This window comes from Dyella sp. LX-66 (assembly GCF_018599165.1).
Classification (GTDB): Bacteria; Pseudomonadota; Gammaproteobacteria; order Xanthomonadales; family Rhodanobacteraceae; genus Dyella_D; species Dyella_D marensis.
This window is the reverse complement of the sequence record NZ_JAHFVJ010000001.1, coordinates 570,155-625,828: the sequence shown is the minus strand read 5'-3', so window position 1 is coordinate 625,828 and position 55,674 is coordinate 570,155. Positions and strand designations below refer to the sequence as shown.

Here is a 55,674-nt window from a genome sequence, read left to right as displayed (position 1 = left end):
ACGTCCACCGTGGGTATCGATGGTGTCCCGGGTTCCATCACAGGCGGCATGGAGGCCGACACTGTGGCGTTGAAACAGCCCGCGCCGAATGTGCTGGTGATGGTGTTGAGCAAGGCCAGAAGACCGGGGTCGACGCGCATCTACGTCGCTTCCCCGGACGGCAAGTCGATGGTGGAAACGGCCACCTATTTCGGCGACAACGGCACGCCGATCATCCGCACCAACTACTTCACGCGCGTGCGCTGACGCGGCAGCGCACGCACTCGGAGACCGCCGGCGCCTGCATCAAGGCGTCGGCAGCTGCGCATCCAGAAACGCGTAGATGTCCGCAAACTCCGTCGCCTCCGCGCCCAGCGACACCTGGATGCCGTGCCCGCCGTTGGCATTGGTGCGGATCCAGATCGGCTTGCTACCAGTGTTGGCGGCGCGCAGCTTGGCGGCGAACTTGCCGGTCTCCCAGGGCGCGACGCGGCTGTCGTTGAGGCCCACGTTCATCATCACGGCCGGATAGGCCGTATGCGGCTTGATGTTCTGGTATGGATCCATGGCCAGGATAAAGGGGAATTCGTCGGCCTTGCGCGGGTCGCCCATCTCGCCGACCTGGTTGGCGCCATTGGGTGCGTGCATCAGCCGCACGGGATTGAGCAGGGCGACGCGGAACACCGCCGCACCAAAAGCCTTGGGGTAATTCACGACCGCGCCGCCGACCAGCAAGCCGCCGGCGCTGCCGGAGATCAGCCCGGTACGCTCGGGGCGGCTGTAGCCGAGCTTGCTCAGCGCTTCCACGCTGCCGACGAAATCCTCCACGCCCTTGTGCTTGTTCGGCCCCTTGCCGGCCAGATGCCAGGCTTCGCCTTTCTCGCCGCCGCCGCGCACGTGTGCATAGGCGAAGACGTTGCCGTGCTTCACCCATTCCAGCCGCACCGGATTGAACGTGGGCACCTGCGAAAGCCCGTAGCTGCCGTAGCCCCACAGGATGGCGCGATGGCTGCCGTCGAGCACGGCGTCCTTGCGGTGCAGGATGGTGAGCGGAATGCGCGTGCCATCCTTGCTGGTCAGCTCGGTTTCGGTGACCTCGACCATGCTGTAGTCGGCCGGGCTGGACTGGTCCTGGCCCAGCGTGTGCAGGCTGCGGTCCTTGGCGTCGTAGCGCCAGGCCTTGACCGGCGTGGTCCAGCCGCGCAGGCCCAGCAGGAAACCATCCTGGTGGCTGTCGGCATGGAACAGTGAGGAAGAACCCGGCAGCGGCATCGCGATGGCATCGGCCTTGCCGCTGGCGTAGTCGATGCGCCGGATGCCGTCGATGCCGTTCTTCGACACTTTCACGTACAGCGCATCGCGCGCCGCGGCGAGCTCCTGCGTGTCGGCCAGGCTGAGGCCGACGATGATCTGGTCGTCGTCGAGCGGAAGAACAGAGCGCGCCTGTGCGATCGATGCATCCGCCCGCGACAGATCGATGGCCAGCACTTCGCCGTTGGAATGCTTGCGGCTGGAAACGAGGTAAAGCGTATCGCCGTGGATGGCCGCGGCTTCCACCTTGTCGGCCAGCTCGGTCATGCAGCGCCAGCTCGCTCCTGGCTTGATCGCCTCCGCCTGCGGAGCGACGCAATAGCGCGTCTCCGGCTGCGCACCGGTGGCGCGGGCGAGCGCCCAGCGCGAACCGGTGGGGAATTCGATTTCCGGAAAGCGGTTGGACGGAATCGCGAACGAGGGATTGCTGCCTTCGCCGGTGCCTGCGCGCAACAGGATCGGATCCTGCTGCGCCGGCGTGCCCAGGCGATGGAAGCGCAGGCGCATGTCCTGGATCGGGTCGCCGTTGGTGCGCTGGTCCGGCGGCGCCATCTGCGTATAGGCGAAGCCGCTGCCGTCGGGCAGCCAGTCGGCGCCGAACTCGCCCCAGACCGGCTCCATGGCGTCGCCGGTGGGCTTGCCGCTCTGCACGTCGAACACTTCCAGGCGCGTCACTTCGGCGCCGCCGCGATCGGTATCGACCGCGACCTTGCTGCCGTCGGGCGAGGGCACGTACAGCGTGATCGAAGCATGGCTGCCCTCGCCGGCCAGCGTGGCCGGATCGAGCAGTACGCGCTCCTTGCCGTCGGCCTCGCGCACCATCAGCGTGCCGGTGCCCTGGCCTTCCTGGCGGATAAAGAACAGGCGGCCGCCGATGTAGCGCTGCGCGCGATAGACCACCTCGTTGCCGCTGGTCTTGCGCAGCGTTTCCTGCCAGGCCTGCAGCGTCGGCAAGGCATCGAGCTTGCCGCGGGTGTAGTCGCCTTGCGCGGCCAGCCACTTCTGGAACTCGGCATTCTTCTCGCCTTCCATCCAGCGATAGGGATCGTGCAGCGTCTTGCCGAAAACCTGTTCGACCACATCGGCCTGGCGCGCGGGCGGCGGTGCGTCGCTCGCTGCGGCAAGCGCCGATGAAGCGGCGAGCGCCGCAGAGCAAGCGGCGATGGCGAAGCGGAGGGAAGCACGTCGGCGATGCGAAGCGGACCTGCGGCTCATGCGGTGTCCTTGCGAGCGAGGAAGCGGAGGAGCTTAGCTTCGTTCGCGGGAACCTGTCGTCATAACCGTCATTAGTCATTACTGCCGGGCGGAACGTGATCGTCATCGCACTTCGCTGGCTCATGCGCAGCACGCAAAGAACCGCGTTGCCTCGCCAGCCCATATGCCATGCGGAATCACATTGCCTTCACGTCAACGGGAGGTTGATAAACATTCGGACATGAAAGGCGCGCCCTTCAGGGCGTTTCAAGGAAACGGCCGCGGCAGCCGGCCACCAACGCATGCAGGGGGCATCGCGTGAAAGGACAGGAAGGGACGTCGCCACGGATGACATCGCCCGGTACATCGCCTTTGCTTCCGCTTCGCCGCAACGCTTCGCCACGGCATGCCTCTCCCGCTCGTGCGCGGTCCGCCTGATCCCCATTCGCTTTCACCGCAGCCGCGCTCACTGCGGTAGACGCGTACGCGTCCTATCCGAGCGCACACCATCAAGGAGTACGACCCATGCAGATCGATCACATCGTGGAAGGCTGGCTGAAGGGCTCCGATAACGTGGACGGCTACGCCAATCCGGCGGGCTCGCTGTACACCGAAGGCCAGGCGGCCACCATCGCGGCCGTGACCAGCCCGGAAATCGCGCTGGATACCCGCTGCAGCGGCTGCACGGCTTCGCGCCCCGGCTTCTGCTGTTGATTTGATTCGCCGCAGCCGTGGCCTGGCCACGGCTGCGGACGAATTCCGTTCCTCACTTACCGGGTGTTGAGCATGGGCGACGCGCCGTCGAACGATACGTTCCTGGGAATCATCGATCACCTCACCGCCGATGCCCGGCGTTCGCTGGCCGAACGCATCCGCGCCGTGCCGGGACTCGGCGATGGCGAAAGCGCGATCCTGATACGGCAGGCGCACCAGGCGCTGCGCGACAACGCGGAACGCAAGCTCAACCGCGTGCTGCTGCTGGAGCTGCATGCAGCGAAGCTGTCCGGCCAGCTCACGGCGCCCGACGAAAGCGGCAAGTTCGCGCAGTTTCTCGAACTGGCCAGACAGGACGCATTCAAGGAAACCTTGCGCCGCCGCTATCCGGTGCTCGAAGAACGCCTCGATCGCGCACTCGGCCAGCAGAGCGAAGCCATTCTTACCCTTGCCCAGCGCATCGTCGCCGACCGCGCCGCCTTCGCTGCCTTGCTCGGCCAGCCCGCAGGCGCATTGCGCGCCGCCAGCCTGGGCCAGGGCGACGTGCACGACGGCGGCCAGTCCGTGGCGCAGCTGGAATTCGGCGGCGGCCGGCTGATGTACAAGCCGCGCTCGGTGCGCGTCGACCAGGCGCTGGAAAGCTTTCTCCACGATCTGTTTCAAGGCGCGGCGGACCGCATCCGCGTGCCCGCGGTGCTCGATCGCGGCGCCTATGGCTGGACGGCCTTCGTCGAGCATCGCCACTGCGCCGACCAGGACGAACTGAAAACCTTCTACCGCAATATCGGGCATTGGCTCGCCGTGCTGCGCCTGCTGGGCGGCACCGACGTGCATCATGAAAACCTGATCGCCTGCGGCCCCGTGCCCTACGTGGTCGACGTGGAAAGCTTGTTCGTGCCCGAGCCGCCGCCGCAGGCCACCGAGCTTGGGCAGGCCGTGGACCTCGCCGACGCGATGATCCGCTCCTCGGTGCTGCGCACGGGCCTGGTGCCGTTCCGCGCGCCGGCGCTGGGCATGGATGGCGTCGATATCTCGGCCATCGGCGCCCTGCCGGGACAGCAGCCGAAGATCCGCGTGCCGGAGATCGTCAACCACGGCACCAGCGACGCGCGCGTGGGCCTGGTCAGCATCGACGTCGACATGGCGCGCAATCACCCGTGCGAGAACCCGGATATCTCGCGCTTCTGGCCGGACATCCTGGCGGGTTTCCAGCAGCTCACCGGCCGCTTCGCCGCGCTGCATCGCGACGGTGCGCTGGCGCCGAAGCTCAAGCTGTTCCTGGGCAGCCGCATCCGGCTGATCCTGCGGCCGACGCAGATCTACGTCGAGGTGATGCGCATGCTGTGGCATCCGGCCTCGCTGCACGACGAGCCGGCCGCGATCGAACGCGCGCGCGACCTGCTGGAGAAGAATTCGGCAGCCTCGCTGGTGGCGCCGCGCGATGCCGCGGCGATCCGTGCCGAGATCGACGACATGCGCTACGGCGACGTGCCCGTATTCGCCAATGAACTGGATCAGGCCCAGCTCGACGAGATCTTCGGCGCCTGGCAGGCGATGCGGCTGGACCTGGAAGAACTCACCATCCGCGGCGCGCTGGTGACGGCGCATCTCAACGGACGCCTCAACGACGACAAGCGCGCACCCTACGATCTGCGTCCAAGCGACCCGAGCGCACGCGACCTCGACCGCCGCCGCCGCACCATGGCTGCGCTCACCGTGCAGGAACTGCTCGAACTCTCTGTGCGCGGCGAGGACGGCAGCGTCACCTGGATCAGCCCCATCCTGGGCCGCGCCGGCTGGGCCATGCGCAGCCTGCAGCCGAATCTCTATGTCGGCCTGTGCGGCGTCGCCATCACGCTGGCGGCGTATGTGCGCGAGATGCGCGCGGGGCGTGCCGACGACGTGGCGGGCGTGCAGGAAGCGCTGGATGGTGTGCTCAAGGTGATGCGCAGCACGGAGCGGGCGCGTCCCATCGAAGCGGTGGGCGGTTTTATCGGCGTGGGTTCGCAGATCCTGTCGTGGCTCACCTTGCACGCGTTCCAGCCGCAGTCGGATTTCCTTGCCATGGCGATTGCGCGTGCCGAGGCGATGGAGCGGCGGGCGTTCAGCGAGGAACGCAATTTCGACATCCTCGAAGGCGTCTCCGGCGCCATCGTGCCGCTGCTGCAGCTGGCCGATGCCACCGGCGATGCGCGCTGGCTGGCGCTGGCCGCAAAGGCGGCGCGGCGGCTGGAAGAGGCGGCGATCGTCGACGCGCGCGGTGCGCGCTGGCCGGCGGCGGTATACGACGAGCCATTGGGTGGCTTCGCGCATGGTTCCACCGGCATCGGCTGGGTGCTGACGCGGCTGGGCCTGAGCGGTGCAGGCAGCGCCGAAGACCGCCGACGCTGGCTGGCGCTCGGCGAGCGTGCCTTCGATTTCGAGGAATCGCTCTATCTGCCGGAGTTCGGCAACTGGCTCGACGTGCGCAAGCCGGACAGCCGCGAGTTTCCCAATACCTGGTGCCACGGCAGCGTGGGCATCGGCCTGGCCGCCTGCGACCTTTACCTGCGCACTGGCGAGGACCGCCACCTGGAAACGCTGCGCCGCGCCGTGCAGGCTGCCAAGCACGGCGGCTGGGGCTACAGCCACACGCTATGCCATGGCGACCTGAGCATGTGGGAGCTGCTGCTGCGCGCCAGCAAGCTGGTGCCGGACCTGCTGCCGTCGCAGGCGATGCCGGGCAGCGCGGTGATTCTTTCGAGCATCGAGGAGCACGGCATCGTCGGCGGCCTGGCCAGGGATGCGTTCACGCCCGGCCTGATGAGCGGCATTTCCGGTTCGATCCACCAGCTGCTGCGCATGCATCCGGACTGCGATATTCCCTCGCCGCTGCTGATGGAAGCCCGCCTGGGCGAGTACGCGCGCAACCGCGCCTTCGAACAGGAAGGGCTGACCGCCTGAGCGGCGCGCGTCCATGATCCTGCAGCGCTTCCTCCGCCGGCATTACCGTTCGCTTGCGGGCGCGGCGCTGCTGTCCTGCGCCAGCGCCGGCTGCACGGTGGCCTTGCTGTCGCATATCAACCGTTTGGCATCGGAAGGTTTGCACGGGGCGATGGCGCATCCGCTGGCGGTGGGCGTGTGCTGGCTGCTGGCGCTGCTGGTGACCAATGCCTTGTCGCAGGTGCTGCTGGCGCGGCTGGGCGCTGCGTTGGTGGCGCAGTTGCGCACGGAGCTGGCGCGCCGCTTTATCGATCTGGAGTACGAAAAGCTGGCGGACCAGAAGCACACGGTATTCGGTTCGCTGATCGACGACGTCGCCAACATCGCACCGCTCGCCCTGGTGGCGCCGCTGCTGGCCTATAACCTGTTGCTCGCGGTGTTGTATGCGGGCTATCTCGCCACGGTGTCCCCACCGCTGCTGGGCATGCTCGGCTTGTTCCTGTGCGCGAGCTTCGCCGCTTCGCTGCTGCTGGCGCGCGTGATGCGCGGCAAACTGGATGAACTGCGGCGCGCCAATGAGAAGGTGTTCGAGTACTTCCGCTTCATCAGCGATGGCAAGAAGGAGATGACGCTGAACGAGGCGCGCGCCGGGCATTTCACGCGCGAGCTGATGAATCCGGCGATCGGCCGCGCGCGCAGCCTGATGCTGCGCGCGCATGCGGGGCTGGGGCTCAACGAAGCCTGGTCGATGGCGGTGCTGTACGGCTCGATCTTCCTGATCGTGTATCTCGGCTATGCGTCGCTGGGGCTGACGCAGAACACCATCATCCGCTTCGTCATCGGCGCGGTATTTCTCGGCGGGCCGGTGGGTTTTCTGGTGAGCGCGGGGCGGCAGCTGGCGGTGGGGGCGGCGAGTCTGCGGCATCTGGAGCGGGTGGGGCTGGATCCGGGCGGAGAGATCGACGAGCCGTCATCGCGCGCGCCGGCATCGGTGTCGCTGGACGACTGGCGCGAGATTCGCGTTGAAAGCGTGTGTTACCGGTATCCAGGGCATACCGGCACCAGGCCGACAGTGGGCCCGATCGATCTCACGCTGGCCCGCGGTGAGATGGTGTTTATCGTGGGCGGCAACGGCAGCGGCAAATCCACGCTGCTGCTCCTGCTCAGTTCCCTGATCGCGCCGGGCGAGGGCCGCATCAGCATCGACGGCGCGCCGGTCGGGCAGGATCCGCGTGCCTATCGCGAACGCTTTACCGGCGTGTTCGGCGATTTCTTCCTGTTTCCCCACGTGCTGGATGCACAGGGCCATCCGTTGTCGGATGCACGCATCGAACAACTGCTCGACGTGCTGGACCTGGGCGAACAGGTGCAGACGCACGCTGGCGAGCTGTCGCGCCTGGCCTTATCCACCGGCCAGCGCAAACGCCTGGCCCTGCTGCAGTGCTATGCCGAAGACCGCGATATTTTCTTTTTCGACGAATGGGCCGCCGACCAGGACGTGCATTTCCGCGATTACTTCTACCGCAGCCTGCTGCCGGCCCTGAAGGCGGCCGGCAAGACGGTGATCGCGATCAGCCACGACGACCGCTATTTCCACGTGGCGGACCGGGTGATCGCGCTGGACCTGGGCCAGATCGTCTCCGATACGCGCCCCGCGGCGCCCCGGAATGCGTTGGCCTAGCCGCTTTCTGCGGCCCGGATGCCGCCAGCCGTGTCCCGGTTCACTCGCGCGCCCCCCGTACCTGCTGCTAATGTCTGCGCCCGAACCGGGGCCCGCCAGCCGCTCCCGGGGGGAGCAGGGACGCGGTTCAGGCCAGAGGGATGGCTTTCCAGATCGGTCCGACCGGATCGAACGGGGCCTTCAGGCCCATGCGTTGACCACTCTCGCCGAGGCCGCCGGCCGCGCCGGTACGGGTGCCTCTCAGGCGCATTTCACACTTACTAGGGATAGGTCCTTATGCGTCATCTGCTCCTTACCGCCTCGCTGGGCGCCGCCTTGGCTGCCTGCTCGTTCGCCGCCCATGCCGGCAATGCGGACCCGAACAGCTTTTTCATCAATACCAGCGCTGGCATGTCGCACTCCAACGTCGACGGCCTGACCGACAAGAACAGCTGGGGCTACGGCCTGAACTTCGGCTACCGCTGGCAGGAAACGTGGGGTATCGAAGCCGGCTACGTCGACCTGGGCAAGCCGGAAGCCAAGGGCAACTATTACGGCTACCCCTACGACCTGAAGCTGCACGTCAACGGCTTCACCCTCGGCGGCAACGGCCGCTGGCGCCTGTCGGACACCTGGCACGTCACCGCGCGCCTGGGCGCGTTCTTCTCCAAGTCCAAGGTCACCGCCAATGGCGGCCTGCAGGGCGAGAATTCGGACAATGACGTCAACGTCTATGTCGGCGCCGGCATTGCCTACGACGTCAGCCCGAACTTCAGCCTGGGCCTGAACATCGATCGCTACCAGGCCAAGGCCAAGCGCTTCATCACGGGCACCAACAGCCCGATCATGGCGTCGGCCTCGCTGGAGTGGCGCTTCGGCCAGTAATGGCCTTGGCTGAAGCGTCGCTTCAGCGGATGTCCCGAGCCGGGTGAGCGATTCCCCGGCTCTCTTTTCCCGGCATCGCTGGTGTTTTGCCATCAGTTGGTCTGAACTTGCATGCGGTCAATGCGGCGATAGATACCTCGGTCATGTGGATCAATCTTCTGCTGGTCTTGTTGCTGCTGTTGTTTATCGTCATCTACCGTATCTGCGGATGGGGCGGGAACGGCTCATTGGATCTGCTGGAGAAGTCATTCGAGAGCCAGCAGGCCATGGTCCATGGCAAACCGATGCCGGCTTCGAATCTGCTGGTCGTCCATCGCTGGCGCTCCAGCTGCATGACCAGCCGTTGGGGCGATGTCCTGATGATCGATGTGAACTGGCTCTGCCGGAGCTCCGAGGGCCTGTTCGTTCTGGGCATCGCGCAGGGCGGCGGTGACGGAACCACGCCCAGCCTTTACCCGCATAAGCTGTTCCCGCCGGATATCCGCTGGGTATGGCGCAGCCTTTCCGAAGACCGGGTCCGGCAGATGCTGACGCCTGCGCCACGGATTTACCGGAAGGTATTTGGAATTCCTGTTCCCAGGCGTTGAGGCAGGTCCGGCGCCAAACCGGATATTCTTGGTGGCCTTGTCCAGCGGGAAATACGCCGTGCCGCATTATTCCGGTCCATTGCTGACGCTCCCGGCAGCGGAGGCGCTCAAGCAGGCGCACGCAGCGGGTGCGGACACCTGGACCGGCTCGCTCGATCTCGGGCGTTCGAACGGCACGGCCTCGCTCCAGCCCGACGGCTGGCTCTGGAAAGACCAGCGCTACCCGTACCCCGGCAAGATCAAGGACCGCACCATCTACTACTGGGACGGCGACGAGTTCGCGCCCGTCTCGCGCTTCTCCGGCTCGCTGATCAAGCTGGTGCCCACCGAATGGGGCGCACCCACTTTCGAGATCGACGGCATCAAGATGCTGCCCACTTCGAAGGAATCGCCGGTGGACGATGCGCGCCGCAAAGTGGCGCTGGTGGAGCCGCGCGGCAAGGCGTTGCTGGATACCTGCGGCGGGCTGGGCTATTTCGCGGCCTGCTGCCTGGACGCGGGCGTGGGGCGGATCCAGTCGTTCGAAAAGAATCCCGACGTGCTGTGGCTGCGCACGCTCAATCCGTGGTCGCCGGATCCCGAGGCGACCGCGGCCGGCGGGCGCCTGCAGCTGGCGCACGCGGACGTCTCGCAGGCGATCGCCGAGGTCGCCGATGCGTCGGTGGACGCGGTGCTGCACGATCCCCCGCGCTTCGGCATCGCCGGCGAGCTTTATTCGCAGGCGTTCTACGACCAGCTGGCCCGCGTGATCCGCCGTGGCGGCCGGATGTTCCATTACACCGGCAGCCCCAACAAGCTGACCAGCGACCGCGATGTGCCGAAGGAAGTGGCGCGGCGGCTGGAGAAAGCGGGGTTCAAGGCGCAATTGGCGCTGGATGGTGTGCTGGCGGTGCGGCGCTGAGTCGCGCAGCGGGCCGACGCTCGCCAACCCCGAATTCCCTGCCGGTCCGTTGGACCCATCATTCGGACCAAGGGGAAAGACCATGCGCAAGTTGGCGATGTTTATCGCGGCGAGCTGCTGGCTGGCTTGCGCTTCGGTGGCACAGGCCTGCAAGCCGGTTTATCACGCCGATCCGGTGGCGGACTTTATTCGCGACGCCCGTATCAGTGCCTCGCCGGGCTTCGTGATTTTCAGCGGAGACATCGTTTCGGTAAGCGAATACCGCAATGCAGGCGGCGACCTGGTTCGAGATACTGCGGTCCGCACGGAGCACTGGTGGCTGGGCAGCGGCCTTGGCCTGGTGCTGGTCCGCTCGATCACGCCCAAGGAGTTTCCGCCCTGCGGCCCGCCATCGCCGCTGGCGGCGAAGGAGGGCGAGCGCTGGCTGATCTTCGGCTGGGCGCGCGATGGCCGGATCGAGCCCTACACCGACCCGCGCGTCACCATGCCGCTGCTGCATGGGCATCCGCCGGCTGACATGACGCGGAAACTGGAGCGGATCGGACGCGGGGTGCCCCGGAGTTAGCGGTGCTAAAGTTCCCCGCCTCACCCGACCCCCGCGGAGCGAACCCAAGCCATGACCACCCCCTATCCGATCGGCACCCCCGGCACCCCTTGGGGTCCCGCGGAAAAGGCTGCATGGCTGGCGCGCCAGGTGAAGCACCGCAGCTACGCGGACGAAGTGCAGAGCAAGATCGACGCGCTGCGTTCGCGTTTCGACGTGACCGAATACGGCCGCCTGGACTACGCCGCGGAAAGCTACCCGCTGCTGGCGATCAGGAGCCGCGGCTGGCGCGACGATCTTCCCGTCGTGCTGGTCACCGGCGGCGTGCATGGCTACGAAACCAGCGGCGTGCACGGCGCGTTGCAGTTCGTCGACCTTCACGCAGCTGATTACGAAGGGCGCGCCAATCTGCTGATCGCACCGTGCATCAGCCCCTGGGCTTATGAGCGCATCCATCGCTGGAATCCCGACGCGATCGACCCTAACCGTTCCTTCCGCGAGAACAGCCCGGCAGGGGAATCCGCGGCGCTGATGCGGCTGGTGGCTCCTTATCGCGATCGCGTGCTGATGCATATCGACCTGCACGAAACCACCGACACCGACGAGAGCGAATTCCGTCCCGCGCTGGCCGCGCGCGACGGCAAGCCCTCCGAGCCGGGCGAGATTCCGGATGGCTTCTATCTGGTCGACGACAGCGAGAACCCGCAGCCGGCGTTCCAGCAAGCGGTGATCGAGGCGGTGGCCAAGGTGACGCATATCGCGCCGGCGGACGCCAAGGGCGAAATCATCGGTTCGGACGTGGTGGCGCCGGGCGTCATTCGCTATCCGCTGCGCAAGCTTGGGCTGTGCGCGGGCGTGACGTCAGCGCATTACACGACCACCACCGAGGTCTACCCGGACAGCCCGCGCGCCACGCCGGAGCAGTGCAATGCGGCGCAGGCGGCGGCGGTGGGTGCGGCGATCGATTACGCGCTGGCTCACGCCGGCGCTTGAGCCGCTTGCATCTCGCGTAGGGCGCCGCGCAGTTCGTGCAAGGCGGGCGCCAAGGTTTCGGGCTCGCGCAACGATCGCCGCGCGGCGCCTACCAGCTGGCGTATCCGCCCAGGCGTGGCGCCCCGATCGATCAGCGCGCACGCCGATTGGCGGCAATCGAGCAAGGTGTCGGCCCAGTCTGCCGGGTGCATCGCGCGTTGGCGTGCAAGCAGGCGGACGGCACGGAAGGGTGGCGCTACCTGTTCCACCCGCTTGAGCGCCGCATTGAACTGCACCGCGCTGCGCCTCTCCGTCGCCGGATCCAGCGCTTCGCTCAACGCCGCCAGCGCATCGGCCAGCCGCCGGCGCAATACGTCGGTGGAACTCACCGGCAACACGAACCATGCGGCGGCGATGCCGATCAGCGCACCCAGGATGATTTCCTCCATGCGCTGCCACAGCAGGCCGCCGGGTTCGCCGCCGTCGAAGCCTTGCAGCAAGGCCAGCGCCACCGTGACGAAAAGCGCCCACCACGCGTAACCGAACGGCCGCAGCCAGACACCCAGGAACAGGGCGGTGAGAATCAGCGCGGCGGTGGCGCGGTGATCGATGCCAAGGTGCTGGCCCATGCCCAGCGCGAACACCGTGCCTGCCGCCGCACCGAGCACGCGCATGCCGCTCTTGTAGACGACGTCGAGCCGTCCGCGATTGCCGCTGTTGACGATAAAGGCGGTCAGCACGATCCAGCCCCAGCGTTCGCGGAAAAAGAAAAAGCCGACCGCGAACGCGACAGCAAGAGCGACCGCCATCTGGATCGCCATGCGCGTGCTCACCGCCAGGCCGGGCTTGTCCTGCGCAGCAGGCGCCGTCATGGGCGCATCGTCTTCTTCAGCCGGCGGCCGGATACGCAGCCAGCGCACCAGCAGATGAAAGACCGTCACCCAGAACAGCGCCAGCAGCGCCACCACGATCGGCACCAGCCACACCGGCAGCACGCCGTTCGCCGCCGGCCGCAGATGCGGCACCGTCAGCAGCACCACGAAAGGCAGCGCGATCAGGCTGCCGGCGCGCTGCGCCATCGGGCCGAAGCGGCGCAGCCAGATCGATACGAACATACCGGCGACGAAAACCGCAGCGCCAACCCAGGGAAGGTGGCGCAACAGCAATCCAACTCCCAGCGCCACCACGCCGATCAGCGGCAGCACCAGGGCGGCTTCCAGCCGTCCGCGCATGTCCCGGTCGAGCTGGCTGCGCGAGAGCGAAAGACATAGCACCACGGCCAGCGTGGCCGGCCCGGGGCCCGGCGCAACGGCCAGCGCGCACAGCATGGTGGCGAGTGCGGCCAGCAGGGTGGCCGTGGCTTCGGCCAGCGCCCGGCCCAGCGCGGGCGCGCTCGGGAAACCATCGCGTGTTCTTGCGAAAACGGAACGGGACATGCGTGTCGAGGGGCGTGGAGGTGCGCCATCCTAATCGGTGTATCGAAGGATGGCGCATGCCTGATGGCATCGCCCTCTTGCGGACATCAATCCGCTTGGCCGAGCGCGTCCAGTTCGGCCATCACGGGGCCGGACAGCACCAGCTTCGCGGCCTGCAGGTTTTCATGCAGGTGCTTGACCGACGACGTGCCCGGAATCAGCAGGATATTCGGCGAACGATGCAGCAGCCACGCGAGCGCGACCTGCATCGGCGTGGCATGGAGCGCCGATGCCAGGCGGGAAAGCTCGCCGGACTGGATCGGGCTGAAGCCGCCGAGCGGGAAGAACGGCACGTAGGCAATGCCTTCCCGTGCGAGTTCATCGACCAGGGCGTCGTCCTGGCGATGCACCAGGTTGTAGTGGTTCTGCACGCAGACGATCGGCGCGATGCCGCGCGCTTCCGCCACCTGCGCCGCGGTGACGTTGCTCAGGCCGAGATGCCGTATCAGGCCCTGGCGCTGCAGTTCGGCCAGCGCGGTGACTTGCCGTGCGATCGAACCTTCGCTCGGCGCATGGGTAGCGCCGACGATGCGCATATTGACCACGTCCAGCCGATCGAGACCGAGGTTGCGCAGGTTGTCGTGCACGGCGCGCTCGAGGTCTTCCGGTTCCTGCGCCGGCAGCCACGACGCATCGGCGCCGCGGACCGCGCCGACTTTGGTGACCAGCAGCAGGCGCTCCGGATACGGATACAAGGCCTCGCGGATGATCTGGTTGGTGACGTGCGGGCCGTAGAAGTCGCTGGTGTCGATATGGTCGACGCCTGCGGCCACGGCTTCGCGCAGCACGGCGACGGCGGCGGCACAGTCCTTGGGCGGGCCGAACACACCGGGACCGGCGAGCTGCATGGCGCCGTAGCCCATGCGGTTGATGCTGCGGCCGGCGAAGGAATAAGCGAGCGGGGACATGGCAGTTGCCTCATCAGTGGGTGCGGTGGGCACTATGAGGAAAGCCGGCCTGGCGGATAATCCGGTTCCATGTGCACGGGCTGTGCGAAGGACTGAACAATGGCCGAGATCAACGATCTCATGGCGTTCGTGTCGGTGGTGCGGGCCGGCGGTTTCCGCGACGCGGCGCGCGCGGGCGAGCTGTCGGCTTCCGGCCTGAGCACCGCGGTGCGGCGCCTGGAAACCAAGCTCGGTGTGCGCCTGCTCAATCGCACCACGCGCAGCGTCGCGCCAACCGAGGCGGGCCAGCGCCTGATCGAGCGGCTGGCGCCGGCGCTCCATGAAATGGAAGCGGCGCTGGACGTGCTCAACGGTTTCCGCGACAAGCCGAGTGGCACGCTGCGGCTCAACGTGCCGGCGGGCGTCTCGCGCACCGTGCTGCCGCCGCTGGTGACCGGCTTCATGCGCCAGTATCCCGAGATCCGCGTGGAAGTGGTGGTCGAGGACAGTTTCGTCGACGTGCTGTCCGCCGGCTGCGATGCCGGTGTCCGCTACGACGAGCGGCTGGAGCAGGACATGATCGCGGTGCCGCTGGGGCCGCGCGTGGAGCGCTTCGCCACGGCCGCGGCGCCGGCGTACCTGGATGCCCGCGGCCGGCCGCAGCATCCACGTGAGCTGCTCGCACACGCCTGCTTGCGCGGTCGCTTCGCCAGCGGCGCGATGCCGTTGTGGGAGTTCGAACGGGACGGCGAAGTCGTGCGGCTCGATCCGTCCGGTCCGATGGTGGCGAGCCCCGGTGGCGCATTCGACCTGAAGATCCACGCCGCGGTGTCGGGGCTGGGCGTGATCCATCTCTACGAGGAGCTGCTGCGGCCGCATCTGGACAGCGGCGCGCTGGAACCGATCCTGCAAGCGTGGTGGCAGGACTTCTCCGGTCCGTTCCTGTACTACCCCGGGCGGCGGCATCTGCCGGCGCCGTTGCGTGCTTTCGTCGACTTCGTGAAGGCCGCAAACGCCTGAAGGAGCATCGGCGTACCGGCGTAGGTTGGGGTGAGCGCAAGCGAACCCCAACGTGGCCATGCGCGGCGACGTTTGTTGGGGTTCGCTTGCGCTCACCCCAACCTACGCCGCGCCTCGGTGTTACAGCTTGAAGTTCATGCTCAAGGTGTAAGTGCGGCCGTTCTTGTACGCGTTATAGGGCTGGCTCGGCGACCCGTTGTAGACGAAGTAGGTCTCGTCCAGCAGGTTGGTGCCATCGAGCTGCAGCCGCACGTGATCGTTGAGCTGGTACGACACCGAGGCATCCAGCTGGCGGAAGCGGCCGGTGATCTGCTGCGATTCCAGCACACCGATCTGGGTGAAGTACGGCGAGCGGCGGCTGAAGGTGACGCGTGCGCTCCACGGACCCTGCTCGTAGTACGGCGTGAGGGTGAAGGAGTTCTTCGAGTTGTACGGCAGCGGGAAGTTGTTGCTGGTGTCGTCGTCCGAGTAGGTGTAGTTCGCCGCCAGGCCGAAGCCGTAGCCGAAGCTGGCCTGGTAGGTCAGCGACACGCCCTTGACCTTCGCCACGCCCGCGTTCACCGGCGTCACCATCTGGTACACGGCGTTCTGCTGCGCGGTCAGGTCGTAGTAGGTGCGCGCCACGGTGTCGTACAGCACGTAGTCGCTGATGCGGCGGAAGAAGAACTCGGCCGACAGCAGGCTGTTCTCCGCGAAGTACCACTCGGCGGTGGCGTCGTAGTTGGTGGACTTGTAGGGCTTGAGGTCGACGTTGCCGGAGGAGCCCGTGTGGGTGCGGTCGTCCAGCGCCACGTACGGCGTCATGTCCTGGTAGCGCGGGCGGGCCAGGGTCTTGGCGGCGGCGAAGCGCAGGGTCAGGTCGTCGCGCACGTCGTAGGCGATGTTGAACGACGGCAGCCACTCGTTGTAGCGGTTCTTCTGGTCGACCGGCTCGTACTGGTTATTGGCGATCACGTTGTAGCCGGTGATGCCGTTGCGCGTGTGGATGTAGCGCGCGCCGACGTTGCCGCGCCAGTCGGTGCCGCCGAAATCGCCCTGGATATAGAAGGCGCGATTCTGCTCGGTGATCGCGTAGGTGGCCTTCGGGTCCATCGGTGCGTCGGTGAACAGCGAGTTGACGTAGTTCTTCAGGCCGCCTTTGTTGATCTGCACCCAGCGCGCCATATTGCCGGCGGGGCTCAGGCCATCGAGATAATCGCTGCCGGTCATGCCGCCCTGCAGGTTGGCGAGCGTCACGCCGCTGTTGTCGAGCGTGGGAATGCTGGCGGCGTAGTTGGTCTGGCCGTTGAAGTGGTTGGTGCTCTTGACGCCCAGCTCCACCGTATTGAACGGACCCAGCGCCACGTCGTGGCTGAAATCTGCCTGGAAATAGCGCTCGCGGTCGTAGCTGGGCGCGCGGCTGAAGCCGGCGCCGTGGGCGAGCATCTGGCTGGCGTCGGTGGGGTCGGTGTTGTAGTTGATCTGCGGATGCTCGCCGGCCAGGTTCCAGTTGTAGCCGCCGTAGCCGCGGAACTGCAGGCTGTAGATGCCCTGCGAGCCGCCCGAGGAATTGGTGTAGCCGATCTGGCTGGACGCATTCCAGCCTTCGCCGTGCCAGTCGGCGCGCAGCTGCAGCGCACCGGTGTTGACCTTGGAGAAGCGCTCGTAGCCGTCCAGATAGGTCGGCGCGCTGGCGCCGTACGAGCCGCCGGTGGCCACGCCGTTGGCGACGTTGACCGAAGTCGCGGCAGGCGCGCTGCCGGACCAGTCGCCGTAGCGGCTCTGGTTGTAGTTGTCGAACTTCTCGGTGACGTACAGGCCAGTGAGGTTCAGCTCGAACGACTGGTTCGGCTTCCACTGGATGCCGGTGGCCACGCCGTCGCGCTTGCGGTGCTGGGTGAACAGCGCGGTGTTGATCGCGGTGGGGTAGGTGAAGCTGCTGCCCGGCGGCACCACGCTGGCCGGGAACTGGTGATTCGGATCGGTATCGTTCGGATCGTTGGCGCGCTGGTAGCCGAAGATCTCGGTGCCTTCGCGATGGATGATGCGGTCCGAATGCATGAGCGAGCCGAGCACGCCGAAGGTGCCTTCGTCGTTCTTCCAGCTGTACAGCACCGAGGCGTTCGGCTTGCCCTTGTCGGCGCGGTCGTTGTAGCCGTAGCTGACGGTGCCGGTGAGCGTATTGGCCTTCAGGTCCAGCGGGCGGCGCGTGTTGACGATTACCGTGCCGCCGATGCTGCCTTCGTCGATGCGCGCCTGCGGCGTCTTGTACACCTCGGCGGTGCCGATGATTTCCGAGGTGAGCAGGCTGTAGTTGAACGAGCGGCCGTCCGGATGGTTCGGGTCGCTGGTCCAGTTGGTGGAGGCCACGGTCTGGCCGTTGAGCAGCAGGCGGTTCAGTGCCGGATCGGTGCCGAGGATGCTGACCTTGTCGCCCTCGCCGAAGTTGCGGTCCACGCTGATGCCGGGCAGATGCGACAACGACTCGGCCACGTTGGTGTCGGGAAACTTGCCCACGTCCTCGGCGGAGATCGCGTCGATGATCGAGTCGGAATTGCGCTTCAGGTCCAGCGACTTTTGCAGGCTGGCGCGAATGCCGCTGACGGTGACGGTCTCCAGCTGCTTGGCCTGGCCCTGCTGGGTCTGCGGCTGGGTTTGCGGCTTGTTCGGGTCGTTGCTCTGGGCGGGAGCCGTGCCCGCGTCCTGCGCCATCGCCGTGCCGGCGCACAGCAGGGCGGACAGGATGCTGACGGCGAGCGTGCTTCTGCGGTAGTCCATGGTCGATGCCTCCGATCGGGGATTTGTGCCGGGTGTCGGGCACCCGTTCGTTTTCGTGGGGCGAACGAAACCGCACGAGCCCGGGGCCCGTGTGCGTCTGTCCGCTCATTGCCTGGTTTCCTGCGCCGCGCGTCTTGCGGCCGGTACGTCAGTCCCCCCGACTGTCGATACCGTCCCGCGGCCGCTCCGTCGAACCACTCCCTTTCCACGGAGGCGTGCCGCGCAGTCTTAGGCGTGCCCGATAACGTTGTCAACGAATTTTTGCCACGATCTAAACAACGGTGGTCAACATCTAAGCTATTGAGTGCCTGAGTCTTTATGGCGCATCGCAAAAATTTGGAGCGTCTAATTTGAATCGATTCAAGCAGGGCGCCGATGTGCGCGTTTTGCAGTGCACACATGACTCGTTCTTAAAGCCGTGCCGGGGGGTTTTGTCCGGATGGCTGCGGAAGGCATGACCACGTTGTCGTGCCGGCGGTCGATGGCCCTGGCCGAGACCAAAGCGTGGGGGCGGGAAACCACGCCCTATTGAGAATCCAATTTGAAGAACAAATCATGTCGCGACGACCGGGAGGACACGATGAGCGACAACGGAGGTTCCGGCATTGCGGTGCGCCTGATGCTTGGCGTCATCGTCGCCACCGTAGCGAACGCCTACTACACCGCATGGGATGGGCCATTTCTGGCCCTGGCGCGATGGGTGCTCGCGGCCTTGGTCGTGCTTTGGGTGGTGGCTGGCGCGGCGAGCGATGATGGCGGCGCCAGGAAGGCCGGCCTCTGGGCATTGTTCGGCATCGGCGTGGCGAGTGCCGGCACGATGCTGCTCTTCATGTCAGCCAGCTCGTTCCTTACGGAGAACTGGTACAGCATGAGCTGACCGGCCGCCGCGCTTACCGCGGCGTACGCAGAATCGAATGCCGCAACGCATCCTCGCGCTGCAGTTCATCCAACTCGCTCGTCTCCACCGTATCCAGCACCGTATGCCCCGGGCGATGCATGCCGGGATGGTCGGTGCTCTCGGCGGGGTCGGGGACGACGTGCGTTTCGGCGGGCGTTTTGTGAGTCATGGGCGTAGCCGCGTGGGCGGATCCGGACGGGAATCCGGATGATGGGGGCGGGGATGGCGGAAGTCACGTAGCCCGGCCGGCGAAGAGGCCACTAGAGTCCGGCGGACGCGTGGCCCCGCCCGCGCATCCAAGGGGAACCACCATGGCAAGGGCCACGCTCGCCGCCTGCATCGCCGCGGCCGCCCTCTGGGCCGCTGGCGCGCACGCCGCCCAGACCGCCCAGGAACGCCTCGACGAGGCGGCCCGCAAGGAAGGCAAGGCGTTTATCGAGGCGGGCAACGCCGAGGGCCTCTCCATCGCGGTGGTGAAAGACGGCAAGGCCTCGTTCTACGACTTCGGCACCATCGAGCGCGGCAAGGCGCGCGCGCCCACCGCCGACACCGTCTACGAGATCGGCTCCATCACCAAGACCTTCGGCAGCCTGCTGCTGGCGCAGGCCATGCTGGAACACAAGCCGCAGCTGGGCGACGACATGCGCCGCTACCTGCCGCCCGGCGATTATCCCGGCCTGGCCTACGAAGGGCGGCCGGTGACCTTGCAGCAGCTGGTGTCGACCACTTCGGCGCTGCCGGACAACCTGCCGGATGCATTGACCCGCGCCGCGAAGGAAGCCAAGCCGGGCGAGGTGCCGTTCGTGCTCGTGGCAGGACTCAACCGCTACACGCCGCCGCAGTTCCTCGCCGACCTGCACGGCGCGAAGCTGCAGCGCGAACCCGGCAAGACGCCGGCGCATTCGAATGTCGCCGCGCAAGTGGTGGGTTTGATCGATGCGAAGCTGCTCGGCAAACCGTTCGAAACCCTGCTCGCCGAACGCATCGAGCGCCCGCTCGGCATGGCCAGCGGCATCGACAAAGCACGCGCCGCGCAGATGGCCGTCGGCTACACCAACGAAGGCCGCGTCGCGCCGGTATGGGATGCGCCGGTGACGCGTGCCGCCGGCGGCCTGCGCTACAGCTCGCGCGACATGGCGAAGTACGTGGCGCGGCAGCTCGACGAGAGCGATCTGGCGGTGAAGCTCACGCACCAGCCGCAATGGGGCGATCCGGGCGAATTCGCGATCGGCTTCAACTGGATCATCGACACCACGATCGACGGCCAGCGCCATTTCGTGCATTCCGGCGGCACCTTCGGCTTCGCCAGTTTCATGGAGGTCTATCCCGGCACCGGCTACGGCGTGGTACTGCTGGCCAACCGCAGGGCCAACAACACGCAGGGCCAGCTGCAAATGGCGGCCGATCACATCCGCGCCCAGGTGTTCGGCAAGCCGGCCGCGGAGGCGGCGCTGGAGAAGGCGTTCGCGGAGCACGGCTATGGCGATGTCGCCGCCACGGTGGCCGAGGTGGCGCGCACCTATCCGGGCCTGCATCTGAGCGAGAACTACCTCAACGGCTTGGGCTACCGGCTGCTGCAGCAGGACAAGCGGCCCAAGGATGCGGCGCAGGTGTTTGCCTACAACGTGGCGCAGCATCCGCAGAGCTTCAATCCCTACGACAGCCTGGCCGAATGCCAGGAGGCATTGGGCGAGCGCGAACACGCCGTCGCCAATTATCGATTGTCGCTGGAGCGCAACCCGAACAACGAGCACGCCAGGACGCGCTTGGCGGAGCTGGCGCCGGCGAAGCCATGACAGCGTTGGCAGGGAGCGGCGCTTGTGTTTCGATGGCCGCCGCTCTTCGCCGCAGCTCTCGCCAGGGATTCTCATGATGTTTCGTTCGGCCGCCATGACGGCGGCACTCGTTCTGCTCGCGGCCTGCTCGAATGGCACCGCGCCTGCCGCCTCGACCAAGGCAGCCGCACCGGCGCCCGCATCCACGGCACCCGCAGTCGCCGCCGCACCCGTGGCGCCGCCGGCTTATGTGCTGGAAGGCACCGAGGTGCGCGACCTGCCGTCGAAGATCCTTGGACGCGATTACCAGCTCGACGTCTACCTGCCCGACGGCTACGCCGAGCATCCGGAGCGCAACTATCCGGTGGTCTTCGTCACCGACGCGCCCTACGCGTTTCCGCTGATCCGCAGCATCGCCCGGCGCGTGGGCGACCATGGCAACGGCTTGCGCGACTTCATCCTGATCGGCCTTTCCTACGCCAAGGGCGACACGCCGAAATACAGCCGCAACCGCGACTACACGCCGACGGCGAAAGGCCCATCCAGCGCAGAATCCGACATGCCCGGCCGCGCGCCACTTTATGGCGAAGCGGAAAACTACCGGCGCTTTATTGTCGAAGAAGTGTTTCCATTCGTCGCCAGCCATTACCGCGCCGACATGCACGACAAGATCTACGCCGGCCATTCCTACGGCGGCCTGCTCGGCGTGCACATGCTGCTGACCGAGCCGGGCATGTTCGAGCACTACATCCTCGGCAGTCCGTCGCTGCAGTTCGACAGCAAGGTGATGTTCGAGCGCGAACGCGCCTACGCCGCCAGCCACAAGGACCTGCCGGCGGATGTGTTCATGGCCCTGGGCGGCTTCGAAACCGTCGATCCCGGTTCGCCCGACAAGCGCTATCACAACGCCGTCGACATGGTGCGCAATGCGCAGGCCTTCGAGCGCGTGCTGAAGTCGCGGCATTACCCCGGCCTGCATATCCGCTCGGTGGTGATCGGCGACGAGGACCACCTCACCGTCTTCCCCGCGCTGATCACCCGCGGCCTGCAGGCCATGCTGACGCCGCCGCAGGAACCCGCTTCGACCCGGTGACTCCCGCCGCGCGCCTGTTTGCGGCACGATACGGCGCGCGCCCTGGGGGACAGGGAGGGCGCTGATCCGGCGACCAGCCACGACAGGGGGGACAACATGAGCAATCCGTACGAGGCGCCCAAGGCGCCGGTAGGCGACACGCTGCGCAACGATCCGGGCATCGAGCAGGTGGCCAGCGGCCAGAAGCTGGTGATCTACGCGATCCTGGTGTACCTGGCGATCATCCTGGTGCGCGGCGCGGGAGAAACCATCGCCGCCTTGCTGGCCATCACATCGTTGGTGCTGTCGCTGATGGGCATCCTGCGCATCGGCAGCGGGCTGGGCTATGGCACGGGGACGAAGGTGATCCTGGTGATTCTGATGTTCGTGCCGTTGGTGGGGTTGATTACGTTGCTGGTGCTTAATGCGAAGGCCACGAATCGGTTGCGGGAGGCGGGGTATAAGGTGGGGTTGTTGGGGGCTAGTCGTTGAGAAAAGGGAAGATTTCTTTGAAGTTGCTATTGTTTTAGGACTATCCCTAGAGAGGGAAAATCATGGATGAGGGTTTGATCACGTTCGATGGCGAGGCCGTCGTAGAAGATTTCGATATAGGGCCGAGGTTGCGGTGCAGCCTCGGTTTTTTTGTGGGTAAAAACTTTTCCTGGTTGAAGGAATGGGTATGAGGCGCTGGCTGCTTACAGTGTTTTGCTGCGTATTCGGACTGGTGTCTGTTGCTAACGCGCAGAACTGGAATACGTGGAAGTTGGGCACGCAGGCTAGTAACGGCAATAAGCAGATGTGGTCTGAGGCTGATGCCCGTGCGTTCTGGCAGCCGTACCTGGCGTCGGGTTGGCCGTATGGGGTTCCGACCTGCGTGCCCATCGGATGGAGGGAACTACCTGAAAATGCCGCACATGGCGTTCATCAGTACACGCGCTACATGATCGGCGAAACGAGTTGTACCGATTCTTCCGGTCATGCCAGCCTCTATCCGGTGGCTACGTATGAGGTCTATACCTGCGACAACAACTCCGTCTGGTCCTACTACAAGCCTTCCGGGGAATGGTTCTGCAGAGAAGGTTACTACCTCACTTTGGCGGGCAATGAAGCCGATAAGGGGCAGTGCCAATGTGAGCAGGGGAGGGCGGCGACGAAATATCCCATTGAGATGGGCTCCGGGAACATGTCGGAGTCGGCCGTTGACTTCATGGACGGCGATGGTGGGTTGACCTATGCCCGCTACTACAACAGCAATCCACTGACTCCCGACCTCGGTAGATATGGCTGGCAGAACGAGTACGCATCCAGACACATTTACCCTTTAAACAGGAGTCTGAAGTCGCCTCGACCGAATGTAACATTTCGCGCTTCGTCGACTTCTTCGGTTTACGGTTCGGCGGAAGAGGCTTGCGTTCAAGGCATGGGCGACATCGTTCAGGGCATTGGCGGAAGCGCCCCCAATCCTGACTTCACCGGCGTTACCGCGACATACGCAGGAGGCGGTCAGTGTCAGCTCTCCAACGGAGCGGTGGTTTCTGTGCTCAACACCGTTGGGGCTTTGGCGTACTCGAAGCCCATGGCGGACGCAGCGGTTGCTTTTTCCGTCTTCCGCCCCGATGGCCGCTATTACCACTTCGTCTGTTACAACGGCACCTGTTCATCAGCCGGCCAGAGCGCTATTTCCCTCGCGGCGACGAGTGCCGGATTCACGTTGACCGCCGAAAATGGCGATGTCGAAAGTTACGACATGAACGGCAATCTGCTGCAGATCGCCCGGCGTGACGGCTATACAAGAACGGTTGCGACGACATTTGGACCCAAGTCGGACATGGGCCAGGTCAGCTCGGTGACCGACAGCTACGGGCGAGTACTGAGCTTCAGCTACTCCACCGCCGGGCTGCTCGATCAGCTCACCTTGCCCGATCAGACGACGGTGCACTACACGTACGATGGCATCGGCCGTCTGTCTTCCGTGACCTATGCGGATGGAAAGTCGGTCGGCTACAAGTATGAGGCCACGGGTTTCCCTCAAGCCTTGACAGCCTGGGTGGATGAGGTCAACTCCACCTACGCCACGTGGACCTACGACAGCACTACCGGCATGGCGACCGGCAGCGCGCTCAATGGCAATGTGGACACGAGCACGCTGAGTTACAGCGGTGACGTAACCACCGTAACCGACAATCTCGGCGCCCAGCGCAGCTATAACTACCAAAGCATTGCCGGCGGCCGGCGGTTGATGATGGTCAGTGGGCCCGCATGCAAGGAATGCATGGGCCAGAGCATGACCTATGACGCCAATGGTTTTCTGAAGACCGCCAAGGATTGGAACGGTGTCACCACCAGCTATGTTTTCGATGCAAAAGGCTTGCTGCAGCAGCGCGTCGAGGGCGTAGGGACGGCGACGCAGCGTACGGCCAGTATCGGGTGGAGTGCGGCCCTTCGCGTACCTCTGACGCGGACGCTCAGCGATGCCGGCAGCAATGTCGTGTCCAGCACCAGCTGGGTTTACAACGCCGCCGGATGGGCGCTTGCGCGCTGTGACATCGATGCTTCGACGGCAGCGAACTACACCTGTGCCGCTACTGGGACTGTTCCTGCTGGCGTGCGTCGCTGGACCTATACGTATTGCGATGCCGTGGATGGCACGCAATGCCCCCGCATCGGACTGCTTCTTAGCATCACCGGACCGCGCACCGACATCACTAGCACGGCCCATTACGGCTACTACCTGAGCGCCGACGAGTCGGGGTGCGGCACAGCAGGCGGCACCTGTCACCGGGCGGGCGACCTTTATCAGGTCACCAATGCCATTGGGCAGGTCACCACTATGGTGGCCTACGACAAGAATGGCCGTGTCGTCCGTCAGCGCGACGCCAACGGCGTCCTGACCGATTCGACCTACACGCCGCGCGGCTGGCTGTCGACTCGCACCGTCCGCGCGAACACTGACGGCAGTGCCTCACCGAACGATGCCGTCACGCAGATCGGCTACACGCCTTACGGTGCCGTTGCCTCGATCAAGGACCCGGACGGCGTGCAGGTGACCTACACCTATGATGCCGCCCACCGCCTCACCGGTATCACGGACGCCCTGGGCAACCGCATCCACTACACGCTGGATGCTGCCGGTAACAAGACCAAGGAAGAAACCTTCGATGCCAGCAACACCCTGCGCCATTCGCTGGCCCGCAGCTACAACACGCTGGGCCAATTGACCGGCATCAAGGATGGCCTCAATCGCACGGTGTTCGACGCCAGCTTCAGCGACAGCTATGACGGCAATGGCAACCTCGTGCGCAGCGCCGATGCGCTGGGCATCCAGCGCAAGCAAGGTTACGACGCGCTGAACCGCCTGGTCAGCACGATCGATAACTACAACGGAACCGACACCGCTACGCAGAACACCCAGAGTGTGTTCGCTTATGGCCCGCGCGACGAGCTGCAGGGCGTGAGCGATCCGGATAGTTTGAACACGACGTACGACTACGACGGCCTGGGCAACGCCACCGGTCTACACAGTCCGGATACCGGCACATCCACCTACGTTTATGACGCCGCGGGTAATCGCATTCAGGCCACGGATGCGAGGGGCGTGGTCAGTCACAGCACCTACGATGCGCTGAACCGCGTTACGGCGACCACCTATCCGACCAGCTCCGCCAACGTCAGCTATCACTATGACGAAGCCAATAGCGTTACCGGTTGCACGGGCTCCTATCCAGCCGGCCGCCTGACTAGCATGGTGGAGACAGCGGTCACCACGGTCTACTGCTACGACCTCCGCGGCAATGTGGTGCAGAAGCGCCAGACCCAGGGCACCAACGTCGATACGGTCAGCTACACCTATACCGTGGCGGATCGCCTCGCTAGCACTCGCACGCCGGATGGAACATTCATCCAGTACGGCCGCGATGGCTTGGGGCGCATCAATGTGGTCACCGCACAGCTGCCGGGTGCGGGCAGTGCTGGCAACGTGGTAACCAATGTCAGCTACCTGCCGTTCGGTCCTATTGCCAGTTATACGTTGGGTAATGGCCAGACGATCACGCGTAGCTACGATGCTAACTACGCGATGACGGATGTCGTCAGTCCGGCGCTGAATCTTCACTTCGCGCGCGATGCGATGGGCAACATCACGGCGCTGGGCAATGCGCCGGGCGCCAATCCAGCCATCGAGACTTACAGCTACGACCCGCTCTATCGCTTGATGGGACTTAAGGATGCCCAGGGGCAGGCCATCGAGGCGTACACCTATAACAAGACGGGCGACCGCCTAAGCAAAGCAAGCAACGGGCTGGCAACGGGAACCTATGGTTATCAGGCGGGTACGCACTGGCTGACGAGCATCGGAAGCAGCGCACGCACATACGACGCCAACGGCAACACCACGGGTAATGGGACGGGTGGCGACACGTTCGGCTATGGCTACAACGACCGCAATCGCATGACGGTGGTGCAGCACAATGGCCAGACGGTTGCGAACTACGTCTATAACGCCATGGGGGAGCGTGTGGCCAAGGAGGCCGCGACCAATCAGCGCTTCGCCTACGACGAAGATAGCCAGCTTGCGGGTGAGTACGGTACGACGAGCCGCACCTACGTCTGGCTCGACAACTTGCCAGTGGCTATGGTGGATACCAATGGCGTCACCAGCACTGTGAGTTACGTGCATGCGGATGCTCTAGGCACACCGCGAGCGGTCACTGACGGCTCCGGATCTATGGTTTGGCGGTGGGGCTATGACGCAAATCCGTTCGGCGAAAAGGTTCCTTCAGCCACGGGAACAACCCTCAGCCTGCGCTTTCCTGGCCAGTATTACGATGCAGAGTCGGGCCTGCACCAGAACGTTCAACGAGATTACGATCCAGCGGGTGGACGTTACGTTCAAAGCGATCCCTTGGGTATCGAGTCTGAATCTGGTCCATCTACGTATGCCTATGTTGATGGAAGTCCGATGAACTTCTTCGACCCCCTTGGGGAAAGCAAGGTGCAAGGTTCCACGAATATCGGTGGCAACGATCCGCTTATGCCAAGGCTCACTGCTAAATCTGATCCCAAGGAAATTGATCGCGCTATTAATGCGGCGCGAGACGCTGTGAAGAGTGGCAGCCTCAAAGGAGCGCGGCTGCGTAAAGTTGTCGGATGGTTAAAAGTGGCTAAGAGAAATTTCCTCAAGGCTGATTGTCCACCGCTCTTGTTCGAATTCCTCGAACAGAAAATGGGTGAGCAATGCCAGATGTCTGGAGATGCATTCAGTTGCCACATGTTCGAAGCCCTGGGCGGAAAGGTAATTTACGACGATGGAAGTATTTAGAGGGAGGGCTGCGATGGCAAACGATCTAAGATATAAGCGCCTTATGGCCGCAAAAATGGCCGGTCTCTCCGGCGAATATGCCTCTGCCTATAGCCTCATGGATACGCTACTTGGTCAGTTCCCTTATGACGCTGAAGTGCATCGTTTGTATGGGAATATTCTGGAGTTGGACGCCTTCTCGGAGGATGTGATTCGGCCAATGGATTCGCGACTGCGGAAGGCTAGGCGGCACTATAGGGTCTTGATGAGCGATCAAGACGGTGGCTATTTCGCTTTGTTTGACTTTGCGGAGCACTTCGCCAATATCGGGAGATTGCGCATTGCAGGACATTTCTTTCGCCGATTTGTAGAGCGTTGCGAAGGCGTGTCTACCGCCGAGTGTGAAGAAGAGCTTGCAAGTAGTTTGGATTGGTTGCGTGACAACGCGGTGGATGGGGGTTAACCGCTATTCGCGCTGACCTTTGAATAAGAGGCTAGGGGTTTTTAATCGGACATGCTTTTCAGTGGAGCTTTAACTGGAGATGGTGGCTCGTTGACTTTCAAAAGCCAAGGCGATTCGGTATTTAATAATATGGAAATCAATGTTATTGCTAACTTTCCTGGCGAGAGTGCGATATTCTCCAATCTGGGGGTGCTTTTTAAGATCGAGTCCTGGTCTGATCGGTTGGGTGTGTCGATAGAGCTGACCAGCAACGCTTCAGCATCTGATATCGATCAGGCAATTGTAGGTTTTGTCGGCGCGCTTCAATCTGTGCTTACCGAGGTGCCTGAGGGAGGGGAGCTCCGTGTTGCGGTGTACTACACACCAGATGAGGTTGCGGCGTTTATGGTCTCCCTCTCGATGGACGCCATTCGTTTGCTTGCTGAGACTGGATTGACGCTTGAGGTGACGGGCTTCCCCTGTTTGCCTTAGGCGCTGTTTTGCCTGCACAGAGGCACTGATATGGGATGGATGTCAGGCGAGCAACTATGGGATGGGCGCGTTAACAGCGCCTTGTGTCGGCTTAGGCATCGCCATTGCCTCGGGGCTTACTTTCTCAGATGAAGTTGGTCGGATATGGGGCAATTAACTGTTACTTCTTTGGATCAGAAGGTGATGGAAGTATTTCCGGTCGCTATTGCGTTGAAGGGTGAGGTTATTTGGCTCGGCTGGGTTTCTCCAGAGGACGGGCATGAATTCTTTTTGACCGAAAAAGGGGTGCTGATTTTTTCTTGTGACGGCAAGAGCGGGCTGCTACAGGAAGTAAAGAAGGTGTTTCCCGATGTTCAGTCAGGGGTTGAGAGTTTTTTTGATTTTGACTCAGTCGCTGAGGCGGCTGGCCGAGGCGTTATTCCTGATGGAAATCTTGTTTTAGATACATGGAATCTGTTGATCGATGTTAACCACACATTTGGCAGTGAAGGAAGAGTTTCTTCTGAATATCATGATGTTTACTCGAGGGTATTTTCTCAGAGTGAGGCCGCGCCAATAGTTGGTGTTCAAAAAGTCGAATTGTCCGCGAGCGACATAGCAGTTGTGAGAGAGGTCTTTGAGGAGGGTTTTGAACTTCTCGCTCATAAAATCAGGATTGCAAAAGCAGCTAGGGCCGAGCCATCCAATGGCGTCGCTGGTAAACAGAATGGATAGGCATACCTTCATCTCTAGCGGAGGTCCCAGTCACTGCCCGCCCTTTATCCTGCGGGCTCCTGTCAGAGGGGCATGTGCAATCGATGACTAACAAGATGCTCGCTTGGCTGATGGGATTGCTGGTCGTCTTTGGGACATGTCGGTATGGCTATCCGGCAGTTTTACGGCATGTATATGGGGAGGTTCCACCCGCTTGGCGGATGGATTTCACGCATATAACTATCGGGCAGATCAACTCGAAGCTGGGCGTGCCTGACGACGTGATGTCCGTCAAGGAGTATCAAGTTTGGTCGCGCGACCACTGGTGGGGAGTTGAGGAGCTAAAGGTCTTGGCATCCGGTTGCTGTGCTTCAGAATCCAGGCCGAGCGAAGCCTACTACCTGGTTCATGCGAAGGGTTTCTATGATCCAGTTGTGACGCGGCGTATTCATTAGTCTGAGCGTCCCAAGAGGGTCGGTTGCTAAGTTCGAGGCTCGATATGTTGCGTCGCTTTTGGTTCAAGTTGTCTAGCAACGGCACGCCGTCCGCGCTGAACATCGGCTGCGGAATCACCGCTTACGATATGAATGACGCGTGGGCTTTTCTGTCCCAGGATGTTTTTCCGGTCCTCGGCGAAAGAGAGGTGCTGGAAGTGATTGTTGATGTTGATGTGAGCACCCTCGATCAGAGGCATGTCATCCCGAATATGGCCGCTCCGTCCAACAGGGGTGTATGGTTTCCGCGGTTGTAGTTATTTGCTGAGATAGGGCGAGGGAGAGCTTGTGGCCGTCAGCGTGACAATAGACGAGTAGCGTCAAACAGAAGTGGCTCCCGGCCCCTCACGCATACCGCGCCAGAAACATATCCACCGCCGACTCCGCCACCCGCTTGCGCTCCTTCGGCCGCAACGGCGGTTGCCCCAGAGTGATCTGCGGCCAGAACGCGAACGTCTTCACCAGCCCTTGCAACTGATGCGCGGCAAACACTGGATCGTCGATCTTCAGGCGCCCATCGGCAGCCGCTGCACGCAGCCACACCGTCAGCCCCTCTTCGCGCTCATTCATCCGCGCCACCATCGCCTGCGCACGCTCCGGCGAATGAATCGCCGCAGCAATCGCCACCCGCGCCAGCGACACGAACGCCTCGCCATGCAGCAGGCGCATCTTGTGGCCCACCAGTTCCAGCAACTGGTCGCGTAGCGGAAGGTCGGGGCGGTAGGTCAGTTCCTCGCCCTCCCGGCTCGCCTCCCACAGCTGATGCATGATCTCGATGAACAGCACTTCCTTGCTGGGGAAGTGGTTGTAGACCGTGCGTTTGGAGACTTCGGCGCGGGCGGCGATGCGGTCCATGCTGGTGGCTTCGTAGCCGGCGGAGCGGAACTCGTCGATGGCGGCCTCCAGGATGGCGGCGCGCTTGAGATCGGTGAGGCGGGTGGGGCGGGTCGGGGTCGGCATGCCCGGATTTTACACTGCTGGGTTTACATTTGCCTCGCGGAGAAATTACACTGCTCGGTGTAGTTTCCTTTCCCCGCTCCCTGAACCCGGGAATCCCTATGAAGATCGTGCTGGGCCTGCTCGCCCTCGCTGTCATCCTGGCCATGCTGGCCAGCCGCCGCGCGCGTGCCGCGCTGGGCGGCTACGAGGCCTCGCCGCAGCGCGGCGGCGACCGTTTCCGCAACCCGCGTCTGCGCCCGCCGGAAGGCCTGGGCAAGATGCTGCGGATCATGTGGAACATGATGCTGTACAAGCCCAAGGACGCGGTGCCGGACGCGCCGCTGCCGGTGCAGCGCGTCACCCGCGCGCAGCTGGAAGCCGCACCGGACCGCAGCCTGTATCGCCTCGGCCATTCCACCCTGCTGCTGAAACTGCGCGGCGGTTTCTGGATCACCGATCCGGTGTTCGCCGAACGCGCCTCGCCGTTCTCCTGGATGGGCCCGAAGCGTTTCCACGCGCCGCCGATCGCGCTGCAGGACCTGCCGCCGCTGCGCGGCGTGGTGCTCTCGCACGACCACTACGACCATCTCGACCGCGGCACCATCGAGTTCCTCGCCGAACGCGTGGATGTGTTCCTCACCCCGCTCGGCGTGGGCGACCGCCTGGTGTCCTGGGGCGTGGATGCGGCCAAGGTCCGCCAGCTCGACTGGTGGCAGGAAACCGAGGTGGACGGACTGCGCTTCGTCGCCACCCCGGCGCAGCATTTCTCCGGCCGCGGCCTGTTCGACAGCGACAGGACGCTATGGGCCTCGTGGGTCGTCATCGACGGCGACCTGCGCGTGTTCTTCAGCGGCGACACCGGCTATTTCGACGGCTTCAAGGCGATCGGCGAGCGGCTGGGTCCGTTCGACGTGACCTTCGTCGAAACCGGCGCCTACGACGCGCAATGGCCGTACGTGCATATGCAGCCGGCCGACTCGGTGCAGGCGCACCTGGACTTGCGCGGCCGCTGGATGATGCCGATCCACAACGGCACCTTCGACCTGGCCATGCACCGCTGGCAGGACCCGTTCGAACAGGTGACGGCGCTGGCCGCCGAGCGCGGCGTCGCGCTGTCGACTCCGCGCATGGGCGAGCGCCTGGATCTGGCCGCACCGCATACGGGCGAACGCTGGTGGCGCTTGTTCGAAGCGCCGGCCAAGCGTCCCGCGCCGCTGCTGTCCGCGGCGGGCCACGACGCGCGCTGAGCGTTTAGCAGGCGACGGCGCGCCCGCACGGCGCGTCGTCGTCTTCGCGGTGGATCACATCGCCGCCATCGGGAAACTCCAGCACCATCCGCGGCGCGCGCTGCATCCATCTTGCAGTCTCTTGCTGCACGCCCAGTGCGCCGGCCATGGCGCGCCGGTCCACCGCGCGGCTGCGCCGGCGCCGGTCCAGATGGGCGAAGCGCAGATAGTTGTAGGACGACCACGCCAGCATCACCGCCGCGCACAGCGCGGCCAGCAACAGCAGCTTGGCCAGGTCCTGTCCGCCGTGGCCGTGCTCGCGCACCACCATCTCGACATAGCCCAGGCGCACGCCCAGCGCCCATGCCAACAGGGTCGCCAGCGGCAGCCACAGCGAGATCCAGGCCATCCACGCCATCAGCGTGGCGGTGGTGAACAGCAGGCGGCGCGCGGGGTGCTGGCGCTCGGGGCGGTGGATCACGATCGCTTCGGCTTTCATCGTATGCCTCGGTCGGGGCTGACCCACACGGCGCGCGTGCCCTTGCGTTTGAGCAGCGCCTTCGGCAAGGCCGCCACGGTGGTGGCGGTGCTCAGCAGCCAGTAGGTCAGCGGATACCAGATCATCCAGTAGTAATTGCGGCCCACGCGTGTTTCGTAGCGGCGGTCGATCAGCGTGCTGATGCCGAACTGCAGCAGGCACACGATGCCGAGCACCACGCCATGCCATTGCGGCAGCAGGCTGGCGATATGCAGGGCCGCCGGCAGCGCGATGAACTTGCCCAGCAGCCACAGCGACACGATGGCCAGCATCACGTAGGCCCACACCAGGCTCAGCAGGTATTCCAGCGCCACCGGCCACATGCGGCGGCGGCGCCAGCGCAGCAGCTCCGGCAGGTAGCGCAGGGTCACTTCCACGCCGCCCTGCGCCCAGCGCAGGCGCTGCTTCCACAGGCCGCGCAGGGTTTCCGGCATCAAAATCCAACACAGCGCGTTCGGCTCGTAGCGGATGTCCCAGTGGCGCATCTGCAGGCGCCAGCTGATGTCGATGTCCTCGGTCACCATGTCGGTGTTCCAGTAGCCGACATCGTGCAGCGCGCTGCGGCGAAAACAGGCGATCACGCCGGACACCGTGAACACGCGGCCATACACGCGCTGCGCGCGCTTGATCAACCCGATGATCGAAGAGAACTCGCCCACCTGCAGCTTGCCCAGCAGGGTGGAGCGGTTGCGGATGCGCGGATTGCCGGTGACCGCACCCACGCGCGGGCTGCCCACCATATGGCTGACCAGCCAGTGCGTGGCGTAGTCGTCCAGCAGCGCATCGCCATCCACGCAGACCAGGAAATCGCCGCGCGCCGCCATCGCCGCCATGCGCAGGCCCATCGCCTTGCCCTGGTTGCTGGCGAAATGGATCACCCGCAGCCGCGGATACTGCTTCTGCAGTTCGTCGAGCTGGGCGCCGGTGTCGTCGGTGGAGCCGTCGTTGACCGCGATGATCTCGAAGTGCGGATAGCGCTGCGCATCGAGGTGGGCGATGGTCTCGCGCACCTGTTCGCCTTCGTTATGGCAGGGCACGATCAGGGTGACGAAGGGTGCGTGCGGCAGCGCGGGCGGTTCCACGCGCAGCGGTTCGCCGCGCTCCCAGCGCAGGTAATAGATCAGCCCGCCGCTCATCCATACGAAGGACATCAGCAGCGGGTAGTAGAAGGCGTAGTCCAGCAGGACGTCCATGATCTCGCGCATGCCGCCTCACGGTTCCCGGTAGGGATGTTCGGCGGCGGAGATATACGGCCGGATCGCTTCCAGCGCCGGCCGTCCGGCAACGAAGTCGTCCGGGTAGTAGCCGAGGTGGCGCGCGCCCTGAGCCTGCAGCAGGCGCAGCCGCGCGCCCAGCACCGCGGCGGGCACCGGCTTGCCGCCGGCGCGCCAGTCGGCGGTGGCCAGTTCGAACACGGTGCGGTCCATGCCGTGCGGCTGCGCGGCGACGGCGGCGGCCAGGCGCTTGAACCAGGCGTCGGTAGCCGGTTCTTTATCGAGCTGCGGCATGGCCATCAGCGCGGTGTAGTCGTAGGCGGCGTTGAAGGCGGCCAGGCTTTGCGCGAACCAGGCTTCGGAGGCCGGCTGCAGCACGGGGCGCGCGTAGAGATTGCGCGCGGTCTTCAGCTGCGCACGCCATTGCCGGGCGCGGTCGGTCAGTTCGCGGGTGAAGTCGATCAGGTATTGCGTGCGCTGCGCCGGCGTGGCGGTTGCGAGCGGGCCGAGCATGTCGGTGTCGCGCAGGTAGGCGTCGTCGGAGAACAGCAGGCCGGTCATGCCGCCGTGCATGGCGAGGTCTTCGTACACATCGCCGATCAGTGCGCGCACGCGCGGATCCCACGGCGCCAGCCGATCGTGATCGCCATCCTTGCCGCGGCCGAGCGCCGGCAAGTCTTTCGCCTGCGGGAAACGGAACGCCAGCACCGGCATCCATGCATACACCTCCACCTCGCAGCGCGTGCGCAGCTGCCAGGCCACGCGGGCGAACAGGTCGGCGCGCATGGGCAGGTGGCGGTTGGGAAAGTACACGGCGTCGGCCACGCCATCGCCGTCCGGATCGGCATAGGCCTGCAGCCACACCTGGGAAGGCTTGAGCCGGCGGATGCGGTCGAGCAGGGCGGAGAGGTTCTTTTCCTGCTGCGCCGGATCGGGGTCGTAGACGTAGTCCAGGTCCACCTGCACCACCCGCTGCGCATCGATCGCACGCTGGCGATAGATGAGTGCGGCCAGGCCTTGCACGCCGATATCGTCGGAGATCAGCAGGCGCGGGATATTGCTTCCTTCCACCAGTTGCACCGGCTCGTCATCCAGGCTGAGCGAGACATCCATGCCCAGCGCCGCGGCTTCCGACTGCGCGATGCGGTTGTACGCGCCGTATGGCCACACGATGGCGCGCGGGCGCCGGCCGGTGTGCTGCGCGATTTCGTCGGCGCTGTGCGCAAGATCGGCGCGGATGCGCGCGCGGTAGGCCTCGGGGCTTTCGTAGCCGGTCTTCGGGTCGTAGGCCAGGCTGATCGCCGCCGGCATCAGGTTGCCTTGCGGGTTGGCGAGCACGCCCTGGTGCAGGTCGTCGGTGTGCGAGGCGATTTCCACCAGGCCGGAGGCGCGCATCTCCTGCACCTGCGCCCAGCTGACGAAGCATTCGCGCCCGCAGCTGTCGCCGTTGTAGTCGAAGCGCTTGCCTTCCGGCAGATCCATCCAGGAGTTCTCCACCGCAAACAGCGCCGGGTAGCCATAGGCGCGCAGCAGCGGGAAAACGCGGGTGTAGAAGCTGATCAAGCCATCGTCGAAGGTGAGCAGTACGGCCTTCGGGGGCAGGGCGCGTTCGCCGCGGCGCGCGGCAATCACATCGTCCAGGCTCACCATGCGGAAGCCGTTGGTACGCAACCATTCGAAATGGGCGATCAGATGGTCGGTGCTGATCGCCGTGCTATCGCGGCGGCCCGCATCGCGGATGTCGTCGCGCACGTCGTGGTAGTTCAGCACGATCAGCGGCGGCAGCGGCGCGCGCGCAGGCACGGGGCCGGACACGGCGGCGAGGCGGTCGGCCGCGCCGGCCGCGGGTGCGGCCAGGGCGAGCAGCAGAAGCAGGGCGTGGCGCCAGCGCAACATGGTCATTCGCCCCAATGCACGGTGAGGTCGAGCATCACGCGGTTGTCGCGCTTGCCGTCATAAGGCTGGCTGTTCCAGCCGATGCCCCAGCCGAACGACAAGCCGCCGCGCGGCGCCCAGCGCTGGCCGTAATGCGCGCTGGCCATCCAGTCGCTGCCGTAGCGGCATTCGTCGTAGCTGCCGAAGGACAGATCCAGCTGGTGGCTCCAGCTGCGCTCGTAGCGCTGGTACAGCAGGTTTTCCAGGCGCCCGGTGAGCGCGGCCCAGTGCGCGCACGAGGGGCTGTAATAGGGCACGTCGCTGCGCGAGTTGCGCGTGGCGCCGGCCTGCAGGCCGCCGTCCACGGTGAACCACGGCGCGGTGTAGGCACGCTGTGTCCATGCCGCTTCCCAGCCGTAGCGGCGGTTGCCGTCGCTGTAGCGGTCGGCGTTGGCGCTGAGCTTGATCGCGCTCAGCTCGCTGGCGCGCCACTGCGCCGACGCGTTGAGCGCATGCGCGGTGATGCCGTAGTAGTGCGCGCGCAGTGGCACGTCGGTGTCGCCGGTGTTGCTCCAGTCCAGCGCATAGGTCCAGTGATCGTTCGGCAGCCAGCGCAGGCCGGCTTCCACCGCGGTGCGGCGGGTGGCGTTGCCCACGGCGGGCAGCAGTTGCACGTAGGCTTCCAGTCCGCGCGCGTAGCCGCGCAGGCCGAGGCCGAGGCGTTCGCGCTGCGTGTGGCCTTCCGGCAGGTTGGCAGAAGCCAGGCGGGTGATGCCGACGATGCGCCAGCGGTCATCGAGCAGCGGGCTTTGCAGGGTGGCCTGGGTTTCGTGGTCGGCGTCGCCGAAGTTGGGCGAGCCGCCGCGGCCGCGATCGTGTTCCAGGTCGAACTGCCAGCCGCGCTGGCGATCCCAGGCCTGGCGGGCGACCTGTACCTGCGGCTCGCGCGGCACCACGGCTTCCAGTTCGCGCATGGCCGGTTCCACACGGGGGAAGTCGCCCATGTCGCGCCAGCCTTCGATGGCGCCGAGGCGGATCGAAGTGTCGTCCGGATCCAGGCCAGCGGCGCCCATCAGTGTATTTTCCGCGCGGCGCGGCCAGCCGCGTGCGCGTTCCACGTCGGCCAGCTGGTTCCACACCGAAGCATGGGCCGGGCCTTCCGCGCGTAGCGTGTGCAGGCGCTGCCAGGCTTCGCGATAGAGCCAGGTTTCCTGGCGTACCAGGGCGGCGACCAGGTCGGCCTCGGTCTTGTGCGGATTGGCGCGTGGGCGCACGGAGCCGGGCGAGGGCAGCCAGGCGGGTTCCTTGGCGGCCATGCCGTCGATCCACTGCTGCGCCTCGCGATGGCGGCCGGCTTCGAGATAAGCATGGGCGAGGCCGATGCGTGGATCGGCTTCGTCTTCGGGATAAGGGCCGGGATGCGCGTGAGCGGCCGTTGCATAGAGCGGAATGGCCTGCTCCGGCTGGCGCTGCTGCAGCAGTGCATCGGCGACCGGTGCATCGGCATACGCCGGCAGCGTGCCGCCGCGTCGGCTCAGTGTGCGATAGGCGTCGACGGCTTCGGCACTGCGCGAGGCGCGCGCGAGCGCGATCATGCGGTCGGCGGCGGCAATCGCATCGTCGGCGGACGGCTCGCCGCGCACGCCCAGCGCACGGTCGGCTTCCACATAGGGATGGCGCGTGTCGGCCGGCATGGCCTGCGCCCAGCGCGCCTGGTGCGCGGCGGCATCGGCTTCGAGACGGGCGAGTTCGGCGGTCGGCAACGGCGTGGGCAACTGCTGCGCCAGTTCCAGTGCGCGTCCGGCGGCGCCGAGTTCGGCCAGCAGTGCGATGCGCAGGCGCTGGGCGTCCGTGTCTCCGGGCCAGCGCAGCAGCAGGTCTTCGCAGGCGGCCAGCGCTTCCAGGCGATGGCCGGCCTGGTGTTGCGCGCGGGCCTGCGAAAGCAGTTCGTCCCGCGCATTGGCCGGGTTTGCATAGAGGGAGCTCACGCCAAGCGCGATGGCGAGCGTCGCCAGCGCCGCGCATCCCGCGCCGCGGCCGGTCCTGGCTGGCGCGGAACGGTCGCGTTGTCGGGGCGGTACTGGATACATGGCTGCGCTGCTGCTGTGGCGCTCATCGGACAGCGCCGGCCAGTGGCCCTGGGGACGCATTCGCGTCGTGCGCGGATCGAGCGGCATCGAAAAGTTTCCAGACAGGCCGCGCCGGGGTAGAGCGCGGCCTGCCTCCGACACAGGGTCGACGCATGACGTCCGTGGCATGCGGGAAGGCATCTGGCGAGCCGTGTCGTCTGCCCTTGTCCACCGTGGCGGTCAGGGGCCGGTCGCCGGTGATGAAGAGTTTTCCCGGATCGGCCCGCTGGCGGAATCAGAAAAGTCCTAGACGGCGAACATAGCGAAACGCCCGATTTTCAGAGAAATCCCATGGATGCCGCGGCCGCGTGCGTGCTGCAATTTTCAGGCAGCCGCGGATTGCGCCGCGCCTGGTCCGATGGTCCTCATCAAGGTACCCGCCATGAACTTTCCGAACACGTACCAAGCCCCTGCATTGACCCGCAAGAACCAGCGCAACCTCATCCGCATCGCCCTGCTCGACGACCACGAATTCATTCTCAAGGGCCTGGTCTCGCACCTGCGCCAGGTCAGCGCGGTTACCGTGGTGGGCAGCCACCAGTGCAGCCGCACCTTGCGCACCATGCTGGCGGAGATCCCGGTGGACGTCGTGCTGCTGGACTACGCGCTGGGCCAGGACGACCTCGACGGCATGGCCCTGGTCAAGGCGCTGCGCTCGCGCTATCCGGAGCTGCGCATCCTGGTGGTGTCGGGGCATTGCCAGCGGGTCACCGTGAACATGCTGCTGCGCGAAGGCGCCAACGGCTTCTTCGCCAAGCACCAGCCGGCTGCGGAGATGGCCGACGCCATCGCCCGGGTCGTGGCCGGCGAGACTTACGTGCCGGCCTCCCTGCTGAAGGCGCTGCCGACCCGCCGGCAGTCGCCGCTGTCGCCGCGCGAATGGGAGGTGGTGCGCTGCTTCCTCGACGGCATGTCGGTGAGCCAGATCGCCATCAAGTTCAATCGCAGCCTGAAGACCATCAGCACGCAGAAGTCCACGGCCTACAAGAAGCTGGGCATCCTGAGCGACGCGGAGCTGTTCAAGATGCGCGAGCACGTGCTGCAGGCCCGCAATGCGGCGTAGAGCCACCTCCGCCGCCACGTACGCGATGGGGCGCTGCGATGCGCTGGCCGTGGCGCGCGCCTGCGTGCAGGCGCAGGCGCGCCGGCTGCGCAAGATGGGCATCGATGCCGGTATCGAGCTGCCCTGCGGCGCCTTGCCCTGGCTGAGCCTCGACGAGCCCCGCCTGCGCCAGCTGCTCGACCAGGCGCTGGAAGGCGTCGCCATGCGCGCGGGCAGCGGCAGCGTCCAGCTCGCGCTGTGGCGCGGGACGTCGCGCGAGGGTGCATTTCAGCTTTGCGTGGAGGCGTATGCGGACGACCCGGCGGCGGGTTCTTCGTTCGAGCTGGATGTCGCCGGCGGCGAGGCAACGGAGGCGCCCGTGCCGCCCGCCGGGCGGGAACGGGTGCTGCTGGTCGAGGACCATCCGGCGCGCCGCCGCATCCTGGCCGCGCAGTTCGCGCGGCTTGGCGTGGCGTGCGATTCGGCGGCTGACGCATCGGTCGCGGGCGCTTCCATCGCCGGGCACTACGGGTTGGTGTGGCTGGGCGGCGCGGCCGCGGTCGACCGCGTGGCGCTGGTCACTTCGCTGCGCCTGCTGGAACGCAAGGGTGGCCATGCGCCGGCGCGCATCGCCGGCCTGCGCGATGTCGCCGTATCGCCCGCACCGGCGCCGGCGGATATCGATGCCTGGGTCGAATGGCCCTGGTCGCTGGACGAACTGCAGCGGTTCTGCACGGACACGCCGCCGCAGGAGAACGAAGCCGACGCCTTGTTCTTCCGCGAAGGGCTGCGCGATGCGGCGGCGATCCGCGCCGCGCTGGCGGCGGCGGACTGGCCGGCGGTGGTGCGCCATGCGCATCGCATCAAGGGCGGCACCGTGGTGCTGGGCGACCACGACGTCTGCGCGCTGGCCGCGCGGATCGAGTCCGCCGCGCGCCGTACCGTGCCCGATCCCATACGGTTGCAGCGCCTGCTGTCGGTGCTGGAAGACGCGCTGCGCTGCGCGTCGATCTGACGGCTTTCCGGCCTAGCCGTTCCTGCCGGCGGCGATCATGGCGGGCAGGCGCCGGCGCGCGACCGCGCCGATGCCGGCGATCAGCAGGCGCGACAGCACGGCCATGTCCGGCGGCAGCTGGCGGCGGCGCACGTCCAGCAGCAGGGCGATGCGCCACTGGTCGCTGTCGTTCCACACCTCGTGCGGGAAGGTGTCGTCCCACAGCATGGCGTCGCCCTCGCCGATGCGGTAATCGCGGTCGGCCAGCCGCAGCACCGCCGCCGGCTGCCCGTCCTTGCGCACCGGTACCGACAAGCCCAGCTGGAAACGCAGCACGCCCTTGAACGGGCCGCGGTGCTGCGGGATGTGCTTATGCGGGGCCAGGAACGAGAGCGTCGCCGAGAGCACGTCTGGCGAGGTGCGTACCAGTTCGCCCAGGAAGGGGCAGGCGGCCATGTGTTCGTCCACGTCGTTGCCGTAGACCTTGAGCAGGTACATGCGCCAGTCGTGGCCGTCGTTGTCGGAGATGGCGCGTTGCTCGGCCATCAGCTCGTGGAAACGCGGCACTGCCTGCAGGTGCGTGGTGAGCGCCAGCGCCTCGTCGCGCAGCGCCGTCCAAGCGTCGGCGAAGCGCAGGCCGTCGGGAAAGCGTTCGGCCAGGTCGAGTACCGGCGGGGTGCCGACGCGGGCGTCGTAGAGTGCGCGCAGCGCTTGCGACGAGAGGTCGTACAGGCGGCTCATGGCGGCGATGGTTTCCGTGCCCTTGGAACGTGCAGCAATACTCGTCCAAAGGTGACTGCATCGTAACGCCGTGGCGCAGCAGGAAAGCAGCAGGAAAGTGCGGAGCGGCCGGCCTGGCCGCTCCGCACACCCGGGCTCAGCGGCCCAGGTCGGACAGGAAACGCTTGGTGTACTGCAGCGGCGACGTGCTCGGCACCGAGTTACAGGTGGGCGAGGCATAGCCGCCGTTGGCGCAGGGCGTGTCGCGGTCCAGCGACCAGAAGTGCAGGCCGGCCAGGCCGTTGCTCACCGCATAGCTCACCACCGTGTCGGTATTGGCCAGGGTGAAGGTCTCGGCGCTGTTGTCGTTCAAGCCGATCATCGGCGTCAGCTCGATTTTGCTCAACGGAATGCCATAGGTGTGCTGCAGGTTCTTGGCGGCCTGGATCGCCGACTGGCCCATGTCGCACACGCCATTGCTGACCACGCAGATCGACGGGCCGGCGGCGCCGTAGTCCATCACCATCAGGTTGATGGTGTAGTTGGTCAGCGACGGATTCGCCTTGACCGCGCGCACCACCATGTCGCCCAGGCTGTTGACGCCGCCGTAGCTGCCGTCGGAAGCGGCCAGGGTGGCCAGGGTGAAGGAGAAACGCAGGCTCGGATGCAGCGACTGGCCGTAAGCCGCCGCGGCTACCAGCGCATTGATCTGCGCCTGCGACTGTCCGCCTTCGATGTCGAAATCCACGCCCAGCATCTGCGGCGTGTAGTAGCGCGACAGGAAGGTGGCCATGCCGGAGGTGCTGCCGCAGGTGAAGCTGCCCGCCGCGCCGCCGGTGGAAACCACATACGGCAAGCCCGCGTTGGACAGCGCCGCGACGTTGACGCTGGCGAAGGTGGCGCCGGGGATGCCGCCCCAGCTCTCGCTGCCGCATTCGCCGGTGGCGAAGGCCAGGGTGATCGCGCTGAGGTTATGCACGTAGTTGGAATACAGGCTGCCGCTGCCGACGACGGGGATCGCCGTTCCGGTGGCCGCGGCGGTCTGCATGGTGTTGGTGTTCCAGTTGAGATTGATGGTGACGTCCTTGTACGGGCTGTACAGCAGGTTGGCGCCGGTGCCCGGGGGCGGGGGAGGCGTGCCGCCACCACCACCGCCGCCGCCTCCACCGCCTCCACCGCCTCCACCGCCTCCACCGCCTCCACCCGAGCCGCCGCAGGCGCCCTGCGACGTCCACGGCTGGCCGCTGCCGGCGCCGCCGCTGCTGGTGGCCGGGTCGTTGCCCTGTGTCCACCAGTTGGCCTTGTAGTTGACGCCGTTCTCGCTGGCGACGTTGCCGCCGACATAGACGGTGCCGGCGCTCCACGCCGCCGCGCAGGCGGGCAGCGATTGGGCGATGGCGCTCGACATCGGCGCCGCCGTGAGCAGGCAGGCATAGGCGAGGGCGCTGGCGGTGCTTCCGAGGATCGCCGACAACGTGCGCGATCCCACGTGATGCTTGGCATGCATAAGACGTTCTCCTCTCTTTGATGGCGCGGCGTAGTGATTGGCCAGGGCGCCGCCGGGCCGGTGTCCCCGAGGGAAGGACGCCGGCCTTGTCCCGTCGCTTGCGGGCCGCTGCGCGTGCTTGGGCAGTCGGCGTTCGCCCTGGTACTGACAACGTTGTCTTCTGTTGTCCCGGCAAACTGTGAACCTGGGCGGGAAATGCGCTTCTGCGGCGCAGCACGCGAAATCCTGCGTATTGCCGCGAGCGCGGCTAGAGCGCGGATGACGTGACGATCGGGTGAAATTTGACAACGTTATCAGCGCGTGTGCCGGATGGCCGCAAGAACCGGCAGGGGGATGTACTACCATCGCGGTCCTCCCCCACGACGCGAGCGGACGACCATGAAGTTCCTGGTGATGATCTATTGCGACGACAGCATGCTGGCCGAGCTTCCGGATGGGCAGTTCGACACGATGATGCGCGGTTGCCTGGACAAGGCCGACGATTTGAAGCGCAAGGGCATCCTGCTCGACAGCCAGAAGCTGGAAGCGCCCAAGCAGTCGCGCACCATGCGCATCCGCCAGGGCAACACCACCATCGTGGATGGCCCGTTCGCGGAGACCAAGGAATACCTCGGCGGCTTCAACCTGATCGAAGCGAAGGACATGGACGAAGCCATCGAGATCGCCAAGTCCTTCCCCTGGGCCAGCATCGGCAGCATCGAAGTGCGCCCGGTGGCCAGCCTGGAAGCGGAGCGCGAGCGCGTCAGCGTCGCGGCTTAAACGCAGATACGAAAACGCCCACCCGCCGGTGCACAGCGGGTGGGCGTTTTGTTTTGGCGCGTCGCCTTACTTTTTCTTCGAGGCGATTTCCGACTCCACCACCATGTCCAGCACATAGGCGGTGGAAGGTGCATCGGCCGGCGGATTCTTGAGGGTGAAGCGCTTCACGCGCAGCACGTTGCGGATGCCCGGCTCGTGCGTATAGCCCTCGATGTCCTGGTACAGCGGCTGCCATTCGCCCGTGCTCTGCACCACGCCGTTCTCGCCGTACTTGCGTTCGCGCACCTGCAGGCATTGCTTGTTGGGAATCAGCGGATGGCTGCAGGGCTTGGCTTCGGCGGCTACTTCGAGAAATACCGTTTCGCCTGCGCTGCCGTAGCGCGTCTCCGCGGTCGGTTCGCCGGTGAAGACCAGGGTGTCGCCGTTGTCCGCGGCCAGGCTCAGCTTCGGCGCGTCGCCTTCGCTCTGCACGCTCACGCGCGGCTGCTGCTGCAGGCGCTGCGAGATGGCGCCGTCGAGAGCGGCCAGCGCCTGGTCCTGGCAGGCCATCATGGTCTGCGCCATCGAGCCGAGTTTCAGCCGGCCGCTTTCCACTTTGAAATGGCCGCCCAGGCGGTTGCAGGCGTTGCTGACGCTGAGCCGGTCGCGTACGAAATCCAGCTGCAGCGGCTGGTCGGGGCGTACGAACAGCGCGTCGATGCGCTTGCCGTCGGCCGCGCTGGCGGCGCTGAGGCGCCAGTGATAGCGGGCGAGGATGCCGGTATCGAAGGTCGATGCCGTGGTGGCGACGGCGGGCGCGGGTGTCGCGGCGGATGCCGCAGCGGCGGGGCCGGCGTGGTTGGACGGCGTCTGCGAGCAGGCGGCCAGGGCCAGCGGAAGCAGGGCGAGCAGCAGGGGGCGGTGGTTCATGGCTTCTCCTTATCGACCGTCGTTCAACGCACGCCGCGGCGCCATGGGGTCGGCGCGATGCCGCGGCAGGCATCTACGGGTGCGCTGCATATGCCATAGGCGGCGTTTCGGTTTCGTCATGACGGAGGCTTCACGCCGGCTGCGCTCCTTTGGCGCGTCCGGCCGACCGGCCCTCCATCCGAACGCAGAGGAATTCGCATGAGCAAGAAACCGAGCATCGTGCTGGTGCATGGCGCCTGGGGCGATGGATCGCACTGGAGCAAGCTGATTCCAGTGCTGCATGCGAAGGGGTATCGCGTGAGCGCGGTGCAGAACCCGCTTACTTCTCTGACCGACGATGTCGAACGCACCCGCCGCCTGGTCCAGATGCAGGAAGGCCCGGTGCTGCTGGTCGGCCATTCCTATGGCGGCGCGGTGATTTCAGGCGCGGGCAATGCGCCGCAGGTGGTGGGGCTGGTGTATGTGGCGGCGTTCGCGCCCGACGAGGGCGAAGCGGTCGGCGCATTGCTGGGCCGTGACGAGCAGCCCGCCGGCGCCAAGGCGATCCGTCCCGATCCGCACGGCTTTCTGTGGCTGGACCGCAAGCTGTTCAAGGAAAGCTTCTGCCAGGATCTCGGCGACGACGCGGCCTTGATCATGGCCGCCGCGCAGAAACCCACCGCCGTGCGCTGCTTCGAGGAAACGGCCGGCGCGCCCGCCTGGAAGCAGCTGCCCAGCTGGTACCAGGTGTCGCTGGAAGACCACATGATTCCGCCGCAGACCCAGCAATGGATGGCGCAGCGCATCGGGGCGAAGAAGACGGTGGAGCTGGCCTCCAGCCACGCCTCGCTGGCGGCGTATCCGCACGAGCTGGCGGCGCTGATCGAAGAAGCGGTCGAGCAGCTCTAGCGCGGATCAGGCGCCGCTGGAGCCGAGCGCCACGACGTTGCGCGGCACGGCGTGCGGTTCCTGCGCGCCGTGCGCCTGCAGCCATTGCGCACGCAGCTCGTCGTAGGAGGCGAGCTTGGCCTGCAGCCAGCGCTGCACCTTGGGGCCGAACAGGCTGTCCACCTTGCTCTCCGGCGCGTGCAGGCGGCCGTTGAGCGCGCGGCGCTTCCACGGTTCCTGATCGAGGTCGGCGATCACCTGAGTGCAGTTGTCGTCCAGCGACTGCGCCGGATCGAGTTCGAGGAAACGGCACAGCCGCTTCCATTCCTGCTGCGGCTGGGCAATCAGGTCTTCCAGGAACAGCAGGTAATGCCGCGGATGGCTCAAATAGCTGCGGTGGATCTGCACCGCGCGATTCCAGCGCCGCGCCCAATGCACCGCACCGCCGCCGAAGGCGGCGTCGCTGCCGTCGAACAGCAGGCTGGCGTCGATCAGCGAGGCGATCACTTCCGCGCCGGGGCGGATCACGTGCACGAAGCGCGCATCCGGCACCATGCTTTCGATCTCCGGCAGATAGAGCAAGTGATTCGGCGTCTTCTCCAGCCACATGCCGCGTTCCGCGGCGAGCGCAAGTTCGTCGAGCAGGCGGATAAAGCGGCGCTGCAAGGTATGCATGCGCAGCGACGGCCGCGGCAGCGCGTCGGGCGCCGCGGTGGTGATGCGCTGCAGGGAGAGGAACAGCTCGCGCTCGTGCTTGCGGGTGAAGCCCAGGCGCTGGCGCAGTCGCGGCGCGCGATGCTTGGCATGCGCATCGCCCCAGCGCCAGGCCAGGTTGCCGTGCACGTGCGCGAAGAAGCCGGTCTCCGGCAGCGAGAATACGGCGGGGTGCCGGGCCAGCATGGCCTGGACGACGGTGGTGCCGGAGCGGGGGCAGCCGACCACAAAAGTTCGTTTCATCGCGAGGGCTTCCCCGGGGGACGCGTGGCCACGGACGTCATGGCCATAAGTAGCGACCAACGCAGGATTCCACGATGCGTTGACAATCGCCAGGGTCAAAAACCTGCGCCCAGCGGTTCGACAGCGCGCACGAACCCCGCTACCGTGCCGGCGTTCTCCGGCCGGCCACGCCCATGTCCGTTTCTGCGTCCGGTGCGCGCGGCGCTTCGCACCGCGTGGTGCTGGACACCAATGTCTGCCTCGACCTGTTCGTGTTCCGCGATCCCGCGGTGGCACGCCTGGCGCGCGCGCTGGCGGAAGGTGCGGTGGAAGCGGTGACCGATGCCGCCTGCCGCGACGAATGGTGCCGCGTGCTGGCGTATCCGCAGCTGGCGCTGGACGAAGCAGCACGGCAGGCAGCGCTGGACGAGCACGACCGCTGGATCCGCCTCGCCGCTGAAGCACCGAACGCAGCGCCAGGCATCCGCCTGCCGCGCTGCGCCGATCCGGACGATCAGAAATTCCTGGAGCTCGCGCTCGCCGTCGGCGCGGCCTGGCTGCTGAGCAAGGACAAGGAAGTGCTGCGCCTGGGCCGGCGCACCGCGCGCGACGGCCTGTTCGCGATCGCGACGCCGGCGGACTGGCTGCGCGCGCAGCCGGGCGAGGCTTGAGCTAAGGTCGCCGCCATGGAACCGGTACTGATCTATTGCCCTTACTGCGGCGAAGCGATCGAGATCTATGTCGACGACTCGGTCGAGGGGCAGACCTATGTGGAGGACTGCCAGGTCTGCTGCCGCCCGATCGTGCTCAGCGTGGCGCTGGACGAAGACGGCGCGCCGAGCGTGCGCGCGGCGCGCGAGGACGACGCTTAAGCCGCGATCGGCAAGGTCTCGATCACGCCCACGCCCATCTGGTCGAACTTCGCGCGGGTGGCCAGGTCGCTCTCCGGGGTGACCGGGCGGCTGAGATCCCACAGCACGTGGGATTTGAAACCGAGCGCGGCCGCGTCCTGCGCCGTCCACAGCACGCACACGTCGCGCGCCAGGCCGCACACATAGACCTCGTCCACGCCGCGCCCGCGCAGCCAGTCGGCCAGCTCGGTGCTGGGGCGGGTGCCGTTGGGGCCGTAGTTCTCGCGGAAGCCGCTGTAGGAATCGACCCTGGGGTCGCAGCCCTTGCGCACCACCAGATCGAGCCTGGACCAATCGATGGCCGGATGCAGCGCGGCGCCGGGCGTGTCCTGCACGCAGTGCTCGGGCCACAAGGTCTGCGCGTGGCCGTACAGCGGGATGCGTTCGAACGGCGCGCGGCCGGGATGGCTGCTGGCGAAGGAGACATGCCCGCGCGGATGCCAGTCCTGCGTGGCGACCACATGGCGAAAAGCGCGGCTGTCCAGCAGGCGGCGGATGCCCGGCACGATGGCGTCGCCTTCGTGGCAGGCCAGGCTGCCGCCGGGCATGAAGTCCGGCTGCACGTCCACAACGATAAGGGCGGCGCGTTGGCTGATGGGGTATCGCATGGAGGTGTCGCGGGCAGGGTGTCTCGGTGACTGAGTCTAGCCCCACCGCCGCGGCTTGAGGTGTGACGCGGTGGGCGTCGGGCCGACCGCCGCGGGCTGCCGATCGGCACTGCGTCACATCCGGAGGAAATGTCCGTCTTGCAGGCATAATGCGCAAACGGTTACGCGGAACAGCGGGACACAGATGCATTACGACCAATCGTGGATGGGCTACGGGATCGTCGGTGGCCTGGAGGCCGGCGCCATCTCGGCGGTGGTGGCTTTCCTGCTGTACGCGCTGTTCAACTGGATCGGCAACCGCAACGACTGGGCCCACGGCATGCGCACCGGCTGGTCCAGCATGCTGGCCCTGCTGCTGACCGCCAGCGGCGACCTGTGGGACATGGTGTATTTCAATTACGGCCGCGTGGAATCGATCCAGTTCCTCAAGGTGAAGCTGGCCGAAGTGCATGACTTCGATGGCGTCGGCACCCGCGTGTTCTTCGAATTCCTCGGCGTGGCGGCGGGCGTGTTCCTGTCGCGCCTGCTGTTCCGGCGCAAGCACGAGGACAAGGACGCTTAAGTCCGCCGCTGGATCAGCCCCAGCACCTCGTTTTCCTGCGCCTGCATGGCGCCCTGCAGATGGTCGACGAACAGGCGGATGCGCGCCGGCAGGTAGTCGCGGCTGGGATAGATCGCATAGATATGCGCTTCCTGGATGGCGCAGTCGGTCAGCACCGGCACCAGCCGCCCGGCGCGCACGTCGGTGGCGATATCCCAGATCGATTTAAAGGCCAGCCCATGGCCGGCGATGGCCAGCTCGCGCATCAGGTCGCCGCTGTCGGTAGTGAGCGAGGCGTCCAGGCGCAGCGGGCGCGGCCCCTCGGGCGTCTGCAGCATCCACGGCAGGATGCCGCGGCCGGGGCGGTGCAGCATCAGGCAGGCATGCTGGGCGAGGTCGCCGGTGTCCTTGGGGCAGCCGTGTTTCTCCAGATACGCCGGCGCCGCGCACACCACCCGGTAGTTGAGCGCGACGCGGCGCGAGATCAGCCGCGAATCGGCCATGGCGCCGCTGCGCACGGCCACGTCCACGCCGTGCTCGAACAGGTCGAGCATGGCGTCGGAGGCGCTGATGCGCATGCGCAGCTCCGGATGCAGCGCGGCGAACTGCGCCGCCAGCGGGCCGACGTATTGCCGGCCCAGGTCCAGCGCGGTGGACACGTGCAGCGCGCCGCGCACTTCCATCTGGCCCAGCCGCACGGCGGCATTGGCGTCGTCCAGGTCGGCCAGGATGCCGACGCAGCGCTCGTAGTAGCAGTTGCCCTCGCCGGTGAGGGCGAGGCGGCGCGAGCTGCGCTGGAGCAGCCGCACGCCCAGCGCCTGTTCCAGCCGGGACAGCCGCTTGCTGGCCACGGCCGGCGACAGGTTCAGTTCGCGCCCGGCGGCCGACAGGCTGCCTGAACTGACCGCGCGCACGAACAGGCGCATGTCCTCGAGTTCGACCATCTTCAATTTTCCGGAAAAGATGATTGCGCAGTTTCGGCAATTCCCGTCCGATCCGGCAAGTAGCACAGTGCCGCCTCCCTTTCCCCAAGGCAGGCAGATGACTTCGCACGACCATTCCCGGGCCGCCCTGCTGGCTCTGTCGGTGGCGGCCTTCGCCATCGGCACCACCGAGTTCGTGATCATGGGGCTGCTGCCCGAGGTGGCGGCGGACCTCAAGGTAAGCATTCCTTCCGCCGGGCTGCTGGTGTCCGGCTACGCCCTGGGCGTGGCGGCCGGCGCGCCGCTGCTGGCCGCGCTCACCGCCCGCATGGAGCGCCGCAATGCCTTGCTGGCGCTGCTGGGCCTGTTCATTGCCGGCAATGCGCTGTGCGCCGTCGCGCCGAACTACGCGGTGCTGATGCTGGCGCGCGTGGTGGCGGCGTTCTGCCATGGCTCGTTCTTCGGCATCGGCGCGGTGGTGGCTTCGCACGTGGTGCCGCGCGGGCAGGGCGCCCGCGCCATCGCGCTGATGTTCGCCGGGCTGACCCTGGCCAATGTGCTGGGCGTGCCGTTCGGCACCTTCCTGGGGCAGTGGGCGGGCTGGCGTTCCACCTTCGGCGCGGTGACCGTGCTGGGCGTGGTCGCGGCGCTCGGCGTGTGGCGCCTGGTGCCGCCGCTGCCGGACCTGCATGCGCCGGACATGCGCCGCGAGATGGCCGTGCTGCGCCAGCCGCAGGTGCTGCTGGCGCTGGCCATGACGGTGCTGGGCTTCGGCGGCGTGTTCACCGTGTTCACCTATATCGCGCCGATCCTGCAGAGCCAGTCGCATATCAGCGTGGGCGCCACCGGCTGGGTGCTGGTGCTGTTCGGCGCAGGCACCACGCTGGGCAACCTGCTCGGCGGACGCCTGGCCGACTGGCGGCTGATGCCGTCGCTGGTGGCGATTCTCATAGCGCTGACGCTGATCCTCGTCGCGTTCACCTGGACCATGCACAGCGCCGTCGCCGCCATCGCCACCGTGTTCGTCTGGGGCGTGGCCGCGTTCGCCACGGTGCCGCCGCTGCAGATGCGCGTGGTGCAGCAGGCGGTGGACGGGCCGCATCTGGCGTCCACCTTGAATATCGCCGCGTTCAACCTGGGCAATGCGATCGGTGCGTTTATCGGCGGCGCGGTGATCGACCGCGGCCCTGGTCTGCCGGCGCTGGGTCTTGCCGGCGCGGCCGTCACCGTGTTGGGCCTGCTGGTCACCGTGTGGAGCATGGCGCTGGAACGGCGCCGCGCCTCGTCGGCCGCCTGCGCGGTCCATGCCTGATTCTTTCGAAGGAACTCTCGTGAGCACACAGATCAAGACCGCCCTGGTGGTCGGGGCGCAAGGTGTCATCGGCCGCAATCTGATCGACCATCTGCGCACGCTGGACGACTGGCGCGTAATCGGCCTCTCGCGCCGCGGCGGCAGCTCGGACGAACGCGTGCGCCATATCGCGGTGGACCTGCTCGATGCCGCCGACACGCACGCCAAGCTCGCGCCGCTCGGCGACGTGACCCACGTGTTCTACGCCGCCTACCAGGACCGCCCCAGCTGGGCCGAACTGGTGCCGCCGAACGTGGCCATGCTGCGTAATGTGCTCGACGCGATCGAGCCGGCGGCGAACGACCTGCAGCACGTGAGCCTGATGCAGGGCTACAAGGTCTACGGCGGCCACCTCGGCCCGTTCAAGACGCCGGCGCGCGAAACCGACGCGCATTTCATGCCGCCGGAATTCATGCACGACCAGCAGCGTTTGCTGGAAGCGCGGCAGCAGGGCAAGGCCTGGAGCTGGACGGCGATCCGTCCGTCGGTGGTCGGCGGCTTTGCGCTGGGCAATCCGATGAATCTCGCGCTGGCCATCGCGGTGTATGCGTCGATGTCGAAGGAGCTGGGCATTCCGCTGCGTTTTCCCGGCAAGCCCGGCGCCTACGACCGCCTGCTGGAAATGACCGACGCCGGCCTGCTCGCGCGCGCCACCGTCTGGGCCGCCACCGATGCGCGCTGCGCCAACCAGGCCTTCAACATCAACAACGGCGACCTGTTCCGGTGGAACGAGATGTGGCCGTTCATCGCCGACTATTTCGAGCTGGAAACCGCGCCGCCGCTGCCCCTGTCGCTGGACAGCGTGATGGCCGACAAGGAGCCGCTGTGGCGGGAGATGCAGGCGCGCCATGCACTGGAGCCGCATGCGTATGCCGACGTATCGTCGTGGCGTTTCGCCGACTTCGTGTTCTCCTGGGACTACGACATGTTCGGCGACGGCTCCAAGGCGCGCCGCTTCGGTTTCCACGAGTACGTGGATACGCGCGCCATGTTCGCCGCCTTGTTCGACGATTTCCGCCGGCGCAGGATCATCCCTTGAACCGGCCATCCCCCTACTTCATTCCGGAGTCGCCATGAAAGCCGTCGCCTATCGCCGCTCGTTGCCCATCACCGATGCCGAAAGCCTGCTCGACGTCACCCTGCCGGAACCCCAGCCCGGCGGCCGCGACCTGCTGGTGCGGGTGGAGGCGGTGTCGGTGAATCCGGTGGATACCAAGATCCGCCAGCGCGTGGATCCGCAGGGCGCCGACAAGGTGCTGGGCTGGGATGCGGCCGGCACGGTGGTGGCGGTGGGTGGTGAAGTGACGCTGTTCAAGCCCGGCGACCAGGTCTATTACGCCGGCGCGATCGACCGACCCGGCAGCAATGCCGAGCTGCAGGTGGTCGACGAACGCATCGTCGGCCGCAAGCCCGGCACGCTGGACATGCTGCAGGCCGCGGCGCTGCCGCTCACCACCATCACCGCGTGGGAGCTGCTGTTCGACCGCTTCGCCATGGCGCGTGGCAACGCGGCGCATACCGGTGCGGTGCTGATCGTGGGCGCGGCCGGCGGCGTGGGTTCGATGGCGGTGCAGCTGGCGCGGCGTTTGACCAACCTCACGGTGATCGGCACGGCTTCAAGGCCGGAAACGCAGGACTGGGTACGCGAGCTCGGCGCGCATCACGTGGTCGACCATCGCGGTGACCTCAAGGCGCAGGTGCTGGCGGTGGCGCCGCAGGGCGTCGACTACGTGCTGAGCCTGACGCATACCGAACAGCACTATCCGGTGCTGGTGGAGCTGCTCAAGCCGCAGGGCAAGTTCGGCCTGATCGACGATCCGGACGGCGTGCTCGACATCGGCCTGCTCAAGCGCCGCAGCCTGTCGCTGCATTGGGAATTCATGTTCACCCGGTCGCTGTTCCAGACCGAGGACATGAAGGCGCAGCATCAGCTGCTCAATGAAGTGGCGGACCTGGTCGACGCGGGGGTGTTGCGCACGACGTTGCGCGAGCACGTCGGTTCGATCGATGCGGCGAATCTGCGGCGCGCGCATGAGCGGCTGGAGAGCGGCAGTGCGATCGGCAAATTGGTATTGGGCGGGTGGGGTTCGTAAACCTCACGCTCGCTCGTCATTCCGGCACAGGCCGGAATGACGAGCTTTCTACTTGCCCAGCAACCGATCCGCCATCTGCCGCGCCTGCTGCCGGATCTCCGGCATCGCCGTCGACTCCCAGAACGTGCCGCGCAACAAACTGCCCATCGCATAGAGATGCGGCCAGGCGTCGCCGTTGTGGCGCAGGCGGCCTTCCGTGGTGGCGGCGCAGCCCAGGCCCAACGGGTCGGGCGTGATGTGGCCGTTGGTCACCAGCTGGCTCACCAGCGTATGGCCGGTGCGGCGTACGTCGGTGTTGAGGCCGATGGTCTGGATCACCAGGTCGGTATCCAGCGCCTGCGGCGTGCTGCTGCCGGTGGGCGTGATGCTCAGGTGCAGATGGTCGCCTTCCACGTCCGCCGCATGCAGGCGCGCGCGTTCGCGGCGGAAGCGGCCGGCCTGTTCCAGCGCCTGCATCTGCGTCATCACCTGCGGCGCCATGCGATGGCGCGCGCGTTCCCAGGCCCAGCGCGCATGGCGCAGGAAGCGTGCGCGCTCTTCGCGCGGCAAGGCCTGCCACAGCGAGGGCGTGTGCGGACGCATGCTGTCGATCACCACGCGCCAGTCGTCGCTGTGCGCAACCGCGTCGCGGAGCAGGCGCATCCACGAGCGCAGGTCCGGCGCGGCCTGCATCGCTTCGATCAGGTCGGCGCCGTCGTCGCTGGGCGCGCTGGCCGAGGCCAGGTGCGCTTCCGGCAGCAGGCCGTGGCGCGAGATCGCGGTGAAGCTCGCATTCGGCCACAGCGCGGCCAGTTCCAGCACCACGTCGACGGCAGTGAGGCCCAGGCCGACCAGCACCACCTTGCGCGGCGCCGGATCCGGCTGCGCCTGCGCGAGAAAGGCCCAGGGATTGACTACGTAGCGTCCGCTGGTGATGGCTGCGTCGCTCACGCCGCTCAGCGGCTGCGGCGGCAGGCCGCCCAGCGCGAGCACCGCCGCGTCGACGCGCGTGGTTTCCTCGCCCTGCAGGATGGTGACGCCGTCGTGTTCCGGCACCAGGCCGTCGACCTTGAACGGAATCACGTGCACGTCGTGGCCGAGCGCCTTGGCGCGTTCGAGCGCGTGCTCGACTTCGGCCTCGAGATAGTCGCCGTAGAGGCGGCGCGGCAGGAAATCGGTGCCGGCGATGCTGCGGTCGCCGCGCTGGGCGAAATCGAGAAAGCCGCGCGGCTTGCTGGCGAACATGCTCATGGAAGCCGCGCGCACGTTGAGCAGATGCCGCTCCGAGCGCGTGCCGTAGGCCACGCCGCGGCCGGGCGCATCGCCGCCGGTGAACCAGTCCAGGTGCAGGGACTGCGCCGGCTGGCGGTCCAGCAGCTCGCTCAGCAGCGTCGCCGCCGCCGCGCCGCCGCCGATGATGGCGACCCGTCGATACATGCCACTCCTTTGTTGGTGGATACCGGCTGCGGAAAGGCCGAAGCGCTCAGGCGCTCAGCCGGCCGGTGATCGCGGCGCGTTGCGGCCGGGCGAGCCACTGGTCGCCCTCGGCGCTGCGCTCATACGCGAGGTACTTTGCCAGATCGCCGCCGTAGACGTGAAGCGTGAGCGCCGTGTCGTGCCGCGAAAGATTGCGGCAGCGGTGCGCATAGCCGGCATCGGCGTCGAACCAGGTGGCGTCGCCGGGGCCGAGCCAGTCCTGGCCCTTGAGGCTCAGCTCGCCGCTGGCCGCGTCGCGCGACCAGGCCTGTACTTCCAGTGCGCCGTGCACGGCCATTTCCAGGCCCCACAGGCCGTCGTGGTCGTGCACGGGCGTGGCGTGATTGGCGGGCCACGCCATCACCAGGATGCTGACGCCGGGCTTGCCGCGCGTGGCCAGCAGCCAGCGTTCGAAACCGCGCTCGCGCGTGCGCAGTTCCTTCAATCCTTCGTTGAGTGCCGCACCGTCGCGATGGACCACGCGGCCCAGTTCGCGCGCCATGGCGGCGAGGTCGGGGTGCTTGCCGACGCCGAGGTCGAAAGCGATATCACGCAACGCCTTGAGGGTGTGCATGGAATGCTTCATGCGATGGAGCTCGGTTGGAACCGGGCGGCAGTGGACCATGGCTACCGTTAAAGACCTGTAACCCGCACACCCCGGTTGCCCTGTGACTTCCGGGGCACATGACTTTCGTGCCATGCATCGCAGGAAGCCGCGGGCGCATGCTGTCTGCGTGGCCGGATGGATGAGCGCCACCAGGAGGAAACCTCATGTTCGTGCTAAGCGTGATCGTGATGGCGGTGCTGGCGCTGTGGCTGGTCGGCGCGCTGATCGGCGTGGTGTTCAAGTTCACCTTCGCCATCGTCGGCGGCGTGTTCAGTGCGCTGGGCGCCTTGCTCGGGGTGGTGATCGCCGGCGTGGTGCTGGCGGCGATGGCGCCGATCGTCTTGCTGGCGCTGCTGCCGGCCTTGCTGCCGGCGTTGATGATCGCCGGGCTGGTGTGGCTGGTGGTGCGTGCGACGCGTCCCGCGCCTGCCGCGCCTGCCATCGACAAACCGGTGCAGCCATAAAGTTGCCGTGAGGGGCCGGCCGGTCGCCTTTGCGAACGGAACGGCCGGCCCCTTGTTTCACGCCAGGCTTTTGTCGCGACTCACAGCTCGCGCAGTTCGAAGCTCACCGGCACCCGCGCCCATGCAGGCACCGCATGTCCTTGCGCCGTGGCCGGCTGGAAGCGCCAGTTGGCCAGCACCTGTTCGCGCGCGCTCTTGTCGAGCACGTCGGAGCCGCTGGATTTCTCGATCGTCACCTGCGTGGGCTTGCCTTCGGCGTCGACCAGCACGCGCAGCATCACCGTGCCACGCAACTTGCGGCGGATCGCCACCGACGGGAAGGTGAGCGGCGCGCTGCGGTAGGCGAGCGTCGCTTCGATCGGCGCGGGATCGGCGACCGGCGCGGTGTTGACGGCCGGTTCGATGGTCGGCACCACAGGTGGCGCGGCGATATTGCCGTCGACGGTGGGCGTGACGGCCGGTGGCTGCGGTGCCTTGGGCAAGGTATGCGGCACGGCCGGCGGCGTCTTCGGCAATGCCTTCAGTTCGATCTGCGGCGGTGCGGGTGGCTCCGGTTGGGGCGTGATCCAGGTCACCACGATCTCGGGCGTCTTCCTGACCGCCTCGACGATCTGGGGCGCCATCGGCCGCATCACGGCCAGCAGGGCGGCGAGATTGAGCGCGATCGCCGCGCTGAGAGCGGCAATGCGGACCTTGTCGGGATGAGCGTGCGACGGACGATAAGCGACAGCCAGGCTTGCGGACGGCATGAGCGACCTCCTGACGAATGCGATGTGTTGGACGCGCCAGTCGCACGCTGCGTGGGGACGCAGAGGGATCGTGCCTGAACGCACGTTCAGACTATGCCGGTCAGAAGCGGATGTGCAAGTAGTGTGTAGAGAGGCCGGACGGGAGTACGCTCCGGACGATTCCTCCCGCTGAACCCCTTCCCGGATTTTTTCAGTGCGCCACCAGCATGGGCAGGTCGCCATGCATGAACAGGTGGCGGGTGGTGCCGCCCAGCACCATCTGGGCCAGGCGCGAACGGCTCCAGGCGCCCATCACCAGCAGGTCGGCGCGGTGCGCATGGGCGGCGTCCAGGATCAGCGTGCCGGCGGCGTGGGTCGGGCCGGCGTCCAGGGTCTGGATGCGTGCGCGGATGCCGTGGCGTTCCAGCCAGTCGGCCAGGCCCGGCGGGGGCAGTACCGCGATCGAATCGGCATACATCTCGCTGCCGTCCAGCAGCAGCACCTCGTCGGCCTTCTGCAGCAGCGGCGCCGCCGCGGCCAGGGCCAGGGCGGATTCGCGGCTGCCGTTCCAGGCCACCAGGGCGCGTGCGCCGAGGGTGTCGCCGATCTGGGCGATGTCCGGCACCACCAGCACCGGGCGGTCGCTGCCGAACACGCAGCGCGAGACGGTGCCGAAGCCCACCGGCGCGTCGCTGCGCTGCTGGCTGCGTTCCATCACCAGGAAGTCGTAGCCGGCGGCGGCCTGGCAGACGGTCTGCACCGTGTCGCCCTGGGCCACGCGCCACTGGCCGCTCAGGCCGCGGGAGGCGAGCAACTGCTGCCACTGGGTGCCGTGTTCTTCCGCCTCGACGCAGCGCCGGCGGGTTTCCTCCAGCTGGACCGGCACCGCCTCCGGCAGGCTGAAGGCGGCGGCCGGCAGGTCGGCCACGTAGAGCCCGTCCAGCCGCGCGCCCAATCTGGCCGCCAGCGCCGCGGCCGCGCGCGGCCCGGGGGTGTGCAGATCGGTTTCCTGGAGGTACAGCAGCAGATCGGTGCTAGGCATGAAGCCACTCCTTCGCCAGTCCATCCCCAGCTTACCCCGCGGGTGTCGACGCGGATTGACGCCGGACAAAAAAAGGCCCCGCACAGTGGGCGGGGCTCAATGAGCCGGGCATCGGGGGAGAGAGGGGGAGATGCCCGGACGACGGAGCATGCGCCCGGGCGGCTTTGCATCCTGTTCAATAGGCGTGAATATGCCATTCACGGCCGTTCATGCACGGGGCCACACAATCGCGTGTCCCGGACAGGCGCCGGGTGGGGCAAAAAGAAAAAGATTCGAGGAGAAGGTCATGGGGAAAACCTGGCTGGGCTGCGCCGTGCTGTCGGCCG

General features: G+C 66.2%; 53 protein-coding genes (2 of these 53 only partly in view). 33 read left to right on the top strand and 20 right to left on the bottom strand.

All coding sequences use genetic code 11. The features are described 5' to 3' along the window. Positions 1-246: the 3' portion of a hypothetical protein gene (locus KK141_RS02790; protein ID WP_214570852.1), read on the top strand. The gene continues 237 nt to the left of window position 1, outside the view; 246 of the gene's 483 nt are visible here — the last part of the coding sequence; its start codon lies off the left edge, out of view; its stop codon occupies positions 244-246. 39 nt (positions 247-285) lie between these two features. On the opposite strand, the gene KK141_RS02785 is transcribed toward KK141_RS02790, so the two are convergent. Then, positions 286-2,505: a prolyl oligopeptidase family serine peptidase gene (locus tag KK141_RS02785; RefSeq protein WP_214570851.1), complete on the bottom strand. Its 2,220-nt coding sequence runs from the start codon at positions 2,503-2,505 to the stop codon at positions 286-288. A gap of 504 nt (positions 2,506-3,009) precedes the next feature. Between KK141_RS02785 and KK141_RS02780 the strand changes: the two genes are divergently transcribed. From KK141_RS02780 to KK141_RS02745, 8 genes are all read left to right on the top strand, one after another. Then, positions 3,010-3,198 (top strand): DUF6229 family protein, encoded by a 189-nt coding sequence (locus KK141_RS02780; RefSeq protein ID WP_167253698.1) that lies wholly within the window; start codon positions 3,010-3,012, stop codon positions 3,196-3,198. Between the two features lie 72 nt (positions 3,199-3,270). Beyond that, positions 3,271-6,141 (top strand): type 2 lanthipeptide synthetase LanM family protein, encoded by a 2,871-nt coding sequence (locus tag KK141_RS02775; RefSeq protein WP_214570850.1) that lies wholly within the window; start codon positions 3,271-3,273, stop codon positions 6,139-6,141. Positions 6,142-6,154: 13 nt separating this feature from the next. Next, positions 6,155-7,801: an ATP-binding cassette domain-containing protein gene (locus KK141_RS02770; protein WP_214570849.1), complete on the top strand. Its 1,647-nt coding sequence runs from the start codon at positions 6,155-6,157 to the stop codon at positions 7,799-7,801. Positions 7,802-8,077: 276 nt separating this feature from the next. Further along, positions 8,078-8,665 (top strand): outer membrane beta-barrel protein, encoded by a 588-nt coding sequence (locus tag KK141_RS02765; RefSeq protein WP_214570848.1) that lies wholly within the window; start codon positions 8,078-8,080, stop codon positions 8,663-8,665. Positions 8,666-8,808: 143 nt separating this feature from the next. Next, positions 8,809-9,252: a hypothetical protein gene (locus tag KK141_RS02760; protein WP_214570847.1), complete on the top strand. Its 444-nt coding sequence runs from the start codon at positions 8,809-8,811 to the stop codon at positions 9,250-9,252. 58 nt (positions 9,253-9,310) lie between these two features. After that, positions 9,311-10,153 (top strand): MnmC family methyltransferase, encoded by an 843-nt coding sequence (locus KK141_RS02755; protein ID WP_214570846.1) that lies wholly within the window; start codon positions 9,311-9,313, stop codon positions 10,151-10,153. An 82-nt stretch (positions 10,154-10,235) separates the two neighbouring features. Next, positions 10,236-10,718 carry a hypothetical protein gene (locus KK141_RS02750; RefSeq protein ID WP_214570845.1) on the top strand — a complete coding sequence of 161 codons (483 nt, stop codon included), beginning with the start codon at positions 10,236-10,238 and terminating at the stop codon, positions 10,716-10,718. Positions 10,719-10,769: 51 nt separating this feature from the next. Further along, positions 10,770-11,690 (top strand): M14 family metallocarboxypeptidase, encoded by a 921-nt coding sequence (locus KK141_RS02745; protein ID WP_214570844.1) that lies wholly within the window; start codon positions 10,770-10,772, stop codon positions 11,688-11,690. Here KK141_RS02745 and KK141_RS02740 read toward each other — a convergent pair. Together KK141_RS02740 and KK141_RS02735 are read right to left on the bottom strand one after the other, a co-directional pair. Then, positions 11,675-13,105 (bottom strand): FUSC family protein, encoded by a 1,431-nt coding sequence (locus KK141_RS02740; RefSeq protein ID WP_214570843.1) that lies wholly within the window; start codon positions 13,103-13,105, stop codon positions 11,675-11,677. The two genes, KK141_RS02745 and KK141_RS02740, sit on opposite strands and share 16 nt — an antisense overlap. An 86-nt stretch (positions 13,106-13,191) precedes the next feature. Next, entirely contained in the window at positions 13,192-14,052 is an 861-nt protein-coding gene (locus KK141_RS02735) for an aldo/keto reductase family oxidoreductase (RefSeq protein ID WP_214570842.1), read from the bottom strand. A gap of 99 nt (positions 14,053-14,151) precedes the next feature. Between KK141_RS02735 and KK141_RS02730 the strand changes: the two genes are divergently transcribed. Beyond that, a complete protein-coding gene (locus KK141_RS02730) occupies positions 14,152-15,051 on the top strand; it encodes a LysR family transcriptional regulator (RefSeq protein ID WP_214570841.1) in 900 nt (299 codons plus the stop codon). Between the two features lie 120 nt (positions 15,052-15,171). On the opposite strand, the gene KK141_RS02725 is transcribed toward KK141_RS02730, so the two are convergent. Further along, on the bottom strand, positions 15,172-17,808 hold the full coding sequence (locus tag KK141_RS02725; RefSeq protein ID WP_214570840.1) for a TonB-dependent receptor: 2,637 nt from the start codon (positions 17,806-17,808) through the stop codon (positions 15,172-15,174). Between the two features lie 580 nt (positions 17,809-18,388). Here KK141_RS02725 and KK141_RS02720 point away from each other — a divergent pair. Beyond that, positions 18,389-18,685, top strand: coding sequence for a hypothetical protein (locus KK141_RS02720; protein ID WP_214570839.1), 297 nt, complete (start codon positions 18,389-18,391; stop codon positions 18,683-18,685). Positions 18,686-18,698: 13 nt separating this feature from the next. On the opposite strand, the gene KK141_RS02715 is transcribed toward KK141_RS02720, so the two are convergent. Continuing rightward, positions 18,699-18,875 carry a hypothetical protein gene (locus KK141_RS02715; RefSeq protein ID WP_214570838.1) on the bottom strand — a complete coding sequence of 59 codons (177 nt, stop codon included), beginning with the start codon at positions 18,873-18,875 and terminating at the stop codon, positions 18,699-18,701. A 142-nt stretch (positions 18,876-19,017) separates the two neighbouring features. On the opposite strand from KK141_RS02715, the gene KK141_RS02710 reads away from it, so the two are divergent. From KK141_RS02710 to KK141_RS02670, 9 genes are all read left to right on the top strand, one after another. Further along, positions 19,018-20,502, top strand: a complete 1,485-nt coding sequence (locus KK141_RS02710) for a serine hydrolase domain-containing protein (RefSeq protein WP_214570837.1) — start codon at positions 19,018-19,020, stop codon at positions 20,500-20,502. A gap of 73 nt (positions 20,503-20,575) precedes the next feature. Beyond that, positions 20,576-21,574 (top strand): alpha/beta hydrolase-fold protein, encoded by a 999-nt coding sequence (locus KK141_RS02705; protein ID WP_250901494.1) that lies wholly within the window; start codon positions 20,576-20,578, stop codon positions 21,572-21,574. 96 nt (positions 21,575-21,670) lie between these two features. After that, positions 21,671-22,045: a hypothetical protein gene (locus KK141_RS02700; RefSeq protein ID WP_214570836.1), complete on the top strand. Its 375-nt coding sequence runs from the start codon at positions 21,671-21,673 to the stop codon at positions 22,043-22,045. 187 nt (positions 22,046-22,232) lie between these two features. Beyond that, positions 22,233-26,870, top strand: a complete 4,638-nt coding sequence (locus tag KK141_RS02695; RefSeq protein ID WP_214570835.1) for an RHS repeat-associated core domain-containing protein — start codon at positions 22,233-22,235, stop codon at positions 26,868-26,870. Positions 26,871-26,883: 13 nt separating this feature from the next. Then, positions 26,884-27,312, top strand: a complete 429-nt coding sequence (locus tag KK141_RS02690) for a hypothetical protein (RefSeq protein ID WP_214570834.1) — start codon at positions 26,884-26,886, stop codon at positions 27,310-27,312. Between the two features lie 90 nt (positions 27,313-27,402). Beyond that, positions 27,403-27,783 carry a hypothetical protein gene (locus KK141_RS02685; protein WP_214570833.1) on the top strand — a complete coding sequence of 127 codons (381 nt, stop codon included), beginning with the start codon at positions 27,403-27,405 and terminating at the stop codon, positions 27,781-27,783. Positions 27,784-27,966: 183 nt separating this feature from the next. Then, the gene (locus tag KK141_RS02680) at positions 27,967-28,497 is read left to right on the top strand and encodes a hypothetical protein (protein WP_214570832.1); all 531 of its coding nucleotides are present in this window, start codon (positions 27,967-27,969) and stop codon (positions 28,495-28,497) included. Between the two features lie 83 nt (positions 28,498-28,580). Beyond that, entirely contained in the window at positions 28,581-28,931 is a 351-nt protein-coding gene (locus KK141_RS02675; RefSeq protein WP_214570831.1) for a hypothetical protein, read from the top strand. Between the two features lie 44 nt (positions 28,932-28,975). Next, complete coding sequence (locus KK141_RS02670; RefSeq protein WP_214570830.1) at positions 28,976-29,227, top strand: hypothetical protein; 252 nt, start codon at positions 28,976-28,978, stop codon at positions 29,225-29,227. An 88-nt stretch (positions 29,228-29,315) separates the two neighbouring features. On the opposite strand, the gene KK141_RS02665 is transcribed toward KK141_RS02670, so the two are convergent. Continuing rightward, entirely contained in the window at positions 29,316-29,930 is a 615-nt protein-coding gene (locus KK141_RS02665) for a TetR/AcrR family transcriptional regulator (RefSeq protein ID WP_214570829.1), read from the bottom strand. Between the two features lie 98 nt (positions 29,931-30,028). On the opposite strand from KK141_RS02665, the gene KK141_RS02660 reads away from it, so the two are divergent. Continuing rightward, a complete protein-coding gene (locus tag KK141_RS02660) occupies positions 30,029-31,156 on the top strand; it encodes an MBL fold metallo-hydrolase (protein WP_214570828.1) in 1,128 nt (375 codons plus the stop codon). 4 nt (positions 31,157-31,160) lie between these two features. Here KK141_RS02660 and pgaD read toward each other — a convergent pair whose 3' ends face one another. The 4 genes from pgaD to pgaA are packed head-to-tail and all read right to left on the bottom strand — an operon-like array spanning position 31,161 to position 36,750. Continuing rightward, positions 31,161-31,634: a poly-beta-1,6-N-acetyl-D-glucosamine biosynthesis protein PgaD gene (pgaD, locus tag KK141_RS02655; RefSeq protein ID WP_214570827.1), complete on the bottom strand. Its 474-nt coding sequence runs from the start codon at positions 31,632-31,634 to the stop codon at positions 31,161-31,163. Next, positions 31,631-32,878 carry a poly-beta-1,6-N-acetyl-D-glucosamine synthase gene (gene pgaC, locus KK141_RS02650; protein ID WP_214570826.1) on the bottom strand — a complete coding sequence of 416 codons (1,248 nt, stop codon included), beginning with the start codon at positions 32,876-32,878 and terminating at the stop codon, positions 31,631-31,633. The genes pgaD and pgaC overlap by 4 nt, the downstream gene beginning before the upstream one ends. Positions 32,879-32,884: 6 nt before the next feature. Further along, positions 32,885-34,789, bottom strand: a complete 1,905-nt coding sequence (gene pgaB, locus KK141_RS02645) for a poly-beta-1,6-N-acetyl-D-glucosamine N-deacetylase PgaB (protein ID WP_250901493.1) — start codon at positions 34,787-34,789, stop codon at positions 32,885-32,887. Next, the gene (pgaA, locus tag KK141_RS02640; protein ID WP_214570824.1) at positions 34,786-36,750 is read right to left on the bottom strand and encodes a poly-beta-1,6 N-acetyl-D-glucosamine export porin PgaA; all 1,965 of its coding nucleotides are present in this window, start codon (positions 36,748-36,750) and stop codon (positions 34,786-34,788) included. The genes pgaB and pgaA overlap by 4 nt, the downstream gene beginning before the upstream one ends. A gap of 523 nt (positions 36,751-37,273) precedes the next feature. Here pgaA and KK141_RS02635 point away from each other — a divergent pair. Further along, positions 37,274-37,954, top strand: a complete 681-nt coding sequence (locus KK141_RS02635) for a response regulator transcription factor (protein WP_214570823.1) — start codon at positions 37,274-37,276, stop codon at positions 37,952-37,954. Next, complete coding sequence (locus tag KK141_RS02630; RefSeq protein WP_214570822.1) at positions 37,944-38,948, top strand: Hpt domain-containing protein; 1,005 nt, start codon at positions 37,944-37,946, stop codon at positions 38,946-38,948. Before KK141_RS02635 ends, KK141_RS02630 begins: the two co-directional genes overlap by 11 nt. Before the next feature lie 12 nt (positions 38,949-38,960). Here KK141_RS02630 and KK141_RS02625 read toward each other — a convergent pair whose 3' ends face one another. Together KK141_RS02625 and KK141_RS02620 are read right to left on the bottom strand one after the other, a co-directional pair. Beyond that, positions 38,961-39,668 carry an aspartyl/asparaginyl beta-hydroxylase domain-containing protein gene (locus KK141_RS02625; RefSeq protein ID WP_214570821.1) on the bottom strand — a complete coding sequence of 236 codons (708 nt, stop codon included), beginning with the start codon at positions 39,666-39,668 and terminating at the stop codon, positions 38,961-38,963. Positions 39,669-39,804: 136 nt separating this feature from the next. Next, positions 39,805-41,154 carry a carbohydrate-binding protein gene (locus KK141_RS02620; protein ID WP_214570820.1) on the bottom strand — a complete coding sequence of 450 codons (1,350 nt, stop codon included), beginning with the start codon at positions 41,152-41,154 and terminating at the stop codon, positions 39,805-39,807. A 378-nt stretch (positions 41,155-41,532) separates the two neighbouring features. Between KK141_RS02620 and KK141_RS02615 the strand changes: the two genes are divergently transcribed. Next, positions 41,533-41,913, top strand: coding sequence for a YciI family protein (locus tag KK141_RS02615; protein ID WP_214570819.1), 381 nt, complete (start codon positions 41,533-41,535; stop codon positions 41,911-41,913). A gap of 66 nt (positions 41,914-41,979) precedes the next feature. On the opposite strand, the gene KK141_RS02610 is transcribed toward KK141_RS02615, so the two are convergent. Continuing rightward, entirely contained in the window at positions 41,980-42,822 is an 843-nt protein-coding gene (locus tag KK141_RS02610; RefSeq protein WP_214570818.1) for an META and DUF4377 domain-containing protein, read from the bottom strand. Positions 42,823-43,020: 198 nt separating this feature from the next. Between KK141_RS02610 and KK141_RS02605 the strand changes: the two genes are divergently transcribed. Continuing rightward, positions 43,021-43,710: an alpha/beta hydrolase gene (locus KK141_RS02605; RefSeq protein WP_214570817.1), complete on the top strand. Its 690-nt coding sequence runs from the start codon at positions 43,021-43,023 to the stop codon at positions 43,708-43,710. Between the two features lie 6 nt (positions 43,711-43,716). On the opposite strand, the gene KK141_RS02600 is transcribed toward KK141_RS02605, so the two are convergent. Continuing rightward, on the bottom strand, positions 43,717-44,646 hold the full coding sequence (locus tag KK141_RS02600; RefSeq protein WP_214570816.1) for a sulfotransferase: 930 nt from the start codon (positions 44,644-44,646) through the stop codon (positions 43,717-43,719). Between the two features lie 173 nt (positions 44,647-44,819). Between KK141_RS02600 and KK141_RS02595 the strand changes: the two genes are divergently transcribed. Both KK141_RS02595 and KK141_RS02590 read left to right on the top strand, forming a co-directional pair. Beyond that, a complete protein-coding gene (locus tag KK141_RS02595) occupies positions 44,820-45,296 on the top strand; it encodes a PIN domain-containing protein (protein WP_214570815.1) in 477 nt (158 codons plus the stop codon). 15 nt (positions 45,297-45,311) lie between these two features. Further along, a complete protein-coding gene (locus tag KK141_RS02590) occupies positions 45,312-45,497 on the top strand; it encodes a CPXCG motif-containing cysteine-rich protein (RefSeq protein WP_167258605.1) in 186 nt (61 codons plus the stop codon). Here KK141_RS02590 and pncA read toward each other — a convergent pair. Next, positions 45,494-46,144, bottom strand: a complete 651-nt coding sequence (gene pncA, locus KK141_RS02585) for a bifunctional nicotinamidase/pyrazinamidase (protein ID WP_214570814.1) — start codon at positions 46,142-46,144, stop codon at positions 45,494-45,496. The genes KK141_RS02590 and pncA overlap by 4 nt on opposite strands. 184 nt (positions 46,145-46,328) lie before the next feature. Here pncA and KK141_RS02580 point away from each other — a divergent pair, with 184 nt between their 5' ends. Next, positions 46,329-46,706 (top strand): hypothetical protein, encoded by a 378-nt coding sequence (locus KK141_RS02580; RefSeq protein ID WP_214570813.1) that lies wholly within the window; start codon positions 46,329-46,331, stop codon positions 46,704-46,706. Here the strand turns inward: KK141_RS02580 and KK141_RS02575 are convergent. After that, positions 46,703-47,629: a LysR family transcriptional regulator gene (locus tag KK141_RS02575; RefSeq protein ID WP_214570812.1), complete on the bottom strand. Its 927-nt coding sequence runs from the start codon at positions 47,627-47,629 to the stop codon at positions 46,703-46,705. The two genes, KK141_RS02580 and KK141_RS02575, sit on opposite strands and share 4 nt — an antisense overlap. Here KK141_RS02575 and KK141_RS02570 point away from each other — a divergent pair. From KK141_RS02570 to KK141_RS02560, 3 genes are read left to right on the top strand one after another with little or no spacing between them, the layout of a single operon-like run. Beyond that, positions 47,610-48,920 carry an MFS transporter gene (locus KK141_RS02570; RefSeq protein WP_345777571.1) on the top strand — a complete coding sequence of 437 codons (1,311 nt, stop codon included), beginning with the start codon at positions 47,610-47,612 and terminating at the stop codon, positions 48,918-48,920. The genes KK141_RS02575 and KK141_RS02570 overlap by 20 nt on opposite strands. A 19-nt stretch (positions 48,921-48,939) precedes the next feature. Next, positions 48,940-49,998 carry an SDR family oxidoreductase gene (locus KK141_RS02565; protein WP_214570810.1) on the top strand — a complete coding sequence of 353 codons (1,059 nt, stop codon included), beginning with the start codon at positions 48,940-48,942 and terminating at the stop codon, positions 49,996-49,998. 34 nt (positions 49,999-50,032) lie between these two features. Next, on the top strand, positions 50,033-51,052 hold the full coding sequence (locus KK141_RS02560) for a zinc-binding alcohol dehydrogenase family protein (RefSeq protein WP_214570809.1): 1,020 nt from the start codon (positions 50,033-50,035) through the stop codon (positions 51,050-51,052). A 48-nt stretch (positions 51,053-51,100) separates the two neighbouring features. Here KK141_RS02560 and KK141_RS02555 read toward each other — a convergent pair whose 3' ends face one another. Together KK141_RS02555 and KK141_RS02550 are read right to left on the bottom strand one after the other, a co-directional pair. Beyond that, positions 51,101-52,468: an FAD/NAD(P)-binding protein gene (locus tag KK141_RS02555; protein ID WP_214570808.1), complete on the bottom strand. Its 1,368-nt coding sequence runs from the start codon at positions 52,466-52,468 to the stop codon at positions 51,101-51,103. Between the two features lie 46 nt (positions 52,469-52,514). Next, entirely contained in the window at positions 52,515-53,081 is a 567-nt protein-coding gene (locus KK141_RS02550) for a cysteine dioxygenase family protein (RefSeq protein WP_243868253.1), read from the bottom strand. Positions 53,082-53,278: 197 nt separating this feature from the next. On the opposite strand from KK141_RS02550, the gene KK141_RS02545 reads away from it, so the two are divergent. Next, positions 53,279-53,578, top strand: coding sequence for a hypothetical protein (locus KK141_RS02545; RefSeq protein WP_214570807.1), 300 nt, complete (start codon positions 53,279-53,281; stop codon positions 53,576-53,578). Positions 53,579-53,658: 80 nt separating this feature from the next. Here KK141_RS02545 and KK141_RS02540 read toward each other — a convergent pair whose 3' ends face one another. Together KK141_RS02540 and KK141_RS02535 are read right to left on the bottom strand one after the other, a co-directional pair. Next, positions 53,659-54,327 carry an energy transducer TonB gene (locus tag KK141_RS02540; RefSeq protein ID WP_214570806.1) on the bottom strand — a complete coding sequence of 223 codons (669 nt, stop codon included), beginning with the start codon at positions 54,325-54,327 and terminating at the stop codon, positions 53,659-53,661. A 190-nt stretch (positions 54,328-54,517) separates the two neighbouring features. After that, positions 54,518-55,348, bottom strand: coding sequence for a universal stress protein (locus KK141_RS02535; protein ID WP_168648203.1), 831 nt, complete (start codon positions 55,346-55,348; stop codon positions 54,518-54,520). A gap of 286 nt (positions 55,349-55,634) precedes the next feature. Between KK141_RS02535 and KK141_RS02530 the strand changes: the two genes are divergently transcribed. Continuing rightward, a protein-coding gene (locus tag KK141_RS02530; protein WP_214570805.1) for a hypothetical protein crosses the window boundary here: on the top strand, positions 55,635-55,674 show its 5' portion. The gene runs 395 nt beyond the window's last position; the window shows 40 of its 435 coding nt (coding positions 1-40); the start codon lies at positions 55,635-55,637; the stop codon falls past the right edge of the window.

What these genes read in the sequence shown, in the direction of transcription:
- KK141_RS02625 (WP_214570821.1), bottom strand. Translation starts at nt 39,668, where the DNA reads ATGAGCCGCCTGTACGACCTCTCGTCGCAAGCGCTGCGCGCACTCTAC.
- KK141_RS02575 (WP_214570812.1), bottom strand. Translation starts at nt 47,629, where the DNA reads ATGGTCGAACTCGAGGACATGCGCCTGTTCGTGCGCGCGGTCAGTTCA.
- KK141_RS02710 (WP_214570837.1), top strand. Translation starts at nt 19,018, where the DNA reads ATGGCAAGGGCCACGCTCGCCGCCTGCATCGCCGCGGCCGCCCTCTGG.
- KK141_RS02580 (WP_214570813.1), top strand. Translation starts at nt 46,329, where the DNA reads ATGCATTACGACCAATCGTGGATGGGCTACGGGATCGTCGGTGGCCTG.
- KK141_RS02715 (WP_214570838.1), bottom strand. Translation starts at nt 18,875, where the DNA reads ATGACTCACAAAACGCCCGCCGAAACGCACGTCGTCCCCGACCCCGCC.
- KK141_RS02545 (WP_214570807.1), top strand. Translation starts at nt 53,279, where the DNA reads ATGTTCGTGCTAAGCGTGATCGTGATGGCGGTGCTGGCGCTGTGGCTG.
- KK141_RS02555 (WP_214570808.1), bottom strand. Translation starts at nt 52,468, where the DNA reads ATGTATCGACGGGTCGCCATCATCGGCGGCGGCGCGGCGGCGGCGACG.
- KK141_RS02605 (WP_214570817.1), top strand. Translation starts at nt 43,021, where the DNA reads ATGAGCAAGAAACCGAGCATCGTGCTGGTGCATGGCGCCTGGGGCGAT.
- KK141_RS02740 (WP_214570843.1), bottom strand. Translation starts at nt 13,105, where the DNA reads ATGTCCCGTTCCGTTTTCGCAAGAACACGCGATGGTTTCCCGAGCGCG.
- KK141_RS02535 (WP_168648203.1), bottom strand. Translation starts at nt 55,348, where the DNA reads ATGCCTAGCACCGATCTGCTGCTGTACCTCCAGGAAACCGATCTGCAC.
- KK141_RS02770 (WP_214570849.1), top strand. Translation starts at nt 6,155, where the DNA reads ATGATCCTGCAGCGCTTCCTCCGCCGGCATTACCGTTCGCTTGCGGGC.
- KK141_RS02540 (WP_214570806.1), bottom strand. Translation starts at nt 54,327, where the DNA reads ATGCCGTCCGCAAGCCTGGCTGTCGCTTATCGTCCGTCGCACGCTCAT.
- KK141_RS02570 (WP_345777571.1), top strand. Translation starts at nt 47,610, where the DNA reads ATGTCCTCGAGTTCGACCATCTTCAATTTTCCGGAAAAGATGATTGCG.
- KK141_RS02680 (WP_214570832.1), top strand. Translation starts at nt 27,967, where the DNA reads ATGGAAGTATTTCCGGTCGCTATTGCGTTGAAGGGTGAGGTTATTTGG.
- pncA (WP_214570814.1), bottom strand. Translation starts at nt 46,144, where the DNA reads ATGCGATACCCCATCAGCCAACGCGCCGCCCTTATCGTTGTGGACGTG.
- KK141_RS02660 (WP_214570828.1), top strand. Translation starts at nt 30,029, where the DNA reads ATGAAGATCGTGCTGGGCCTGCTCGCCCTCGCTGTCATCCTGGCCATG.
- KK141_RS02700 (WP_214570836.1), top strand. Translation starts at nt 21,671, where the DNA reads ATGAGCAATCCGTACGAGGCGCCCAAGGCGCCGGTAGGCGACACGCTG.
- KK141_RS02720 (WP_214570839.1), top strand. Translation starts at nt 18,389, where the DNA reads ATGAGCGACAACGGAGGTTCCGGCATTGCGGTGCGCCTGATGCTTGGC.
- KK141_RS02690 (WP_214570834.1), top strand. Translation starts at nt 26,884, where the DNA reads ATGGCAAACGATCTAAGATATAAGCGCCTTATGGCCGCAAAAATGGCC.
- KK141_RS02785 (WP_214570851.1), bottom strand. Translation starts at nt 2,505, where the DNA reads ATGAGCCGCAGGTCCGCTTCGCATCGCCGACGTGCTTCCCTCCGCTTC.
- KK141_RS02675 (WP_214570831.1), top strand. Translation starts at nt 28,581, where the DNA reads ATGACTAACAAGATGCTCGCTTGGCTGATGGGATTGCTGGTCGTCTTT.
- KK141_RS02750 (WP_214570845.1), top strand. Translation starts at nt 10,236, where the DNA reads ATGCGCAAGTTGGCGATGTTTATCGCGGCGAGCTGCTGGCTGGCTTGC.
- KK141_RS02760 (WP_214570847.1), top strand. Translation starts at nt 8,809, where the DNA reads ATGTGGATCAATCTTCTGCTGGTCTTGTTGCTGCTGTTGTTTATCGTC.
- KK141_RS02730 (WP_214570841.1), top strand. Translation starts at nt 14,152, where the DNA reads ATGGCCGAGATCAACGATCTCATGGCGTTCGTGTCGGTGGTGCGGGCC.
- KK141_RS02725 (WP_214570840.1), bottom strand. Translation starts at nt 17,808, where the DNA reads ATGGACTACCGCAGAAGCACGCTCGCCGTCAGCATCCTGTCCGCCCTG.
- KK141_RS02745 (WP_214570844.1), top strand. Translation starts at nt 10,770, where the DNA reads ATGACCACCCCCTATCCGATCGGCACCCCCGGCACCCCTTGGGGTCCC.
- KK141_RS02600 (WP_214570816.1), bottom strand. Translation starts at nt 44,646, where the DNA reads ATGAAACGAACTTTTGTGGTCGGCTGCCCCCGCTCCGGCACCACCGTC.
- KK141_RS02665 (WP_214570829.1), bottom strand. Translation starts at nt 29,930, where the DNA reads ATGCCGACCCCGACCCGCCCCACCCGCCTCACCGATCTCAAGCGCGCC.
- KK141_RS02670 (WP_214570830.1), top strand. Translation starts at nt 28,976, where the DNA reads ATGTTGCGTCGCTTTTGGTTCAAGTTGTCTAGCAACGGCACGCCGTCC.
- KK141_RS02705 (WP_250901494.1), top strand. Translation starts at nt 20,576, where the DNA reads ATGATGTTTCGTTCGGCCGCCATGACGGCGGCACTCGTTCTGCTCGCG.
- KK141_RS02590 (WP_167258605.1), top strand. Translation starts at nt 45,312, where the DNA reads ATGGAACCGGTACTGATCTATTGCCCTTACTGCGGCGAAGCGATCGAG.
- KK141_RS02595 (WP_214570815.1), top strand. Translation starts at nt 44,820, where the DNA reads ATGTCCGTTTCTGCGTCCGGTGCGCGCGGCGCTTCGCACCGCGTGGTG.
- KK141_RS02560 (WP_214570809.1), top strand. Translation starts at nt 50,033, where the DNA reads ATGAAAGCCGTCGCCTATCGCCGCTCGTTGCCCATCACCGATGCCGAA.
- KK141_RS02765 (WP_214570848.1), top strand. Translation starts at nt 8,078, where the DNA reads ATGCGTCATCTGCTCCTTACCGCCTCGCTGGGCGCCGCCTTGGCTGCC.
- KK141_RS02615 (WP_214570819.1), top strand. Translation starts at nt 41,533, where the DNA reads ATGAAGTTCCTGGTGATGATCTATTGCGACGACAGCATGCTGGCCGAG.
- KK141_RS02635 (WP_214570823.1), top strand. Translation starts at nt 37,274, where the DNA reads ATGAACTTTCCGAACACGTACCAAGCCCCTGCATTGACCCGCAAGAAC.
- pgaC (WP_214570826.1), bottom strand. Translation starts at nt 32,878, where the DNA reads ATGCGCGAGATCATGGACGTCCTGCTGGACTACGCCTTCTACTACCCG.
- pgaB (WP_250901493.1), bottom strand. Translation starts at nt 34,789, where the DNA reads ATGACCATGTTGCGCTGGCGCCACGCCCTGCTTCTGCTGCTCGCCCTG.
- KK141_RS02620 (WP_214570820.1), bottom strand. Translation starts at nt 41,154, where the DNA reads ATGCATGCCAAGCATCACGTGGGATCGCGCACGTTGTCGGCGATCCTC.
- KK141_RS02780 (WP_167253698.1), top strand. Translation starts at nt 3,010, where the DNA reads ATGCAGATCGATCACATCGTGGAAGGCTGGCTGAAGGGCTCCGATAAC.
- KK141_RS02735 (WP_214570842.1), bottom strand. Translation starts at nt 14,052, where the DNA reads ATGTCCCCGCTCGCTTATTCCTTCGCCGGCCGCAGCATCAACCGCATG.
- KK141_RS02610 (WP_214570818.1), bottom strand. Translation starts at nt 42,822, where the DNA reads ATGAACCACCGCCCCCTGCTGCTCGCCCTGCTTCCGCTGGCCCTGGCC.
- pgaD (WP_214570827.1), bottom strand. Translation starts at nt 31,634, where the DNA reads ATGAAAGCCGAAGCGATCGTGATCCACCGCCCCGAGCGCCAGCACCCC.
- KK141_RS02550 (WP_243868253.1), bottom strand. Translation starts at nt 53,081, where the DNA reads ATGCACACCCTCAAGGCGTTGCGTGATATCGCTTTCGACCTCGGCGTC.
- KK141_RS02775 (WP_214570850.1), top strand. Translation starts at nt 3,271, where the DNA reads ATGGGCGACGCGCCGTCGAACGATACGTTCCTGGGAATCATCGATCAC.
- KK141_RS02630 (WP_214570822.1), top strand. Translation starts at nt 37,944, where the DNA reads ATGCGGCGTAGAGCCACCTCCGCCGCCACGTACGCGATGGGGCGCTGC.
- KK141_RS02695 (WP_214570835.1), top strand. Translation starts at nt 22,233, where the DNA reads ATGAGGCGCTGGCTGCTTACAGTGTTTTGCTGCGTATTCGGACTGGTG.